Below are 57,671 nucleotides of genomic sequence, written 5' to 3'. Positions count from 1 at the left end.
ACATGGGAGCTTTCTGTGTAACAACAGGTTTTGGTGTTGACGAATGGGCGGCAGAATACGAAAAGAATCTAGACGATTATAATTCAATTATGGTTAAAGCCCTTGCAGATCGTTTTGCTGAGGCTTTCGCCGAATATCTTCACGAGCGAGTTCGTAAAGATTTTTGGGGTTATGATAGTGAAGAATCTTTAACCAACGAAGAATTGATTAAAGAAAATTATAAAGGAATTCGTCCAGCGCCAGGTTATCCAGCTTGTCCAGATCACTTGGAGAAACCAACAATCTGGAAACTTTTGGATGTTGAAAAACAAATTGGAGTGAAGTTAACAGAAAGTATGGCAATGTGGCCGGCTTCTTCGGTGTCAGGATACTATTTCGGAAACCCGAAAAGCCGCTATTTCGGACTAGGAAAAATAAAAGAAGATCAGGTTACAGATTACGCAAAACGCCGAAATGTACCGCTTGATTACGCAATGAAATGGTTAAACCCTAATATAGCAGATTAAAGTTTTTGTTTCAAGTTTCAAGTTTCAAGTTCTCTATGGCAACTTGAAACTTGGAACCTGAAACTTGAAACAACAAATATTTGATTTACGTTTTTTGATTCAGATTTTTTACACCTTTCAAACTCAAAATTCATAACTCATAACTCATAATTCTAATAATGAAAGTAACAGAACATATAGAAAACGCCAAAGGAAAAACATTATTCTCGTTTGAAATTATTCCGCCTCAGAAGGGGAAAAGCATTCAGGAATTATACGATAATATTGATCCGTTAATGGAGTTTAATCCGCCGTTTATTGATGTAACGACTTCTCGTGAAGAGTATATTTACATTGACCGCGGTAATGGACTTTTGGACAAAAAACTGACTCGTATGCGTCCAGGAACGCTTGGAATTTGCGCTTCTATAAAACACAAATACAATGTAGATACGGTTCCGCATTTGCTTTGTGGTGGTTTCACTAAAGAAGAAACCGAGTATATGCTGGTTGACTGTCATTATTTAGGAATCAACAATGTAATGGCACTTCGAGGTGACGCAATGAAAGACGAGCAGTCTTTTACACCAAAAGCTGGAGGAAATCATTATGCAATTGATTTGGTAAAACAAATAAACGATTTGAATTGCGGAAAATATCTTCATGAAGTAATGGATGCTGATAACAAAGCTGACTTCTGTATTGGAGTTGCAGGTTATCCAGAAAAACATTTAGAATCACCATCTTTACAATCAGATTTAAAAAGATTAAAAGAAAAAGTTAATGCAGGAGCTGATTATGTAGTAACACAAATGTTTTTTGACAATGCTAAATATTTTGCTTTCGTAGAAAAAGCAAGAGAAATGGGAATCACAATTCCTATTATTCCTGGAATTAAACCAATTGCTGTTCAACGACATTTACAGGTTCTGCCGCAAATCTTCAGAATCGATTTGCCAGAAGATTTAATCGATGCCGTAGATAAATGCAAAAACAATGCTGAAATCAAACAAGTCGGAATTGAATGGGCGGTTCAGCAGTCATTAGAATTAAAAGCCGCTGGAGTTCCGTTTTTACACTATTATTCAATGGGTAAATCTGAGAATATTCGTCAGATTGCAAGTCAGGTTTTTTAAGGTCTTTGCTAGGAACTTTGTCAAAGTTTAAAACTTTGACAAAGTTGATTGAGTACAGTTTGTCATTCCGAGGAACGAGGAATCTCACTCGGGTGTCGACAAAGATTGGCGATTTACTTTGCGGAGTTTCTAGTGTGATTCCTCGTTCCTCGGAATGACAAAAAAATGGAATTTGGTATTTTTTTAATTGAAATTTTAAAAGTCATGAAACAAGAAGAACTACAAGCCATAGCCTCTCAATTAAAACATCCATCGGGAGAAAAAGGAATTGAAATGGCCAATATGATGAACGAAACGAACATCAATATGACTAAACATTCGATTCAGAATCTAAATATTTCAAACGAAAACAGAATTCTGGAACTAGGCCACGGAAACGCAGGTCACGTTGAATTTTTGTTTGAACAAGCTGAAAAATTAAAATATTACGGACTGGAAATGTCGGAATTGATGTTTCAAGAAGCGCGCCAGATCAACCGAAACTTTGTCTCTCAAAAACAAGCTTTCTTTTCGCTTTATGACGGAAATACGATTCCGTTTGAAGATGGATTATTCGATAAAATATTTACTGTAAATACAATCTATTTTTGGCAGAAACCCGAAGAATTGCTTTCAGAAATCCACAGAGTTTTAAAACCAAGCGGTAATTTCTGCTTGACATTTGCCGAAGAAGATTTCATGAAAACATTGCCTTTTACGCAATTCGAATTTAAATTGTACAGTACAGAAAAAGCGCAGGAATTAATCAAAAAATCAGATTTTAAAATCGTTTACACAGAAACACAGACGGAAAAAGTAAAAAGTAAAACTGGCGAATTGGTTGACAGAGCTTTTACTACTATAGTTCTGGAAAAATAGTTAAGATTTTTAAACACATAGAAACATAGATTTTTCTTAATTTAAGTTTAGAAGAATTAAAAAGAAAAATACATTTTTCACACATAGTTATGTTTGTTTAAATAAGTAAAACGCCTTTCTAGACAAAGAGAACTATGTTTCTATGTGTTTAGAAAATATAGAGATTGCTGAATTCTAAACCCTTGTATCATTATGGAAGTTAAGAAAATCAATTTTTTGCAGAGTTACAGCAGTATTTTATGGCTTCTTGGCGGTATTATAGTCGGAAGTATTTTTGGATTGGTTTTCGGAGAAGATGTTTTGATCATAAAACCGCTTGGCGATATATTCCTGAATTTACTTTTTACAGCCATTATTCCACTTATCTTTTTTACAATCGGTTCTTCGGTTGCGAATCTAGAAAGAACAGAAAAACTAGGAAAACTGTTTGTTATAATGTTGCTAGTTTTTCTAGCTACCATTTTGATTTCGGCAATTGTGATGATTTGCGCTGTTTATCTTTTTCCAATTCATGAAGATATTGCGATTGCCAAAGTTCCGTTTGAAGAAGTAGCATCAGGATCAGCGGGAGATCAGATTGCGAAACTGCTTACTGCCAATGATTTCTTCGAATTATTGTCTCGTAAAAGCATGTTGGCGTTGATTATTTTCTCTTTTTTAGTTGGTTTTGCCACACTGCAATCAGGAGAAAAAGGAAAAGCTTTCAAGAGTTTTCTGGATTCAGGAAACGAAGTAATGAAACAGCTTTTGAACATTATCATGAAATCTGCACCAATTGGTCTCGGAGCCTATTTTGCTTATCAAGTTGGAGTTTTTGGACCGCAATTGTTAGGGGTTTATGCAAAACCAATGGCAGTTTATTATGGCGCTTGTATTTTCTACTTTTTCGTGTTTTTCAGTTTATATGCCCTTGTCTCTGGAGGGAAAAGAGCTTTTAAAGTTTTTTGGGGTAACAATATAACTCCATCTTTAACCGCAGTAGGAACTTGCAGCAGTATTGCTACTATACCAGCCAATCTGGATGCTGCAGAAAAAATGGGAATCCCTAGTCACGTTCGGAATTTAGTAATTCCGCTTGGAGCGCCTTTGCACAAAGACGGTTCGAGTATGTCTTCCATCTTAAAGATTACTTTTTTATTTGCCATGTTTGGCAAAGATTTTTCAGATCCGATGACCATTCTTTTAGCACTCGGAATTACAGTTGTCGTTTCGATTGTCGAAGGCGGAATTCCAAACGGAGGCTATATTGGAGAAATCTTAGCTATAACAGTTTATGGTTTTCCTATGGGACAAGCTTTGCCCGTCGCTATGATCTTAGGGACATTGGTAGATCCAATTGCTACTTTATTAAATGCCAACGGCGATGTAATCTGTTCGATGATGGTTTCGAGATTCTCTGAAAAGACGAAGTGGTAGCTCTTCTTTAAAAAAATACAATTTTTTATAACCTTTCTTATCCGCACAATCTGCGCAACATAACTAATACAACAAACTTATGAATTCAATACTACAGCACGATCTCAATAATTTTGAGAATATCTTAGAAAAAACAAAACAGCAAGGCGTTGATTTCCTTAATAATATTGATAACGTTCCAACGTCTAAAAATTATTCAATCGATCCTAAAACTGAACTAAACGAATTAGGTTTAGGATCTATTGATGCTTTAAAAGAGTTTAATGAAAGATTGGCTCCATTGATGGTTTCTTCGTCAGGCCCGAGATATTGGGGATTTGTTACAGGCGGTTCAACACCAGCATCTATTGTGGGCGATTGGCTGGCTTCTGTGTATGATCAAAATACTCAAGCTGTAAAAGCACAAGGTGGAGCATCGGCGTTAATAGAATTTGAAACCATTAATTTGTTATTGCAACTGTTAGAGCTTCCAGATTCATTTTTAGGCGGATTTGTTACAGGAGCTACAATGTCAAACTTTACTGCGCTTGGTGTTGCCAGACAATGGTTTGGTAAACAGTTTGGAAAAGATTTTGCTAAAAACGGAATTTCAGAACCAATTAATATCTTAACAGCAACACCGCATTCTTCTTCTGTAAAATGTTTGTCACTTTTAGGAATTGGAAGTCAGAATTACACGGTTGTAAAAACAATTGAAGGAAATCGTGAAGCTTTGGATATTGCCGATTTAGAAGAAAAAATCAAAACATTAAATGGAAAACCTTTTATTCTGATTTCAAGTGCAGGAACTGTAAATACCGCCGATTTTGATGATTTTGAAGCGATTTCAGATCTAAAAGAAAAATACAATTTCTGGTGGCACATTGATGCCGCATTTGGCGGATTTGCTGCGGTTTCAGAGAAATACAAACATTTTGTAAAAGGCTGGGAAGGTGCAGATAGTATTACGATTGACTGTCATAAATGGCTAAATGTACCTTATGAGAGCGCTTTCGTTTTAATTAAAAAAGAGCATATAAATCTGCAGATTGAGACATTTCAGAATTCTAATGCTCCTTATTTAGGTAATCCTCTAGAAAATTTTAATTATTTGAATGTACTTCCTGAAAATTCTCGTCGTTTGCGTGCTCTGCCTGCTTGGTTTTCGCTTAAAGCATATGGAAAAGAAGGTTTTAGAGATATTATCGAAAATAGCACAGCACTGGCTTTGCATTTTGGAAATGCATTAATAGAAAATGATTTTGAGTTGTTAGCACCAATTCGTTTAAATAATGTTTGCTTTACGTTAAAAGGTGAGCAAAATCAGGAAAAAGTAAGTCAGTTTTTATCTGCTTTGAATGATACTGGAAAAGTATTTATGACACCAACGGTTTATCAAGGTAAAAAAGGAATTAGAGCCTCTTTTGTAAATTGGAGAACTACAGAAGATGATGTCAAACTTGTAATTGTCGAAATGCGAGAAGTGCTTTCAGAATTATAAACTTAATAAAAGTAGAAGAGCCTGTTTGAAGGAACAGGCTCTTGACTAACACAAAAAAAAACAAAAAACAAGGTATTTAAAGAACGAAACTTTTATATACGGTATGTAAATGCAATTGTCGCAATGCGATTGTCTAGCTCATATCTTTTATCAATGCTAGTTTGTGCGACTGCAGATTTAATAGTAAAATTGTTGGTGTTGAAAACATCAGTAAAATTGAGTTTAATGTTTCCTTTTTTGGCTAAAACTTGTTTTGAAATCCCAATGCTGAAATCAAAGAAGCCATCTCTCTGATAAATTCCAAGATTGGATTTTGACTGATATTGTGCATTCCCTTCCGCTTTCAGGGTTTCCGTTATAGCAAAAGAATTTTGCACGCTTACATTCAAAGTCATAATAGGATCAATTGTATTACTGTTTAAAATGTCTCCCATAAACTTATTTTCAAAAACATTGAATAAAGTGTTAACAGACCACCACTTGTTTAGCTCAGCGGTATTGGTAATATTAAGTCCGTAATTGTATGATTTGTCAACATTTATTTGCGTTGTCACGGTTGTATTAGTGTCTGGATTATAGTTATACACCTCTGTGAAAACATCTTTGGTGCTATTGAAATAAACCGAAGCCATAAAATTGCTTTTCCAGGCATAACCGATTTCCATAGCATGTGTAATCTCAGGAATCAAGTTCGGATTTCCTTGTGAATAATTGAACGAATCATCATAAAAACGAAACGGATTCAAATCAAACTGACTTGGCCTGTTGATTCTTTTGCTGTAAGAAGCATGAGCAGAATGATTGCTGGTAAATTCATACTTTAAAGAAAGACTCGGAAACCATTTTAAATAATCATCTTTATGCTCTTCATTTAGCGTTTTCTGATCAATATTTATCGCAGTATATTCAGTTCTTAAACCAGCCTGAATGTTTAATTTTTCTAGCTGATATTTATAATTCGCGTAAGCAGCATAAATCTGTTCGTTATATTCAAAATGATTGGTCGAATTAAAATCAATCTGCCATTCGTTATTTTCATAATATTCATAAACAGATGGATTATCATTGTTTTTAATACTCGTCTTAAAACCCCATTCAATAGATTGCTTTTCTTTAAACGGATTTACAAAATCAATTTTTCCAGTAAAAACTTTTAACTGAGAAGGAATATAGCCGCGACGGTCATTTACAACAGTAGCGTTTGCAGTATTATCGGCACTTTGAAATTGATTAGATCTGAATTTAGAAGTTTCATATTCAAAATCAAAAGACATGTTTTTGCCTTCTGTATTAAACTTATGTACTCCAGAAAAAGCATACGTATAATCAAACCACTTTTCTTTACTATCATTATAAGTCAAAGCATCAAAAACAGGTTGATTTGAAGTGTTAAATACTGTATTTGTTCCATCAGCCATATTTTCATAACGTCCGATTTTGGCATCTACATAAAACTCTAAATTTGTTTTAGGAGAAGCTTCATATTGCGTTCCTATTTTAAAATTATTAGAAGTCAAAGGCTCATCTGTAATAGAAGTTTGATGATTTGTAGATACAATCTGTTGATGTGTTAAATCAGAATATTGAGTTTGATCAAATCGTTTATGTTCTTCTTCACCACGGAAAGTATAGCTGTAATTTCCGAAAACGCCCCATTTATCTTTATTGTAATTTAAATTAAAGCCAGAATTGGTTCTGTTTTTTCGGCCTCTTCCATAACTGGCAAAAGCGGTTCCTTTTAAGCCAGAAGCATTTGGTTTTTTAAGAATAATATTTATGATACCAGCTTTTCCTGCCGCATCATATTTAGAAGAAGGATTTGTGATTACTTCAATTTGTTTGATGTTGGATGAGGTTGTTGCCTTTAAATAATTTGCCAATTCTTTTTGCGAAAGTTGCGTCAATTTGCCATTTATCATCACGGCAACACCTTGTTGTCCACGAATAGACAAATCGCCATCTTGAGACACAACAACGCCTGGCGCACGTGATAATACGTCAAGCGCGGTCCCGCCTTCAGATACGATGCTGTTTTCTACATTAAAAACAAGACGATCAGATTTTTGAGTATATAGTACTTTTTTTCTAGCAATCACGATTTCATCTAAAGCATTTATAGTGGTTTCGACAATACTGTCTGTTTCTTTTTCTGTTTGCGAATATCCATCATATACCGAAAAAGCAAGCATAAGAGAGGTTATAATTTTTTTCATGTTGTTTCAATTTGGCAATTCTAAATCGAGATTTAGAACATAATCTTTGTAATTTTTTTTGAATTAGAATTATTGCAATACAATTTGTTCTAATTTTTCTGAAAATCTTTTTTGAAGATGTATTGCTTGATTTGAAACAATAGAAATATGTTTTTTAAGGGTGTGGAGTATACGTAACATACTGTGGCATTTAAAATTTGATTTGTCAAATATAATACTATTTATAACAAGTCTAAATAAAAATAATAATTATTTTTTACAGAAAAACCTTAATTTGTTGATTTGTAGGGAAAAGAATTAAAATGGGGAATAAAAAAAGCGGTCTGTTTTTTATAAAACAAACCGCTTTTTCTGCTGAAAAACTGAAAACTTACTTCGTAATTTCTCTAAAAACAGCCTCCAAGTTTTTATTTTTCTGATTCAATTGTAAAGTCTTTAACCCATTTTCGTTGGCAAAGTCAAAAATTGTAGGACGCATGTCTTTGTCTGTAACAAAAGTCAGCTCCCATGTCATGTCATGAGTATTTACGTATGAAGCAATATTTTCTAGTCTAGCCAAAAGCTGTTCTTCTACTTTGTAATCAAACTCTACTTCAATAACTTGCTCTTTATCGGCAGTCACCAAATGGTCTAATTTATTGTCAGCAACAATCTGTCCTTTGTCAATAATTATGACACGATCGCAAATTGCTTCAACTTCTTGCATAATATGCGTAGATAAAAAAACAGTTTTATTTTTTCCTGCATTTTTAATCACGTTACGAATTTCCATTAACTGATTTGGATCCAGTCCAGTAGTCGGTTCATCTAAAATTAAAACTTCTGGATCATGAAGTAAAGCATTTGCCAATCCAACACGTTGGCGGTATCCTTTAGAAAGCTGTCCAATCTTTTTATGGCTTTCTGGTGTCAGTCCTGTCAGTTGAATTACTTCTTCAATTCTTGATTTTGGCACACTATAAACATCGGCATTAAAAGCCAAATACTCACGAACATACAAATCCAAATATAACGGATTATGTTCTGGTAAGTACCCAATAGAACGTTGCACTTCTTTTGCGTTTGTCATGACATCGTGACCATTTACAAGGGCTGAGCCACTATCGGCAAGTAAATAAGTGGTCAAAATTTTCATTAAAGTAGATTTTCCAGCTCCGTTTGGGCCAAGAAATCCCACGATTTCCCCTCTCTCAATTTTAAAAGAAATTTCATTTAAAGCTTTTTGCTCTCCGTAACTTTTTGATATACTGTTTACTTCTATCGACATGACTTTTTATTTGTTGCAAAAGTAACGAGAAATAGTTTCGATTACTAAAAATTTGTCTCCTAAAGTAATTATAAAAAAAATGAGTAGCTCAGTATTCACGGCATTGTTATTGTTAAGAGAATGCTAAAATTAAAATAAAACCCAAATCATGAAAAAAATTCTAGTGATGGCTGCTTTAGCTATCTGCAGTTTTGCAAACGCACAAAAAGGTACAGTATTAGTTGGTGGTAACATCTCTTATTCTTCTGAAACAAGAGATTTCGGTAATGCTGAAAGAAAATCAAACGAATTTGCTTTTTCTCCAAAAGTAGGTTACCAATTTCACGAAAACTGGACAGTTGGAGGTGAGTTTACAGTTGCTTCTTCAAAAGATGATCAAGGTGTAAATGAATACAAAACAAACAGTTCTAAATTTGGTGCATTTGTACGTTACACAATGCCATTAAGCCAAACTTTCTCAGTATTTGCAGATTTAGGAGCTGGTTTCCAAAATCAAACTGAAAAAGATTACATTGGATCAAACTACACAAAGTATAAAGCAGATGGAATGTACATTGGTGTAACTCCGGCGCTTTTCATTAACATGAAAAATGGTTTTGGTCTTAACTTTAGCATTGGTGGTTTAGGATACGAAACTTTAAATTATGATAACAACGGTCCAGATGTTAGCAGATTTAATTTCAACTTTGGTAAAACAGCTAGCATTGGAATCTCTAAAAACTTCTAATCTTTAGTTTTTATATTCAATTTCAGAAAGCGCTCCAGTCGGAGCGCTTTTTTTTATAGCCATTTTCAAAAAAACAAAAATTACGAAAATGGATCACTTGTGTCAGATAATAAAGCTAATGGTTTTTATACTGGTATTACTCTAGCCCTTTTATTAACATGAAGAAAGGTTTTGGTCTAAATTTTAGTATTGGGGCTTTAGAATATGAAACATTAATCTACGATAATAATGATATTGAGTAGAGTAAAATTTTTGTCAATTTTTAAAAAACATTAAATATTGGGGTTTCTAAAAACTTCTAGTTTTAGATCTTTATGAAAATAGGAAAGCGCTCCAATTGGAGCGCTTTTTTGCTTACTAAAGTTCTTCTGAAAATAATAGTTGTTTTTTAGCCCCGATAGGAACGGTATCCTTTTTCTGGCTTCTTTAGACAGAAAAAGATATAGTGGATAGCGGGACAGAAGCTGTTTTGAAAACTAAATCTTTTTGCTCCTAAAAAAATAAATACCAGCAAAATGAAGCCGAAACGAATCATAACTAAATTCGGCCTCATTTGCTGGTATAAAAACAAAAACTATTTAAGGTATTAAGTTACTGGATTTTCTACAGCTGCTCTCATTTCTTGAGCAGCATTTACCATTTCGATTAGCGCTTTTTTAGTTTCATCCCAATGACGGGTTTTTAAGCCACAATCTGGATTTACCCATAATTGATCAACTGGAATTACGGCTGAAGCTTTCTCTAGCAAACGAACCATTTCTTCGCTTGATGGAACACGTGGAGAGTGAATGTCATAAACACCAGGACCAATTTCGTTTGGATATTTAAAGTCAGCAAAAGCATCTAAAAGTTCCATTTGAGAGCGCGAACATTCAATAGTAATAACATCTGCATCCATGTCGGCAATATTTTGAATGATGTCGTTGAATTCGCTGTAACACATGTGGGTATGAATCTGCGTATCATCGTTTACGCCGCTTGCAGAAATTCTGAATGCGCGAACTGCCCAATCTAAATATTTCGCCCATTCTTCTTTTCTTAACGGAAGGCCTTCACGAATGGCTGGCTCATCAATTTGAATGATTTTGATTCCTGCTTTTTCTAAATCCACAACTTCATCGCGAATGGCTAAAGCGATTTGTGTGCAAGTTTCAGAACGTGGCTGATCGTTTCGTACAAAAGACCATTGCAGGATTGTTACAGGCCCCGTCAACATTCCTTTTACCCATTTTGGAGTTAGAGATTGTGCATATTGAGACCATTTTACCGTCATAGGATTTGGTCTTGAAACATCACCGTATATAACAGGAGGTTTCACACAGCGGCTTCCGTAGCTTTGTACCCAGCCATTTTTGGTAAAAGTAAATCCTGATAATTGTTCTCCAAAATATTCCACCATATCGTTACGTTCAAACTCGCCATGAACTAAAACATCGATTCCGGTTTCTTCTTGAAAACGAATCGTAGCCTCGGTTTCTTTTTCGATTAAATCATTGTATTCTTGAGCTGTTAATTCTCCTTTTTTGAATCTCGCTCTCCAGCTTCTCACTTCTGCTGTTTGGGGGAAAGATCCAATTGTAGTAGTTGGGAATAAAGGCAATTTTAAAGCTTCAATTTGGCTTTTTCTTCTTGTTGCAAAAGAACTTTTACGTTTGTCATCTGAAGTTGTAATTCCAGCAACTCGTGCTTTAACTTCGTTATTATGAATTAATTTTGAAATTTTACGGTTTTCATTTGTCAAAACATTTTCTTTGTAATCAGCTGAATTTTCAGGATTCACTTCGTTTGAAGCAAATTGTTTTAAAAGTGCAATTTCATTGATTTTCTGCTTAGCAAAAGCCAACCATTGTTTGATTTCTGGCGTTAAAGTCTGATCGTTGGTTTCTAAATCCAAATCGCACGGACTGTGAATTAATGAACAAGAAGGAGCAATCAGAATTCTATCAGTTCCTAAAGCATCAGTAGCTTTTTTGATTAATTCTAAAGATTTTTTGAAATCATTTTTCCAGATATTTCTTCCGTCAACAACTCCAAGTGAAAGATTTACGTTTGAAGCTAATTTTCCAGATTCTAAAATATCGTTTAATTGAAGTGGACAACGAACTAAATCCAAATGGAAAGTATCGACAGGAAGCGCTAAAGCAGTTTCTAGATTTTCTCCAAAGCAGTCAAAATAGTTTGCCAAAACAATTTTTAGTTGTGGAAAACGTTTGTTGATTTCATTGTACACTTTCGTAAAAACGCTTCTGTCTTTATCAGTTAAATTTAAAGCCAAGAAAGGCTCATCGAACTGAATATATTCAGCATTTTCTGCTTGCAGTTTTTCTAAAATTTCAAAATAAACGGGCAATAAGGCATCAATAAGATCAATTCTATTAAAACCTTCTTCCTTTTCTTTTCCTAATAATAAATAAGAAACAGGCCCGATTAAAACAGGTTTTGTTTTGATTCCTAGGTCATTTGCTTCTTTAAATTCATTGATTATTTTCTCAGAAAACAATTCAAACTTTTGATTCTTTGTGAATTCAGGAACAATGTAATGATAGTTGGTGTCAAACCATTTTGTCATTTCCATTGCCACAACATCCTGTCCGTCTTTTTGAGAACCTCTTGCCATTGCAAAATATAAATCAAGAGATGAATTGCTTTTTGCTAATTCGTGATAACGTGCCGGAATTGCTCCAAGGGTTAGCGTCAAATCTAAAACTTGATCATAAAAAGAAAAATCATTAGACGGAATTAAATCAACTCCTGCTTCGGCTTGTAATTTCCAGTTTTTAAGACGGATTTCTTTTCCAGCGTCTATAAGTTCTTCTGCCGAAATTTTTCCCGCCCAATACAATTCGCTGGCTTTTTTCAGTTCTCTGTTGCTGCCAATTCTTGGGTAACCTAAGTTGTTTGTTTTCATTTTTGATTCAGTATTTTTTACTGAACAAATTTACGTTCTTGGTTTTTATAACTTATATTTGAGTTTTATTTCAGTAAAATGTGTTTTAAAAGTATATTTTTAAAGATTTAATTACTTTTAAAATCTGTAAAATGAACTTATAGCAGTAAAAAAAACTATGGAAAATTTAGATAAAACCGATTTGTTGATCCTGAAATACCTTCAGGAAGATTGTAATATCAATACAAAAGACCTCGCCAGTAAATTATTTCTAACCGTAACTCCCGTTTATGAAAGAATTAAAAGACTAGAAAGAGATGGTTATATTACTAAATATGTTGCGCTTTTAGACAAGAAGAAAATGAATCGTGGAATGACTGTTTTTTGTAATGTGCGCTTAAAAGAACATGCCAAAAACGTGGGGAGCAATTTTGTAAAAGATATTGTGGCACTTCCAGAAATTATAGAATGTTATAACATTGCAGGTGATTATGATTTTATGCTCAAGATTTTGGTTCAGGATATGGCTAGTTATCAAGATTTTGTAATGAACAAATTATCAACCATAGAAAACATTGGAAATACCAACAGTATTTTTGTGATGGGAGAAATCAAACACAGTACTGCTTTAGAGTTTTAAAGGAGAAGAAATTCCTAAAATAAAACGTATTTTTGAAATCTAAAATCATCAATTTAGATCAAAAATCTAAAATCGTTAATCTACAATCTAAAATTAAAATGAACTGGGAACAACTTTTATCATTAAAACGTCAGGGAGATACAAGCAAAAGATTACGTGTAGAACAAGATGACACTCGTTTAGGATTTGAGGTAGATTATGACCGAATTATATTTTCTTCCGCTTTTAGAAGTTTACAAGATAAAACACAGGTTATTCCGCTTTCTAAGACAGATTTCGTACACACGCGTTTAACGCACAGTTTGGAAGTTTCTGTTGTAGGGCGTTCGCTTGGGCGCTTGGTTGGAAAAAAGATTATTGAAAAATATCCTTATCTAAAAGAAGTTCACGGTTATCATATGAACGATTTTGGAGCTATTGTAGCTGCGGCTTCACTGGCGCACGATATTGGAAATCCGCCTTTTGGGCACTCTGGAGAAAAAGCGATTGGCGAATATTTTTCTATCGGAAACGGTCAGAAATATAGAAACCAGCTTACTGACAAACAATGGCAGGATTTGATTGATTTTGAAGGAAATGCTAACGGATTTTCAGTTCTTACAGCAAGCCGCCCTGGAATTGAAGGCGGACTTCGTATTTCGTATGCAACTTTAGGAGCTTTTATGAAATACCCAAAAGAAAGCCTTCCGAAAAAGCCAACAAATAATATTTCCGATAAAAAATACGGATTCTTTCAGTCCGATAAACTATTCTTTGAAGAAGTGGCCAAAGATATGGGAATGATCGCCAATAAATCTGGGGATGATATTGGTTTCGAAAGACATCCATTGGCTTATTTGGTAGAAGCCGCAGATGATATTTGTTACACTATTATTGACTTTGAAGACGGGATTAATTTAGGTCTAGTTTCTGAAGATTTTGCTTTAGAATATTTGATTAATCTTGTAAAAGACAATATCGGGGTTTCTAAATACAAATCATTAACTACAAAAGAAGACCGTATTAGTTATTTACGAGCTTTGGCAATTGGTACTTTAATTAATGATGCCGTAAATGTTTTTGTTGAAAATGAAGAAGCAATTTTGGCAGGAAATTTTCCTTTTGCATTAACAGATAAAAGTAAATATAAAGCACAGATGAACGATATTATCAAACTTAGCGTTGATAAAATCTACCAAAGCCGCGAAGTGATTGAGAAAGAAATTGTGGGTTACCAAATCATTCAAACATTATTGGATAAATTCATAACGGCATTCAATAATAAATATGAAGGAACGGCTTCAAACTATGATAAACTCATTTTGAAAATGCTGCCAGAGAAACATCATTTGGATAAAACCAATCTTTATGAACGTTTACTGCATATCTGCCATTACGTTTCTCTTCTTACGGATGGTAACGCTCTAGAATTGTATGAAACAATTCAAGGACAGAAAAAGCGCTAAATAGATTCTTGTTTCAAATAAAAAATGCCTCTTTCATGAATTTTGAAAGAGGCATTTTTAAATTCTTAATTTTATTTTATTGAAAAGCATAAACTAGACCAACTCCGAGAACTTGTCTTAATTGCATTCTAGGTCCGTCATTTACTTGAGTTGTTGCTCCTGTAGCTGGATCCACAACATCTTTTTTGGTTTTAATATCGTCGTCATAAATTAAGTGAACCCCAATATTAGCTTTTACGTAAGCGTTAACAACAAGGTCAAGACGTGTGTCATAATCGATATCGACATTTCCGAATTTGTTTAAGTAATCTGTATATAAGCTTAGTCTATTTTCGTAAAAGACGTTTTTATAGATTTCATTTTTCATATAAGCTGTAAACAATATACCAAATTCAGCTTTTACTTTTTGACCTCCCTCAATTAATATCTGCTGTGTAGGATCCAAAGGGTCTGGCGCATAAACTGCCTTTTTAACCCCGAAAGAACCTTGGTCTGCAAGATATTGATCAAGTACTAAGGTGGTTTTTAATGTAATAGGAGAGAAGTAAAATACCCTGTTTTTTTCTTTGTTTGAATTCTCTGCTCCGGCTCCCAGAAAGATATAAGCTGGTGCGAAAGGTTTAGAAATGGCAACATCACGGTTTGGGTAATTATAACCATTGGTAAATTGTGTGTTGAAATTTAATTTAGAAGAGTAATACCAGTTTGAAGCAGTATCTTTTCTGAAACCATAGGTTGAGTTGAACTGAAAGGCATCATCTGTTTTTCTTAACTCGATTCCGTCTTGTTTATTTAAACCATATTTTACAATAAGCTCGTTTACCCATTTATGATTTTTCTTTGTGTAGGTTCTTCCAAATTCACCTTTAAATAAACCTGAAATCGAACTTGTTCCCCCGGCGCTCCAGTTTACAAAAGCGATCTCCGAAATGTCAAAACCAATCTGATTCTTTCTGCTCCAGTTGGACGGCGGTTTAGGTGCTTGATTAGGACTTAAAGTGGTTTGTATAATCTGGGCAAAGTTATTAGAAGTACACAAAAGCAATAATAGCAAAAGAGTAGAACGCAATAATTTCATTAGGTAAATTTTTTTTTGGTATCGCAAAATAATTATTTTGAACCATTAGAAAAAAGATTTATTAAACTTTTAACGTCAATTTTACACAATTGTTGCAGTTGATTTACGGTTCCATGCTCGATAAATTCGTCGGGAACACCTAAAATTTCAATAGAATTTTTGAAATTGTTTGATGCTGCAAACTCTAAAATTGCACTTCCAAAACCACCATTTTTAACCCCTTCTTCGATGGTAATAATACGGTCGAAAGTTGAAAAAATTATTTTTAAAGTATTGATGTCTAGTGGTTTAATAAAGCTAAAATTATAGTGGGCGATTTCGTTAGAATTGGTAGATTCTTTTAAAGCCTCTATAACATTATTTCCAATTGTTCCGGCCGATAGCACAGCAACTTTCGTACCATCTTTCAAGCATTTTGCCTTGTTCCAATTTATTTTTTCGTAATGTCCGAAATTTTCTACTTCCCAATTTGGCAGGACTCCGCGGCCTCTTGGATATCGAATAGCAATAGGATGATCTATTCCTAATTGAACTGTATATAAAATGTTTTGAAGTTCAATTTCGTTCAACGGAGCATAGATTATCATATTCGGAATCGAACGCAGATAGGCAATGTCAAAAACACCATGATGCGTTGCGCCGTCTTCGCCGACTAACCCTGCGCGGTCTAGACAAAAAATTACAGGTAAATTTTGCAGTGCCACATCATGAATTACCTGATCGTAGGCACGCTGTAAAAATGTGGAGTAAATGTTACAATATACAATCATACCCTGTGTTGCCATTCCTGCTGCGAGCGTTACGGCATGCTGTTCGGCAATTCCAACATCAAAAGCACGTTCTGGGAATTCGTCCATCATAAATTTTAATGAACTTCCAGATGGCATTGCGGGTGTGATCCCGATTATTTTTTCGTTCTTTTTGGCTAAATCTAAAATAGTCAAGCCAAAAACATCTTGATATTTTGGAGGAAGATTTTCTTCCGATTTTAAATGAATTTCTCCAGTTGAAGCATCAAATTTTCCAGGCGCATGATATTTCACTTGATTTTCTTCGGCTTGCTGTAAACCTTTTCCTTTTGTAGTTACAATATGCAGAAATTTAGGCCCTTTAATCTTTTTAAGACGTTTTAATTCTTTGATTAATTTAGGAAGATCATGACCGTCTATTGGTCCTGAATAATCAAAATTCAAAGATTTAATGATATTATTCTGTCGCGGATTTTTACCGTTTTTAACCGAAGTAAGGTATTTTTTCAAAGCACCAACACTCGGATCAATTCCAATCGCATTATCGTTTAGAATAACCAAAATATTGGCATCTGTAACTCCAGCATGGTTTAAACCTTCAAAAGCCATTCCGCTCGCAATAGAAGCGTCGCCAATTACTGCGATATGTTCTTTATCAAAATTGCCTTTTAATTTAGAAGCAATAGCCATTCCGAGTGCTGCAGAAATAGAAGTAGAAGAATGTCCAACGCCAAAAGTATCGTAAACACTTTCACTTCTTTTTGGAAAACCAGAAACTCCTCCAATTTGTCTATTAGTATGAAAAATTTCTCTTCTTTCGGTCAAGATTTTGTGCCCGTATGCCTGATGTCCAACATCCCAAACCAATAAATCATCTGGAGTATTAAAAACATAATGCAAAGCAATTGTAAGTTCTACAACGCCCAAACTAGCTCCCAAATGCCCTTCTTTTACAGAAACAATATCAATAATAAACTGACGCAATTCTTGAGCAACTTGAGCAAGCTGTTCTTCTTTTAGAAGACGCAAATCGGCAGGATTGTATATTTTGGAAAGTAAATCGCTTTTCATTGTAAGGTAAAAAGCAAATTTACGGTTTTAAATTTAATTTTCCCCCAGAGTCTTATTTCAATAAAATAGGCACAGAATATTGCATTCTAACTTTTTTTCCATTTGATTCTCCAGGCTGCCATTTTGGACACAAACTTAAAACCCTGATAATTTCTTTTTGCAGTGGCTCTTCAACTGCTGGCGAACATTCAAGAAATGAAACACTTCCGTTTTTTTCAACAGCAAATGCAAGAGTGAAATTAAGTTTCCAATAACTTATGCCTTCTGGCTTTTTGTATTCTTTCATAAAGAAGTTATGAAATTGTTCTATTCCGCCTGGGAATTCGGCATTTGTATTTGAAATAGGTTTTAGAGATGGCGCTGAATCGTCTTTTTTTATTTTATCCGTTTTTGACGTTTTGTTTTCTGAAACTTTTTCCTGTATTATTGGTATTGCGTTTTTAAGTTCTACTGGATTAATTTTTGTTGATGGAGCATCAGCAGTCTGGCTCTCACTGTTTTTATCTATTGAGATTTCTTTAGAAACTTTATGCTCTTTGTAGGTAGTATCTTTTGCAGTTTGAGAGTTTTGAACTTTCTGATTTTTATCTTCTTTATTTTGACAGCTGAATAAAATTGTTCCTACAACTGTGATTAATGCGGGTAAAAATAATCTGTAATAATGTGTTTGAGCAATTATTTTATAATTTCTTTCCATAGTCTAATATCATGATTTAAATGTAAGAAAAAATAAATAGTAAAGCATTATTTTGAATTTATCTTGGTTTTACGGGGAGATGTTTTATTAAATGAGGCAATTATTTGAGTTAATTGCCTCAAAAAATCGTTATATTTGAGGCAATTAATTTTTTTAATGCCTCATGAAATACAATTGGCAATTACCAGACTGGCAAAATTTTAAATATAATGATGCTGTTATAGAGTCATTATGTATCGATTTGGCATTGGAAACAGGTGAACTTAAAGGGCTTGTTAATTCACTCTCTGCCGAAATTCAGCAGGAAACTATTTTACAGTTTATGATCTCAGAAGCAATCAAAACTTCTGAAATAGAAGGAGAATTTTTCAGCAGACAAGATATAATGTCTTCCATTAAGAAAAATATGGGATTGGGGGATGTTTTTGATAAAATAAGAGATAAAAACGCACAGGGAATTGGGAAGCTAATGGTAATGATTAGAAACTCTTATTCTGATAAATTGACAGAACTATCTATAAAACAATGGCATTACGGCTTAATGGAATATTCAAGAAATGTTAATCCTGGTGAATATAGAAAAGGAACAGAACCAATGCAAATTATTTCAGGAAGTTATGGAAAAGAAATAGTTCACTTTGAAGCACCACCATCTACTCAGGTTCCTGACGAGATGAAAAAGTTTATTGAATGGTATAATGATTTCAAAGTAAAACCAACTGATATAAAAAAAGCTTTAATTAAAACTTCGATTTCTCATTTGTATTTTGAAAGTATTCATCCTTTTGAAGACGGAAATGGAAGAATAGGTAGAGCCATTGCTGAAAAATGCCTTTCAGAATCTTTAAATAGACCTGTTTTAATGAGTATTTCAAGTACGATTGAACAGAGTAAAAAAAAGTATTATCAATCTCTAAAAGAAGCGCAACGAACTCTCGAAATTACAGATTGGATTCTTTATTTTTCTGGTTTGATTTTAGAATCTCAAAAATCGGCAAAACAAATAGTCCTTTTTACATTAAATAAAAGCAGATTTTTGGATCAGTTCAAACATAAAATGAATGAACGACAAACAAAAGCTGTATTGAAAATGTTTGACTACGGTATTTCTGGATTTGTAGGCGGAATGACGGCATTAAAATATATTTCGATTACTAAAACGTCAAGAGCAACTGCTACAAGAGATTTACAGGATCTAGCTGATAAGGATATTTTGATTCCAAAAGGACAAGGTAGGAATCGAGCGTATGATTTGAACTTGACGGGAAAAAACGATATTTGAAAAAATATATTTCATTTACCCTTTCTCTTTTAAACAAGACAAAAATTATTTCAAAAGTGTATTTTTGCAATTATGGAAAATCCTTTTACTGACGAATATTTTATGAAGAAAGCTTTGCAGGAAGCAGAAGAAGCCTATTTAAAAGGTGAAATTCCTGTTGGAGCTGTTGTAGTTGTAGCTGATAAAGTTATTGCACGAAGTCATAATTTGACAGAATTATTAAATGATGTAACAGCTCATGCCGAAATGCAGTCTATTACTGCAGCAGCAAACTTTCTTGGCGGAAAATATTTAAAAGACTGTACGCTTTATGTAACGCTTGAACCTTGCCAAATGTGCGCAGGAGCTTTATACTGGAGTCAGATTTCGAAAATTGTTTTTGGCGCACGCGACGAACAGCGCGGATTTATTAATATGGGAACTAAACTTCACCCAAAAACGACTGTTGTTTCTGGCGTAATGGCAAATGAAGCAGCCGATTTGATGAAACGTTTTTTTCTTGAAAGACGTAAATAAGCTCTAGATACCTTGTAGGATAGTTTATAATCTTCAACAAAAGTTAAATAATCATTATTAGAGAATTTTCCTCTTAAAGATCCAGAAAATATTTTACTTTTATACTAGTTTATTAACCAATAACTCTAGTTAAAAGTGAAAGCAAAAGGACTGTTTCTCGTATTTTTTGTGTTTTTTATTTTTCAATCTTGCGGCAGAAAATCAGCTGCCGATTTCAATTCAGATTTTTCATTATTCAAAGATTACATTACCAGTTTTACTGGCGGTATTGTCTCTTCGGATTCTGATATCCGTGTGGTTTTGGCTTTCGATAAAAACGATTGGAAACCTAATCAGGAATTAGATGACGATTTGTTTGATATTTCGCCAAGTGTTCACGGAAAAGTCATAGCGCTTTCAACCAATACTTTAGCTTTTATTCCAGAGAAAAAACTCAAAATGGGAACAGAATATCAAGTTACTTTAAACTTAGATAAACTGACAGCAATTCCAAAAGAGAAAGAAAAAGAACTTTCGAAATTCAATTTTACAGTCAAAACGGTTAAACAGGATTTTACCATCAATACTGGCGATATTCAGTCGTATAGCAAAGAATATCAATACTTAAACTGTACGCTTAAAACAGCTGATAATATTGATTTGGAAACCGCAATTAAGCTGGTTCAAGCCAAACATAATGGAAACGATCTTAAGATTAAGTTTGATAAAAATGTATCTTCAGGAAAGGAATTTCATTTTATAATTGACAGCATTCAACGTCAATCAGAAGCTTCAAATCTAGAAATTATTTATGATGGAAATGATTTTGATATTGATCAAAAAGGACAGATCGATTTCCCGATTACAAGCATCAACGAATTTAAAGTTATTAAGGTTGAAGTTCCAGACGGAAACAATCAGCAGGTTTTAATTAATTTCTCTGAACCTTTAGAAAAAGGTCAAGATTTTGCAGGATTGGTTTCAATTCAAAACACTAATAATCTGAAGTTTTCGACCCAAGGAAATTTACTAAAAGTATATTTTACCAATCAAAATGCACCTAAAAAAGCAGAACCAGTAACGGTTGTTGCAGAAGAGTCTGTTGCAGTAGCGGTAGATTCAGCTGCTGTTGTGGTTGATTCTGCAGCAGTTGCAGTAGATTCTGCTGCAGCAGTTGTAGAAGAAGCCGTTGAATATGTGCCAGACGAAGAACCGGAACAGGTTGTAACGGGCGAATTATTATTGGAAGTCTTTCAGGGAATAGAAAGCCAATATGGTAAAAAATTAGAAAACAATTACAGCGAGAAAATCTCTTTTGATCAGATAAAACCAAATGTTCGTTTTATTAAAAACGGAACAATTCTGCCAAGTTCAAATAATTTAAAATTGAATTTTGAGGCTGTAAATCTGAGCGCGGTTGATGTAAAAGTATATAAGATTTACAAAAATAATATCCTTCAATTTCTTCAATACAACGAACTAAATGGCGGACAAAACCTGAAGAAAGTAGCGCAGCCAATTGCCAAAACAACTCTGAATTTAAGGGAAAGTACGCTCGTAAATCTTTCGAAATGGAATACGTATGCTTTAGATTTATCTAAAATCATTAAACCAGAACCTGGAGCGATTTACAGAGTTGAATTTGTGTATAAAAAGAAATATTCGCTTTATAAATGCGAAACTTCAGAAGGAAATGATGATGAAGCTGAGGAAGAAGAAGTGGATGAAAATGACGTAAATTACAGTGGAAACTCTTATGATGATTACTCTTACTATGATGATTATGATTGGAGAGAAAGTGAGGATCCTTGTACAGGTTCTTATTTCTACAATGCTAGAATTGCTACTAATATTTTAGCATCAGATTTAGGAGTTATTGCTAAAAGAGGTGAAAATAAATCGTATTTATTTGCTGTAAATAATATTGTTACAACTGAGCCAGTTTCAAACGCAAGAGTAGATTTATACAACTTCCAACAGCAAAAAATTGCAACAGAAGCAACTAGCAGTGAAGGTATTGCTTCTTTCCAATTGGACAAATTCGCTTATTTCGCTATTGTTACTTTAGGTGATCAATCGACTTATGTGAAATTAGATGACGGACTTTCATTGTCTGTAAGTAATTTTGATGTTGCCGGAGAGACTTTGCAAAAAGGTTTAAAAGGATTTATTTACGGAGAAAGAGGTGTTTGGCGTCCTGGAGATAATCTGTATCTGTCATTTATTTTGAACGATGCTGCGAATAAACTTCCGAAATCACATCCAATTAAATTCAGATTAAATGATCCGAATGGGAAAACAGTTTATCAAACCGTTCAAAAAACGAACGATTTAAACCATTATGCTTTTATAGTTCCAACAAACCAAGATGCGCCTACAGGAAATTGGGAAGCTATGGTAAGTGTTGGTGGCGCTAAATTCTATAAGAGTATTAAGATTGAAACCATCAAGCCGAATCGTTTAAAAATCAAAAATACCTTTAGCAGAAAAACACTTTCGGCTTCGTATCCAAATACCGATAATCTTGAAGTAACATGGCTTCACGGTGCAATTGCTAAGAATTTGAATGTAGAAATGCAGGCTAAATTCTCACAGCAAGCGACCACTTTTAAAGGTTATGAAAAATATACTTTTGATGATTTAGCGCGTCAATTCAGCACAGAAGAAATCAATGTTTTCTCTGGGAAACTGAATGAAAGCGGAAAGGCTTCAGTGAATATTCAGCCAAGATTACAAGGTCAGGCACCAGGAATGCTTCGCGCTTCATTTATTACAAAAGTATACGAAGAAGGAGGAGATTTTAGTACAGATGTCATGTCAACAACTTATTCTCCGTATAAAACTTACGTTGGACTAAAAACGCCGGAACTGAACAAATACAGCATGCTTGAAACGAGAGCAAACAATCGTTTTGATGTGGTAACGGTTGATGAAAACGGAAGACCAAAATCAGTTCGTAATCTAGAAGTGAGAGTTTATAAAGTAGATTGGAGATGGTGGTGGGATTCATCAAGCGATAATTTATCAAATTATAACTCGTCGAATGCAACGACTTCATACAAAACATTTGTAATCAATACTGATTCAAGCGGAAAAGGAAGTTTCCAATTTGCTTTGACAGACGAAGAATGGGGGCGTTATTTAATTCGTGTTGAAGACGGTGAAAGCGGACATGCTGCTTCTTTAACTGTAAATATAGACTGGCCAATCTGGTCTGGAAAAACACGCAATAGAGATGCCTCAACAGCAAATATGTTAGTATTTTCTACCGATAAGAAGAACTATGCTGTTGGAGAAAAAGCGCAGATTTCTTTCCCTTCAAGTGAAGGCGGACGAGCTTTAATTTCTATCGAAAACGGTTCAAGAGTTGTGCAGACTATTTGGGCTGAAACTAAAAACGGAGAAACAAAAGTTGAAGTTCCGATTACAGGTGCTATGGCGCCAAATGTGTATTTTAATATTACATTATTGCAGCCTCATGCTTCTACGAAAAACGATTCTCCAATTCGTATGTACGGAATTGTGCCGATCGAAGTGGTAGATAAAAACACCATTTTGGCGCCAACTCTAAATATGCCAGACGTTTTAAGGCCAGAACAGCCGTTTACGGTTAAAGTAGGCGAGAAATCAGGTAAAGAAATGACGTATACAATTGCGGTTGTAGATGAAGGACTTTTGGATTTAACTCGTTTTAAAACACCAAATGCATGGGATAGTTTCTATGTTCGTGAAGCTTTAGGTGTAAAAACTTGGGATGTTTACGATGATGTAATAGGTGCTTATGGCGGAAAAATAAACCAGATTTTCAGTATTGGTGGTGATCAGGATTTAGGCGGAGGAAAAGCTAAAAAAGCCAATCGTTTTAAACCAGTTGTATTATACTATGGACCATTTAAATTAGGAAAAGGAGAAACAAAATCTCATGAATTAAAACTCCCTAAATACATTGGTTCAGTTAGAACAATGGTGGTTGCGGGAGATGCAAAAACAAGCGCTTACGGGAGTGTTGAGAAAGCAACACAGGTTAAGAGTCCGCTGATGGTATTGGCTTCGTTACCAAGAAAAATTTCGCCATCAGAAAAAGTGACATTGCCTGTAACGGTTTTTGCAACTGAAAACAAAATCAAAAATGTTTCAATTCAGGTTAAAACAAGTAACGGATTGAAAGTTATGGGAAGTGCCGTTCAAAGACTAAATTTTGCACAGCCTGATGAAAAAATGGCGTATTTTAATTTAGTAGTTGGCTCTGCGACAGGAATTGCAAAAGTTCAGGTAATTGCAACATCTGGAAGCGAGAAATCAGTTTATGATGTTGAAATCGACATGACAAATCCGAATCCAGTTACAAGTACATTTACTGATGTTGTTTTATCCCCAAATAGCACTAAAACAATCTCATGGAAAACATTTGGAATTGCAGGAAGTAATAAAGCAAGATTGGAAGTTTCGTCTATGCCGTCAATGAATTTGAATGGAAGATTGCAATTCTTGATTCAATATCCGCATGGATGTGTGGAGCAAACGACTTCATCTGTTTTCCCTCAATTGTATTTAGGAGATGTAGCCGATATTGATGCGAAACGTAAAGATCTGATTCAGAAAAATATAGCAGCTGGAATTGCAAGATTGGGTAATTTCCAGTTAACAAATGGTGGAATGCCTTACTGGCAAGGAAATGCAATTGCTGATGATTGGGGAACTTCTTATGCAGGACATTTCTTAATTGAAGCAGAGAAAAAAGGATATGTACTGCCAATTAATTTCAAATCAAAATGGTTGTCATACCAACAGAAAGAAGCAAAACAATGGCGTTTTGAACCTAAATACGGAAATGATTTAGCTCAAGCGTATCGTTTATATACTTTAGCTTTAGCAGGAAATGCCGATTTATCATCAATGAACAGATTGCGTGAAACAAAAGGTATTTCAAACGAAAGTATGCTTCGTCTGGCAGCGGCTTATGTTTTAGCTGGACAAAAATCGGCGGGACAAAGTTTATTCTTGAGAACAAGCATTGATGGAAGTTCAGACGGATACAGCTATTACTATTATGGTTCAAGCGAAAGAAACAGAGCAATGGCTTTGGAAACGATGCTTTTATTAGATCAAAAACAAAAAGCATTTGTAACAGCGACAAAATTGGCCAAAGAAATGTCAGCAAATCAATGGATGAGTACGCAGACAACAGCTTATTGCTTGTATGCGATGTCGAAATTTGCAGTAAGCAATGGTCCAAAAGGAATCAATATTCAGTTTAGTAAAAACGGAAAAGGAGAGACGATAAATACAGGTAAATCGGTTGCTGATCGCAGTTTGTCTGTTGCTTCTGGAACAAACAGTATTACACTGAAAAACAATAAAGCCAATACGGTTTATGTTCGTGTATTGAACACAGGAATATTGCCTATCGGACAAGAAAATGCTGTTCAGAGTGATGTTACGGCTTCTATTGTCTTTAAAAACAGAAAAGGAAGCGTAATTAATGTTTCAAGAATCAATCAGGGAACTGAATTTGTTGCTGAGGTTACGATTAAAAACCAAAGAGGAGAAAGTGTTCAAAATGTGGCATTGTCTCAAATTCTGCCTTCTGGATTCGAAATTGTAAATACTCGTTTCACAGATTATGGAGACGCCGTAAACAACATCGCAGATTATATTGACATTCGTGACGATAGGACTAATTTCTACTTCGGAATGAAGGCTAGAGAAACCAAAGTTTTCCGAATTCTGCTAAACGCATCATACTTAGGAAACTATTATTTACCTGGATTACAATGCGAAGCCATGTATGATAATACTTTCTTGGCAAGAACAAAAGGATTCTGGGTTGAGGTTGTGAAGTAAAATTGTTAGCCACGAATTCACGAATTAATTTGTTATAATTTAAATTCGTGAATTCGTGGCGAAAAAAAATAATATTGAAAAATAAACTAAAAGAGTTTATCCAACGCATTCTAAATTGGATAAAAAGAAACAAAATAAAATCAGCAATTGCATTTCTGCTCTTGCTGATTTACTATTTTTCGATACCTCGAACTTTATTCAAAGAACCATATTCAACCGTAATAGAAAGTAAAGAAGGAGAATTGCTCGGAGCTAAAATTGCCCGTGACGGACAATGGCGTTTTCCCGCGCAAGACAGCGTTCCTGATAAATTCAAGAAATGCATTGTGTATTTTGAAGACGAATATTTCTATAAACATCCAGGTTTCAATCCAGGCGCTATGATCAATGCTTTTAAACAGAACAGAAAAGCAGGTAAAGTTGTTCGAGGCGGAAGTACTTTAACGCAACAAGTAATCAGACTTTCCCGAAAAGGAAAAAACAGAACCTATTTCGAAAAAATAATAGAAATTATTCTCGCTACAAGATTAGAATTAGGATATTCTAAAAACGAGATTCTCGAAATGTATGCAGCACATGCGCCTTTTGGAGGAAATGTTGTGGGATTGGAAATGGCTTCGTGGCGTTATTTTGGCGTTCAGTCTAATCAATTATCATGGGCTGAAAATGCAGTTTTAGCTGTTTTGCCCAATGCGCCAAGTTTAATTTATCCAGGAAAAAATCAGATAAAATTACTCAACAAACGAAATCGGCTTTTGTTGAAACTTCATCAAGAAGGTATTATCGACAAACAGACGTATGAACTTTCCGTAGAAGAGCCATTACCTCAAAAACCGTACGATCTGCCTCAAATTGCACCTCATTTATTGCAGAGAGTGGCTAAAAATGAAGAAGGAACAAGAGTAAAAACTACAATTGATTATGCGCTTCAAAATCGTGTTAATCAAATCGCGAGATATTATTACAATCAGTATAAGCAGAATGAAGTGCATAATCTGGCTATTTTGGTTATTGATGTTCAGAATAGAAATGTGATGAGTTATGTTGGAAATTCTCCAGCAGATGCAGATCATCAAAAAGATGTTGATATTATTGATGCGCCAAGAAGTACAGGAAGTATTCTCAAACCGCTTTTGTATGGGGCAATGCTTGACGATGGTGAATTGCTTCCAAATACTTTAGTTGCCGATATTCCAACACAGATTTCAGGATATACGCCTCAGAACTTTAATTTAACTTTTGACGGAGCTGTTCCCGCACATCGTGCTTTGTCACGTTCGCTGAATATTCCTGCGGTTTTGATGCTTCAGGAATTTACTGTAAACAAATTTTATGAAGAATTACAGAAGTTTAAATTAAAGAACATTAATAAAACACCCGATCATTACGGTTTATCGCTTATTTTAGGAGGAGCAGAAAGTAATTTGTGGGATTTATGCCGAACGTACGCGAATCTTTCATCTACGGTCAATTATTACACAAGAAATAAAGGGCAATATAGAACCAACGAGTTTACAGAACTCAACTATAAAAACGATTTTAAGCCCGATTTTGGCTCCGAAACCGATCAGAAGAATATTCTGGGTGCAGGATCAATTTGGTTGACCTACAACGCAATGGAAGAGGTAAATAGGCCCGAAGGAGACGAAGCTTGGAAATTTTATGACAGTTCACTTAAAATTGCATGGAAAACGGGAACCAGTTTCGGAAATCGTGACGCTTGGGCTATTGGAACAAACTCAAGATATGTAGTTGGAATTTGGGTTGGAAATGCAACTGGAGAAGGAAGGCCAACTTTGACAGGAGTAACCAGTGCCGCGCCAATTTTATTTGATGTTTTTAATTTGCTGCCAAGACAAAGATGGTTTGATACGCCATATAATGATTTAGCAGAAGTTGAGGTTTGCCGTTTAAGTGGTTATTTGGCAAAAGACAACTGTCCGAAAATCAAACAATGGGTTACTAAAAAAGGTAAATCGACTAAAGTTTGTCCTTATCACAGAACCATTCATTTGGATAAAACAGAGCAGTTTCAGGTAAACAGCAGTTGCGAAAGTGTAGATAATATTGTGACTAAAAACTGGTTTGTACTGCCTCCTGTTATGGCGTGGTATTACAAAAGCCAGCATATAGAATATTTGCCATTACCACCATTTAAAGAAGGTTGTGAGGGAACGCAAACCACGACAATGGATTTTATTTATCCAAAAGCTAACAGTAAAATCTACTTAACAAAGGATTTTAATAGCGATGTGCAGCCCGTAATTTTAAAAGTAGCTTATTCTGAAAGGGATAAAGAATTGTTTTGGTATGTTGATGATGTTTATAAGGCTACGACAAAAACTTTTCATGAACTGCCAATTACTCCGACAACAGGAGTGCATTATATCACAGTTGTAGATGCTTCTGGAAATGAAATTAGAAGGAAAATTGAAATTGTGAGATAAATAAGTTTATTGTATCATATTGAACTTTTGATAAGCTTTTTCATTATTTGTCAGACGTAAAGTAAATGAAGCAGTAAAGCCTTTATATACAGGTATTTTTTCATTATTGTATGGAAAGGAATATCCAATACCTAAATCAAATATATTTAAAAAAGTAACTCCGCCTATAGCGTATGCATTTTTATGAGAACTTCCTGTTTTTATAAATAGCAGTTCTTTGCTATATGATAAATGTATATCTGGAAGACCATAATAATTTCCGTTATAACTATTTGTAATTCCAAAACCTGTTCCTAAGAATAATTTATTTTCTGATTTACAGTTAAGGCAAAACTCCAAACCACCTGTCAGAAGACTTTTATTGGCTATTTTATAATCAATGTAAAAAATAGGTAATTCAGGAACTTTAAATACTTTATTTTTTTCTTCTCTATAGTTAAATTCTCTTGTCTCAAGATTTCCGTTTTCGCTAAACCATTCCGCTTTTCCTATAAGATATTTTGCGTCAAAATCTTTCGAATAGCCCTTAAATTGGATTTTATTGTTACTTAAATAGTAATCGTTAATTACAAAAAGAGAATCAGTGTTCTTTATCTTGTAACCTGTGGCATCTTTTGTCTTTATTTTGTAAGGTTTAATTCTGTAGTATGTGGCAGTTTTTTTGCTAGTTGTTTTCCAGTTTTTATCAAAAAAGATGGTATCATTTTGAGATGACATTTTTGAATTACATAGAAATAGAACAAAAAAAAGGTAAAATAAAACTTTGAAATTTGGCTTAAAGATATTTAAAAGCATTATAGCATAATTTAGTTTGTAAAAGTAGGAAAAATAGCAAGATTGAATGGTGTTTAGCACAAAAAAAACCGCCAATCTTTCGAAAGGCGGTTTGATGTTTTTTATTCTGTAATAACATTTCCCTTTTTGTCGTAGAAATGGTATTCTAAATACGTGTAAGCGTCACGAGGTATGATTTTCACCCATTTCTTATGTTCAAAAAACCATTTTGAACGTAATGATGGAAAACCTTTGCTGAGGTATGCAGCCACAAACGGATGTGTGTTAAGTACAACCTTGTTGTGGGTTTTTAAAAGTCTTTCTAAATCAGCGGTGATCTTATCAATGATTAAAATTGGAGCTTCAATTTCACCATTATGTTTGTTAGGATCTTCCTCTCTGGTTTTGATATTCACTTCTGGTCTTACGCGCTGTCTTGTAATTTGGACCAAACCAAATTTACTTGGCGGTAATATTTTATGTTTTGCTTTATCGTCGCTCATTTCTTCTCGCAAGAAGTCGAACAAAACTTTCCTATTTTCAGGATTAGACATATCGATAAAATCAACTACGATTATTCCGCCCATATCTCGCAGACGTAATTGTCTTGCGATTTCTGCTGCGGCAATCATATTCACTTCCATGGCTGTGTCTTCTTGGTTGGTCGCTTTATTAGAACGGTTTCCGCTGTTTACGTCTATAACGTGAAGAGCTTCAGTGTGTTCTATAATAAGATAAGCACCTTTGCTCATGGAAACAGTTCGGCCAAATGAAGTCTTGATTTGTCTCTCTATATTGTATTTCTCGAAAATTGGGGTGTCATTTGATTGATAAAACTTAACAATCGATTGTTTTGAAGGTGCAATTTCTTGCAGATATTCCTTCGTTTGATGGTACAACTCTTCATCATCTATTTGAATACCACTGAAGGTATCGTTGAATACATCTCTTAATATCGAAGAAGCTCTGTTAAGCTCTCCTAATACTTTTGATGGATGATGAGCAGTTGGTAATTTTTTACACATTGCAGACCATCTGCCTAGCAGGTTCTGCAAATCTTTTTCTAATTCGGCTACGTTTTTGCCTTCGGCTACTGTACGAACAATAACACCAAATCCTTTAGGTTTGATCGATAGAACAAGTTTTTTTAGACGATCCTTTTCTTTTTTGTCTTCTATTTTTTGAGAAATAGAAACACGATCAGAGAAAGGAACTAGAACGATAAATCTTCCAGCCAATGAAAGCTCAGCACTTATTCTTGGGCCTTTGGTTGATATAGGTTCTTTAACTACTTGAACTAAGACAGATTGATTGGCACTTAAAATATCAGTAATGATGCCATCTTTGTCAATCTCTTTTTCAAACTGAAAGGTTTTTAGGGAGAAATCTTTTAATTTACCTGCGCTTACAAGTTTTATGAATTTCAGCTGAGAAGCTAGATTTGGACCCAAATCGTGATAATGTAAAAAGGCATCTTTTTCGAAACCTACATTTACAAAAGCAGCATTTAGTCCAGCAACTGGTTTTCTGATTTTGGCAATAAAAATATCACCAACCTGAAAGTTGCTTTTTTCTTCTTCTTTGTGTAATTCAATTAGTTTTCCATCTTTTAATAAGGCAAAATCTACTGCATCAGAACTAGATCTAATGATTAATTCTTTATTCACACTGTAAATTTTTATCCAGACTTTTAGTTTCAGGTTTTAAGTTTCAAGTTTCAAGTTTTACAACTCATAACTCAACACTCATAACTCATAACTGAATTGTAAGGATGGATTAAACAATATTTTTAACAGGTATTAACCCGGTGAAAACTAGCTGGCAGTTTGCAGTTCTAAGTAATCAGTAGACTGAAGACTAAAAACTGATGACTGAATACTAATTTTCAATTTCAATGAACGTTTAAAAAGAAAAAAGTAGTTTAAAACTACTTTTTCTTTTTGTGGCGGTTAGCTCTCGCTCTTTTTTTACGTTTGTGAGTCGCTACCTTATGTCTCTTTCTTTTTTTACCACTTGGCATATTGTGTCAGATTTATGTTAATTAATATTATTTTGCTTCGTTGTTAGTTTTAACTCCCTCTACAAAAACTTTTGCAGGTTTAAACGCAGGAATGTTGTGTGCTGGAATTTTAATAGTAGTGTTTTTAGAAATGTTTCTTCCAGTCTTTTCAGCTCTAGTTTTAACGATAAAACTACCGAAACCTCTTAAGTATACATTGTCTCCAGTTTCTAAAGAAGTCTTAACTTCTTCCATAAAAGTTTCTACTGTTGCTTGAACGTCTCCTTTTTCAAGACCTAGTTTCTCTGAAATCTTCGCTACGATATCTGCTTTCGTCATTTTCTTTCCTATTTTATTTTATAAATGGTGTACTATTTTTTTGAGTTTGCAAATATAGGAATTAAAAAAATAATTAATCAAGCTAATTCGTTAAATTTTAATTACATAAACATTTACTTTTGCAATCTAAGTATTTTGCAATGGAATTTTCTAACATATTGATAAAATGGTATTTACAGAACAAGCGTGATTTACCGTGGCGAAAAACGGTCGATCCGTATCAAATTTGGCTCTCAGAAATTATGCTTCAGCAGACCAGAGTTGTGCAAGGAATGCCTTACTTTTTCTCATTTACCAAGGAATTTCCTACTGTAAAACATTTGGCAGATGCTCCCGAAGAGAAGGTTTTGAAACTTTGGCAAGGCTTAGGATATTATTCTCGTGCGCGAAATCTTCATAAAACGGCTCAATATATAAGTAATGATTTAAGTGGAGTTTTTCCAGATTCTTATAAAGAGCTTCTAAAACTTAAAGGAGTAGGCGAGTACACTGCAGCTGCGATAGCTTCTTTTTCTTATAACGAACCAGTTCCTGTTGTAGATGGAAATGTGTTTCGGGTATTGTCTCGTTATTTTGATATTGAATCGGATATTGCGCTTCCTGCAACTAAAAAAGAATTTACAGCTTTGGCGCAAGAATTAATGCCAAAAGATAATCCTGCTATCTTCAATCAAGCGATAATGGAATTTGGAGCATTGCAGTGTGTTCCTAAAAGTCCCGATTGTTCTGTTTGTGTTTTTAGCGAAAGCTGCGCTGCATTACAAAAAGGAAAAGTAAATGCACTTCCTGTTAAATCTAAAAAACTTAAAGTAACCAATCGTTATTTCAATTATTTGATTTTAGAAGATGTTTTAGGAAATACATTAATTCAGAAAAGAACTCAAAAAGGAATCTGGCATAATTTATACGAGTTTCCGTTGCTGGAAACAGAATCAATTGTTGGTTTTAATGAAGTTTCCAAAAAAGCAAAAGAAGAAATTTTTTCAGAATACACTATTATAAGTATAGAAGATTGCAGTGAATCGACTATTGTACATAAACTTTCACACCAGCATCTGCACATTCAATTCTGGAAAATTAAAGTACAGGAGAAAATTGAAAACGGAATTGATTCACAAAAAATAAAAACTTTTCCTTTTCCTATTGTGATATATAATTTTATAGAAAAGCAAGAAATAAATTGCTAAAAAAATGTATCTTTGGGAGAAATACTACCAAAAACTATGAACGGAACATTAAATAAAGTGATGCTTATTGGCCATTTAGGCGATGATGTAAAGATGCATTATTTTGATGGAGGAAATTGCATCGGACGTTTTCAATTGGCTACCAATGAGGTGTATATCAATAAAACGACCAATGAAAAGATTACTTCTACAGAATGGCATAATTTGGTTGTGCGTAATAAAGCCGCAGAGATTTGCGAAAAATATCTTTCTAAAGGAGACAAAATTTATGTCGAGGGAAGAATAAAATCGCGTCAGTGGCAGACAGAAGATGGAACGACAAAATATACTACAGAAATTCAGGTTACAGAGTTTACTTTTCTGACTACCAAAAAAGAAACTGCCTATACAAAACAAAACCAGGATACAGAGTCGGCAAAAAACACTAACTTTGATGCTCCTGAAGGGCTTCCTATTAATGATCTGCCCTTCTAAGTGATGTTTAACTAATTTTATGCAATTTGGACCCAGAGCCCAGTTTACTTTTTTCTACCAATCTTGACGCTAATTTAATTATTGGTTTCGTCGGAATATTTATTTTGTTATTTCTTTCAGCAATCGTTTCAGGTGCTGAAGTTGCTCTTTTTTCTTTATCACAGCAAGATATCGACAATTCTTTAAACGATAATCCTGCAAAAGGAAAAATTATTTCAAATTTATTAGAAAAGCCTAAAAAGCTTCTCGCAACTTTATTGGTTGCCAATAATTTCTTTAATATAGGCGTAGTAATCCTGTTTGCTTATATAGGGCAGAATATTTTTGCCAATGTAGGTTCGCCAGCTTTTAAATTTACGCTCGAAGTAATCCTGGTTACTTTCCTGATTTTATTATTTGGCGAAGTGCTTCCTAAGGTTTATGCAAGCAGAAATAGCGTTCGCTTTGCTAAACGTGTCGCTTATCCGCTGGCATTCTTAGATAAAGTGCTTACTCCAATCAGTTTGCCAATGCGTGCCGTTACCATATATTTTCAAAACAAATTAGGAAAGCAAAAAAGTAATTTTTCTGTCAATCAACTTTCTCAGGCATTGGAACTTACAGATTCGGAAGGGACTTCAACAGAAGAACAGAAAATCCTTGAAGGAATTGTTTCTTTCGGAAATACAGATACAAAGCAGGTAATGAGTCCGAGAATTGATATTTTTGCATTGGAAATATCAGAAACATTCGCAGAAATTTATCCTAAAATAATTGAAACAGGATTTTCAAGAATTCCAGTTTATCGAGATAATATCGATCAGATTGAAGGCGTGCTTTTCGTAAAAGATTTATTGCCTCATATTGATAAAGAAGAATTTGATTGGACTTCTTTGATCAGAGAAGCGTTCTTTGTTCCTGAGAATAAAAAGCTGGATAATCTATTGAAGGATTTTCAGAGTTTAAAAAGCCATCTTGCAATCGTAGTTGACGAATATGGCGGAACTTCTGGATTGGTTTCTTTAGAAGATGTTATCGAGGAAATCGTTGGTGATATTAGTGATGAATTTGATGATGAAAATCTGAATTTCTCGCAAATAGATGAAAATAATTTTCTTTTTGAAGGAAAAATAAACCTGAAAGATTTCTACAGAATTGTAGATGTTGACGAAGATGTTTTTGAAGCCCACAAAGGAGAAGCTGAAACATTGGCTGGATTTATTCTAGAGATTTTAGGCAATTTTCCTAAAAAAGATCAAAAAGTGCCTTTTGAAAACTGTATTTTCACTATAGAAACAGTAGATAAAAAGCGTGTAAAACAAATAAAAGTAACTATAAAATAAAAATGCTTAATAAAATACTTTCAATAACAGCAATTTTGCTTGCGCTTACGGTTATAAGCTGTAAAAATGATGTTCTGCCTAAACCAGCGAGTTTCCTGCGATTAGATTATCCAGAAGCAAAATATGTGAATTTTGAAAACACTTGTCCGTTCACTTTTCAAATGAATGAAGACGCTATTATAAAAGGCGAAAAAGAATGCGGTTTTGCAATCACATATCCAAAGATGAAAGCGACCATTTATTTGACTTATAAGCCAGTAAACGGCAATATTGATAAATTACTACGCGACGCTCAAAAACTAACGTACGAGCACGTTATTAAAGCCGATGATATTCTGGAACAACCATATTTAAATCCTCAGAAAAAGGTTTACGGAATGTTTTACCAAGTTGACGGAAACGCAGCGACAAATTCTCAGTTTTACGTTACCGACAGCACAAAACACTTTTTAATTGGTTCGATGTATTTTTACGCAAAACCAAATTTTGATTCGATTATGCCAGCTGCGAGTTATGTTAAAAATGATATGCAGCGTTTGATGGAAACGTTGAAATGGAAATAAAAATTAAAAGGATCCAATTTGGATCCTTTTTTATTGCAATTTTTTTTTTTTTTTTTTTTTTCATTCTTTATTGGGTCTCATTCCGTAGGAATGTTTCGTTGGTAGAAAAAAAATGTAATCAGATATTTACGTTCCGTAGGAACGTTTGATATGCAGAATTGTCAAAAAAAATGTCAAAACCAGACGTTCCTACGGAACGTAAAAAACCATGATAATATAATTTTCTACCAACGAAATGTTCCTACGGAACATTGCAGAGTAAAATAAAAAGGCTGTTTCAATTTTTGAAACAGTCTTTTTATTTCGTTGAATCCGCGCAATCATTACATCAAGAATCTGCCATTGTCGCATTTATATATATGAGTTATCTGGTTGTTCTCTTTGTAAATATAATAAAGCACATTATTTTCTGTCACTTTTTTTAACGATCTGTTTTGGGTTTACTGTTGAGGGCACGGATTGTAAATCCGCGCTACCGAAATTGTTTTTGATTAGTTCATGTCTACAACCATGTATAATTATTCCGTAGGAATATCTCGTCGGTAGAAAAAAGATAATATTGTGTCGCATCGTGTCCTGTAGGGACACCTGATTTTTAGAAAAATCTAATATGTTTAGCAAACGTTCCTACGGAACGTATAATCATAATTCAAATTTAATTCTGCTACCAACCAGACATTCCTACGGAATGATTTTTACAAAAAAAAGCACTCAAATTTGAGTGCCTTTTGAATTTATTAATTTCGAATTTAAGACTTAAAATTCGAAACTTTATATGTCTTTCCATCTCCAGTTTCTTGAACCACTTTTGTTAAAGACTCTGAGTTTTGGATTGTCTTGTCAAAACTTACAGTTGCAGTTTTTTTGTCAAAATCAACCGTTGCTTTTTCAACTCCGTCAAGGTTTGCTAATTCTTCTTCGATGGTTTTAGCGCATCCAACGGCGCACGTCATTCCGTCAATTGTGAAACTTGCAGTTTGAAGATTTTCAGCAGCGATTGGTTTGTGTTCTTTTGGAGCACTTTTTTCTTTGTTTACGACTTCAAGACTTTTGTCTTCTGCTTTTTTACAGCCAACGAACACTAAACCAGCGATTGCTGCAGCGAATAAGATTTTTGAAATTTTCATTATATATTAAATTTTAGATTGCTAATTACTTGTTTGCAAAATTAATAAAAAGAGAGCCGTCAGTTCGTAAAATAATTACAAATTTGCAGTAAAATGCAATTTATGGAAACAAAACAGTTAAAGTGGATTTACTTAGCGATTCTTTCTCTTATCTGGGGAAGCTCTTTTATTCTGATAAAAAAAGGATTGATAGGTTTAAGCGCTGTTCAAGTAGGGTCGTTCCGAATTATTTTTGCTGCTTTGTTTTTGCTGATTGTAGGTTTTAACAGTCTGAAAAAGATTTCGCGCCGTCAATGGAAATATGTTGCTATAACTTCACTTTTTGGGACTTTTATACCAGCGTATCTTTTTGCCATTGCAGAAACTCAGGTAAATAGTTCTATTGTGGCGATTTTAAATTCGTTGACGCCTTTAAATACTTTAGTTTTAGGAATTATAGCGTTTGGGATTCAGTTTCAAAAACGACAGGTTTTAGGTGTTTTTGTTGGGCTTATGGGCTGTCTGCTTTTGGTTTTAAGCGGAGATTCTTCGAGCGGAACTCAAAACTATTTATATGTTTTATTGGTTGTTGTAGCAACGCTTAGTTACGCCATCAACGTAAATCTGATTAAAAAATATCTTCACGATTTAAATTCTGTAAGCATTACAACAGGAAATTTTGCGGTTTTGCTTTTGCCGGCATTAATCATTTTAAGTACAACCGATATTAGCCAGAAAATACATTTTGCAGAAACGCAGCATTCTATACTTTTTGTAGCTATTCTTGGGATTTTAGGGACTGGAATCGCCAATATTCTTTTCTTTAAGCTGATTCAAATGTCATCGCCAGTTTTTGCCACATCAGTAACATATTTAATTCCAATCGTTGCATTCTTCTGGGGATTGCTAGATAACGAATTCTTGACGCCAATTCAATCTGTTGGTGCTTTTATTATTTTGATTGGGGTTTATTTATCGGCGAAAAAATGATTTTTTGAGTTATGAATTATAAGTTATGAATTATGAGTGAGCTTCTACTTCGCTCAATCTGACAAGACTTAGTAAATAAAAAAAGGCTTTGTCAAAGTTTCAAACTTTGACAAAGCCTTAAAATCTTAGATGCTTAGTACCTCAGAACCTTAGCGTCTTAAAGAAAATCTTTCTCAGAAACCCCTTCGTTAATTTTAATATCAGACATTTTAATATCCAATTCAAAGCCAACATTCTGAACTAAGTTAAAAGGAACTTTAACGCCTTTTACTTCTTTATAATCGTTGAAGTTAGTGATTTGTTCAACTGATTTTCCAGCTTGTTCACGAACTTTAGATTCAGCAGTTTTTAAGCCCGATTTAACATCATAGTAATATTTTGTTTTGCCGTCTTTAATTACATAAGCATCGCTTCCATTGATTGGTTCAATTCCTTCCACTCTAAGGTCGGTTCTTTTTGCAAGCTGCAGTTCTTCAAAAGGAGCGGCATTCGCTTTCATTTCGGCTAAATCATCTCCTTCAAGGTTTTTTCTTTGGCCTTGTTGTTCAACGTAAGCGCCTTTTTCATTAACCACCTGTTTCATTAAATTCATAGTTCCCATAGAAAGTGAAACCATCATTTTTCCTCTTGAATCTAATTTAGATGTAAAAGTCAATGGAGTAGGAGCTTGTGGAATTGTTGTTGAGCCATTCATATATAATGTTTTTACGGCTGTAACTGCTTGTTCTCCACCAATGGCTTTAATGTAGTTTTCAAAAACTGCTTTTGCACTGATATCTTTTGGAGCTTCTTTTTTAGTTGAAGGTTTTTCAACAGGATTTCCGTATTTGTCGAAATATGAAATCGGAATTTGCAGTTTTTCTAAACCAGGAAGTACATCAGAACCTTTTCCGACAATGACAATTCGCATATTGTCCAATAAAAAGTATTTGTTGGCAACACGATAAATATCGTCAGCAGTAACATTATTGATGGTTTGAATGTATTTTTCGTAGAAATCAGCAGGAAGTTTTTCTGTTTCAATGTTTAAAGCATAACGAGCAACTGCCTGAGGTTTTTCAACCTGCATTACAAATCTTCCGATATATCCCGCTTTTACGTTTCTTAAAACTTCTGGATCAACTCTTTCGGTTCTAATTCGTTTAATTTCTTTTACAAACTGAACAACAGCACTATCTGTAACCGTATTTCTAACAGCCGAAGAAGCTTTAAATTTAGTTACATATTTTCCGCTTCCGATACTTGAATTTGCACCGTAAGTCCATGCGTGCTGCTCACGAAGATTCATGTTTAGATAACTATTAAAATCGCCACCCAAAATTTGATTGGCAATAACCGCTGGAAAAAAATCAGGATCGCTCATTCTTAAATTCAGAGTATTTACTAATGAAATTTCAGATTGAACGGCATTTGGAACGTCAACAAAATCTATTTGTAAGTTCGAAACATTCGTCGGATTTGGATAAGTGTTTTTTGGTGCTGCTTGCTTTTTCCATCCACTGAAAAGTTTTTCAACAGCTGTTTTTACATCTTTAAATTTGACGTCTCCAATAACCACCAAATAAGCATTTTCTGGAACAAAATAAGTGTTGTAATTGTTTTGAACGTCAGCAAGTGTAACATTTTTTACTGTCTCTTCAGAAAGATATTCTCCATTAGGATGATTTTTTCCAAAAGCTAAAACGTCGACCACTCTGTTTGAAATGGCAGGAACACTTTTTTCGTCCGCCTTTAAACCTTCTAAAAGTTTTGCTTTTTCTTTGTCAAATTCTGTCTGAGTAAAATTTGGCTGTAATGCTCCTTCTGCCAAAAGTTCTAAAACGCGTCCAGAATATTTTGATAATGTACTTGCGTAAGCGCCTTGAGAAGTAAAGTTGATATTAGCTCCGTAAAAATCAATTTCTTCGTTAAAAGCCTCTTTGGTTGTTTTTTTAGTTCCGTTTCCAATTAGACTGCTGGTCAGTTCATCAACCCCTTTTTTGTTGCCTTCAGTAAATGGAGCATTATCCAGAGTAAGTGTGTAGCTCACTCTAGGTAATTTGTGGTTTTCAACAACCAAAACTTTCATGCCGTTTGATAAAACAAAGGTCTGAGGTTTTTTGATGTTGACTACTGGGGCATTTCCTGGTTTGGGTTGTGGACGATCTTGTGCTTGCATAATTCCAGTTAGGAAAGTAAGGATTAAAAAAGTATATATTTTTTTCATGATTCGATATTCTTAGTTTTGAGATTTGGCTGTCGGAATATAATCTAAAATCAAACGCTGATTCGGGTTCAAATACTTCTTGGCAACTTCTCTGATTTCTTCTCTCGTAATAGAATGATAGATGTCGATTTCAGTATTGATTAAGTTGACATCGCCGTAAAGTAAATAATACGAAGCAAGATTTTCTGCAATTCCTTCTACGCTTGCATTGGCATTTACGTAATTATTATCGAATTTGTTCTGTAATTTTTCGTAATCTTTTTCAGAAATAAGATCAGTTTGAATTTTTACAATTTCCTCATCCATTTCTTTTAAAATATCATTAATTGTGTATGGTGCCATTGGAAGGCCGTAAAGAATATACGTTCCATAATCTTCTTGGCTAAATCCAACTGCGCCAATTTGTAGCGCCATTTTTTTGTCGTCAACTATTTTTTTTGTAAAGTTTAGAGCTTTTACCGTCACTTAAATAAGAGGAAATTAAGTCTAAAACTCTTGCATCTCTTGTTTTCATTGAAGGCGTTCTGTATGAAGCAACAATCATTGGGATCTGAATGTTCGGATCTTCATAAGTAGCTTTAATGGTTTTTGTGATTGGCTCTTCTGTAAAAGTCTGTTTTTTAACTTCTTCGCCTTTTGGAATTGGTCCAAAATATTTCTGAATCCATTCTTTTGTTTTTGTTTTTTCAAAATCCCCAGCCACAACCAAAACAGCATTGTTTGGCGTATAGAATTTTTTGTTGAATGCCTGAAATTCTTCAAGAGTTGCGGCATCCAGATCTTTCATAGAACCAATAGTGGTCCATCTGTAAGGGTGGTTTTTGAACATGTTTTTCTTAACCTCTGCTAGAATATTTCCATACGGCTGATTGTCGTAACGCATTCTTTTTTCTTCTTTTACAACTTCGTTTTGTGTGTCAACGCCTACCTTATTAATAATAGGATGCATTAACCTTTCAGACTCCATCCATAAGCCTAATTCTAAACTGTTAGAAGGAAAAACTTCATAATAATACGTTCTGTCATCAGATGTGTTAGCATTGTTAACTCCTCCATTTGCAGTAACGATTTTCATCCATTCTCCACGTTTTATATTTTGAGTTCCTTCAAATAATAAATGCTCAAAAAAGTGCGCAAAACCTGTTCGATCAGGACGTTCATCTTTTGATCCAACATGATACATTACCGATGTGATAACAACGGGAGCAGACGGATCATTATGTAAAATGACATGCAAACCATTGTCTAAATCGTATTCTTCAAAAGCTACTTTTTGGGCATAAGCCACTCCGCCAAGCATTAATGCAGCACTTAACATCATTATTGATTTTTTCATAAAGATTAATAATTTTAAAATATCAACAATAGTAGGTAGACAAGAGTTGATTTTGGTTACATCAAAAATAGTTTTTTTTAGTTATGAATTGCAGAATAGTTTTTAAATAAATACTATTTTAACAATCTTTTACTTTAAATTAATTTTGTTTTCTGCATGGAACTGCTTGAAAAACAAGGTTTTTTTGAGTGAAAATATTTTTGCTTTTATGGGTTGCATAGTAAATTATTAGTTGTATATTTGCAACCTTAAAATTCAATAAATCAATTTGATATGTATGCAATCGTAGAGATAGCAGGGCAACAATTTAAAGTAAGCAAAGACTTAAAGGTTTATGTTCACCGTTTGGCTAATGAAGAAGGTTCAAAAGTTTCTTTTGACAAAGTTCTTTTATTAGATGACAATGGAAATGTAACTTTAGGCGCCCCAGCTATAGAAGGTGCTTCAGTAGAAGCTAAAGTGTTACAACACTTAAAAGGTGATAAAGTTATCGTTTTCAAAAAGAAAAGAAGAAAAGGATACAAAAAAAGAAATGGTCACAGACAATATCTTACACAAATTGTAATTGAAGGTATTACTGCAGCAGGAGGAACTAAAAAAGCAGCGGCTAAAAAAGCGGTTGTAGCAGAAGATGCAGCAGCTACTGAAGAAGTAGAAGCAGCTCCAAAAGCAAAAAAAGCAGCTCCAAAAGCAAAAAAAGAGACTACTAAAGAATAATAACAATATTTAAACTCATACGTCATGGCTCACAAGAAAGGTGTCGGTAGTTCGAAGAATGGTAGAGAATCAGAATCAAAACGTCTAGGCGTTAAGATTTATGGTGGTCAAGCTGCTATTGCTGGTAACATCATCGTTAGACAAAGAGGTTCAAAACACAATCCAGGTGAAAACGTTTACATTAGTAAAGATCACACTCTTCACGCAAGAGTTGCTGGAGTTGTTAAGTTCCAAAAGAAAAGAGATAACAAATCTTATGTATCTATTATTCCATTCTAGGCATAATAATCATAGATTACTTTTTATAGAAAACCCGTTCTGAAAAGAGCGGGTTTTTTATTTTTAGCTTTGTATGGTTTATCAAAAAACTCACATTTGTAAGTCTGCGGATAAATGAATATCTTCAAACTCTTTAAATGTTATAAGTTGAAAAAAATATTCTTATTTGCCCTTTTATTCTGTATAAGCACTTACGGTAAAGTTGTGTCAGATAGTATTGCTATTCATTTGAGCGCGCTAGACAATAAGCAGAAAAATGTACTGTATGAATTTGAAGTTCTAAAAAAGAATGGCTTTAATACAGATCGGTTTTGGAACGCGCATAAAAATGAGTTTCCTAGTCTATCTGATAAACTAAGAGATGAATTAGCAAAAGAGGTTTTCCTAAATTCAGATATTATTTATACTCCACAAAAAGATTCTGCTGTGCAATTGTGGATGCAGACTCGATTGTTGACCAATTGGATGTTTTATCTTTCTGCATTTATTGCTATTTGTGCTGTTGTTGCTTTGTTTAAAAAATATTGGAGCCTGCTCATTCAGTTTTTAGTTCGTCATGTTGCTCCAGTATTAAAAATTTTGTTTTCGCCAGTTCTATTAACTCTTGAATTGCTTTTAATTGGTGTAGCGTGCATCATTTATGGTTGTATGGTTGAAGAATTTGTGTTTCGAACTGTAATTATACATTTGGGTTTGTTTTTATTGTGGAGCCAGTCTACAGCTTTGTTTACAAAAGAATATTGGATTAAAAGATATGTTTATGAAATAGAAAACAACTTTTGGGGTAAGGATTCTTGGGAAACCATAAAAACAATATGTTTTCCAGCTTTTATAGTTACACTTGCACTTTTATATGTGTTGTATAAAGTTCCTTCCGATGTTTTTTATAATTACGAAGTGGTTTTATCAGGAATTGCAGCGGTTTATGCTTTGCCTTTCTGGCGTACTTTAGAAAAGTATATCTATCCTGTTTTATTTCCTTTTTATAAAGAAGATGATAGAGATAGAAGTGTCAATTCTCTAGCGGCCTGTACTGTTGTTGCGGTTGTTGTCACGATAGTATTGGCACTGCAAGAAAGCCTTATTTTTTATAATATTATCCCAGCTCTAATAAGTTTATTGATTTTGTCATTTTTAATTTTATCATTAAAAATGAATCATAAGCATAGTTTGAGAAACTATTGTTTTGTACAATTTGTTACATTTCTTTTTCTCATCGCTGTTTTTATATATGGTTTTAATCTTCAATTAAACGAAGTAATCTGGTTTGCAATTATAGGATCAACTCTTTATGTAATAATAAAGTATATGGAGATTTTTTCTTTTTTCTCAGATTGGAAAAGAGGAAAAGGCTGGGCTTGGAAACTGCTTGGTTTAGCTTTGTTGTTATGGTTGATGGGGAAGGGAATTTTGTATTTTTCTAAGATGTTATTTGAGGCTTAGTTAAAGCTTTCTGTTTATGTGCTTTTTGATATGTTTTTTCTAATAGTAGACCTGACAGGTTTTTAAAACCTGTCAGGTCTGATTTAGATTATGGAATTTCTTTTAAGATTTTATGGTGAGAATTGCTTCGTTAGTCGAATGAGAAGATTGCAAAAAAAACCTTTGACAAAGTGCAAAACTTTGACAAAGGTTGATATGTTGAGATCCAGTTTGGAATTTGGAATTTTGTTGATTGGAATTTAAAATTTTTATTCCTCACTATCCTTAGTTTCTTCTAAATCTTCCGTTTTCTTACCTACTTTTACTTTTGGATTGTCCTGCGTTCCGGTAACAGTTAATGGAATTCCGAAAATACCAAAAGGGGGCAATCCTAAACGCATTTTTAGGTTTAATTTTCCATTTAGGCTTGTTGTTCCTTCAATTCTTGGTCTAAAGCCAGCAAACTTAAATTTAAAGCGTTCTACAGTTATAATATTGTTCTTAACCGTTGTTTTGATATCTACTTTAGAAAGATCTGGATTTTTCATAGATTCAGAGTTGGTCTGTTTGCTCACAGCATTAAACATTTTCAAACCTCTTACTTTTACATCTTTTACAGAAAGAGTTCCGCCTCCAACAAGCGAAGGGTAAACAGGGTCCATGTTTGCATTTAAACGGCCTTTAAGCTGATAATCTAATGAAACAATTCCTTGTGCTTTCTCTGCGGCGCTTGCCATTTTTCTGAAAACTTCAATCTCGTTATACGCTCTTTTTATATCAAAATCGGTTGCTTTGATGGCGTAATCAAAATTGGCCTTTTTAGTTGTAACTGCTTGATAATTGGCGTTCATTGTAACCTTGCATCCAATTAGGTCAAAGCCTGTATTTTGCATGGTCAATTTACCTTTATTCATGCTTAAGTTTCCAACAGCATTTTGAAGATTTAGTTTGTCAAAATTTACTTTTTGCGCATTAGCCGTAAAGTTTAAATTCAGATTTGTAGGAATGATAATCACGCCAGTTTGTGTGTTTTCTGGTTTTGTCTCTGTTTTTGGCTTAGTAGTTTCTGTTACTGAAGTTCCTGGAGCGGTTTCCGACATAAATTCGTCAACGTTGATATATCTTGATGTAACTTTAAAAGAGCCTTTTAAAACGCCTGTATTGGTCATTACATAATTGAAAACGTTCTGTAAATACCCATTCAATTTAAAATCAGATTGCCCGTAAGCGGCTAAAAAATTATTGAATGACATTTTATCCTGATTGATTTTAAATATGCCTTCTTTAATGATAAATTTCTTCGGAAGATATTCAGATGTAATTCCGATATTTCTTAATTCGAGTGTTCCTTTATTATTTAATTTGCTGTAATTCCCTTTTTCGGCATCGCTTTGTTTTCCTTTTAAAGATACGTCAGCTTTTACAAAACCATCAAGATCAAGACCTTTTTGCGAGAAAACTCTATAAATTCTGCTAATGTCCAATTCGCCTTTAGCTTTTACATCATAACTCAAATCGTCAAAATTGCTTAAGTTGGCCTGTACAAAGACAGGTTTCCCTTCAAAGGTAAATTGTGTTGGCTCTAGGTTTACTTTCAGGTCGGCAAATGTTCCTTTTTGGTTTTCGATTTTCGATTTAATCGTAATATCGGTAATTGGGTTTGGATAATATGGTGTTTTTAAATATCCATTTTCCAAATTAAGAACTCCATTTGTAATAGGAAAACGCTTGTTCTTTTGGTCAAATACCCCATTTGCTTTTACATCGCCCGTCAAAGTTCCTTTTAATTCTATATCTGGAATTCCAAGAGCTTTAAGTAGTTTTTCAAGATCGATTTTGGCTTTAAAATCAGCATTAATATCTGGCGTGTTTACACCTTTAACCAAGAATTTCGATTTTAAATAATCCTGATTGATGTTTAGCGATAAGTTTTTAGCATCAACAATTACCAAATCTGGATTTAACGAAGGAACCGTTGTTTTGACGTCTAAGTTTAAGTTTGAAACTGGAAATGCGCTTTTGTTATAATTAACAAAACCGTCAGTTACTTTTATGTCCAAATCCAAGTCAGGAGCGATGTTTTCAGAAGTAATATATTTACCTTTTAAAGTCAGCAGCAGATTGGTGTTTCCTTTTAATTCTGTTTTAGAAAGCCAAGTAATATATTTTGGAGGTAAGGCTGTAAAAACATCATAAAGCTTGCTGTTATTAGATTTAATAACAAAATCCATGTTGTATCCGTCCTTTAGAAAATCAAATTTACCTTTAAAATCTACCAGAAGCTGATTGATTTTAAGGTTGTTCTGCTGAAAAAAGAAAGAAAGCGAGTTGATGTTTACTTTTGTAATTAAGTCGGCATCAACCTTTTTGTTCATTAAATACGGTTCATCTTCATAAACGATATTTAATTTTTCGATGTTTGCTTTAGAATATAGATCAAAAACAGCTTTGTTTAAATCTCCTTTTCCTAAATAATTAAAACCGAATGCGTCAAAATGAACTTTAGTCGATTTGTCATCATAAACAATTTTACTGTTTAAAATCTCGATTCGTTCCAATTTAAGCGCCGTGTCGCTGCTGTCTTTATCTTTAGAAGCTTGTTCTTGTGATTTATAAATGTTATAATTCGCTTCTCCTTCCGGATTTACTTTTACGTTTATAAAAGAATCTGATAAATAAATTTGATCAATTTTTACTGATTTGCTGAAAATTAGACTTGCCACATTTATTCCGAAAGAAACCTCTTTTGCAGTAATGAATTTTTCGTTCGTATACGGAGCTGAACCGTTCAGGCTTAGGTTGTCTAAGGTTAAAGTAAGCGAAGGGAAATGATGAAAAAACGACACCGAAACATCAGAATAATTCAATTCTGCACTTAACCTTTCGTTGGCAGTTTTCTTTATTTGCTCTTTAATCTGATCCTCAAAGACGATAGGCGTTAAAAATAATAATCCTATGATAACTGCGAAAGTTATACCGGTATACTTCGCAATTTTAAAAACGATTGATCTCGATTTACTTTTTTGCATAGCGAATTGTGGGTTTTTTAAATAAAAAAATAGAGTTGATAAAAAAGCGTAATTTATCCGTGAACGGTTTCTTGTTTACCATAATTGGTAATGATAGAACCTTCATATTCAATCCATTCCTTCCAGCGTTTATCGATATCTATATTGTCTTGATATTTTCTGGCAAATCCTAAAAATGTAGTGTAATGTCCTGCTTCAGAAATCATTAAATCGCGGTAGAATTTAGCTAATTCTTCATCTTTGATGTTTTCTGAAAGTACTTTAAAACGTTCACAGCTTCTAGCTTCAATCATTGCAGAGAATAATAATCGGTCGCAAAGAGCATCTCTTCGGCTTCCGTCTTTTTTCATGAATTTAAAAAGCTCATTTACATAATGATCTTTTCGTTCACGACCTAAAGTAAGTCCGCGTTGTTTTATAATGTTGTGAACCATCTGAAAATGTTCCAGTTCTTCTCTGGCAATTTCAAGCATTTCGGTTACCAATTCTTCGATTTCAGAGTTGTAAGTCACGATACTAATCGCGTTTGAAGCCGCTTTTTGCTCGCACCAAGCATGATCCGTTAAAATTTCTTCGATATTTGATTCAACGATATTTACCCAGCGAGGGTCTGTAGCTAATTTTAATCCCAACATAATTTCCCAGCATTTAGATTTTGCAAAATTAGTGTTTTTTTGCGACCGAATTTCAGGAAATTGGGTGCAAATCCGCGGAAAAAAGCATTATTTTGTAATGTGAAACAAAGTTTATGAATCAAATAAAAAAACTTTTAATTATTGGGTTTGTTTGGCCAGAGCCAAAGTCTTCTGCTGCAGGCGGAAGAATGATGCAATTGATTTCTATTTTCAAGGAGAATGGATTTGAAATCACATTTGCAAGTGCGGCTCAGGACAGCGATTTTATGGTTGATTTGTTCGAATTTGGAGTAATTAAAAAAAACATCGAACTTAATTCTTCAAGTTTTGATGATTTTGTAGCCGAATTAAATCCGGATGTTGTCTTGTTTGATCGATTCATGATCGAAGAACAGTTTGGTTGGCGAGTTGTTGAAAAATGTCCAAAAGCGATTAGAGTTTTAGATACAGAAGATCTGCATTGTTTAAGAACTGCAAGGCAAAAAGCTTTCAAAGAAAACCGCATTTTTGAATTAGAAGATTTATTATCTGAAGAAGTGGCAAAAAGAGAAATTGCTAGTATTTTGCGATGCGATGTATCTCTTATTATTTCTGAATTTGAAATGAGTATTCTAAAAGATGTTTTCAAAATCAATGAAGATTTGCTTTTTTATCTTCCTTTTTTGGTTGATGAAATGAAAGAGGGAGATTTGCTGGAATTGCCTTCTTTTGAAAAACGAAATGATTTTGTTTTTATTGGAAATTTTCTTCATGAGCCAAATTGGAATACTGTTCAATATTTAAAAGAAGCCATTTGGCCTTCTATAAAAAAAGATTTTCCAGAAGCAGTTTTGAAGGTTTATGGTGCTTATCCTTCGCAGAAAGTATTGCAGTTGCATCAGCCTAAAAACGGTTTTTACATTATGGGAAGGGCAGAAGATGCCAATGAAATAGTAAAAAATGCAAAAGTAGTTTTAGCGCCAATTCGTTTTGGAGCGGGTCTGAAAGGAAAATTATTAGAAGCCATGCAATGCGGAACACCAAGCATAACCACTTCTGTTGGTTCAGAAGCTATGTATGCAAATTTACCTTGGAATGGTTTTATTGAAGATGATCCAGCAGAATTTGCTAAAAAAGCTATTGAGTTATATCAAGATGAAAATCTTTGGAAACAATCTCAAAAAAACGGAATCGAAATCATTAATAAATGCTATCAAAAAAAGGATTATTTAGAGAAATTGATTTCATTGACAAATTCCCTTTTGATTGATTCAAAAAGCCATCGTCTTCATAATTTTATGGGGAATTTGTTGCAGCATCACGCTTTTAAAAGCACAATGTACATGTCAAAATGGATTGAAGCGAAGAACAAATAGTCGCAGTTTTCAGTCACAGTTTTCAAGTCTGTAATTACTGAAAACTGTGACTGAAAACTGAAAACTCTAAACTAAGCTTCTATTTTGCCAAAACCAACAGTTTCACGATACATTTGAGGTGAAACATCAGCATTGGTTTTAAAGAAACGGCTGAAATAATGTTCATCGTCATAACCTAATTCGTAGGCAATTTCTTTTACGGTTTTATTGGTCAAGTACAATTCTCTTTTAGCTTCAATAATAATTCTTTCTGAAATTAAATCGGTTAAGGTTTTGTTGAAATAATTCTTAGACAATTTTGCTAATGCTTTTGGAGAAATGTTTAATAACTCAGCATAATTTCCAGCTGAATGTTTAGTTTTAAAATTGAGTTCAATTGCATCTTTCAAGCTTTGAAGAATTAAAGGCTCTTTTGAATCTGGAACTGATTTCATTTCTTCAAATTGTTCTGTTTTTAATCTTGAAGCCGTAATTAGAAAAATCTTCAAATAAGAAATTAGTAATTCATATTGCGCCAATTCAGCATTTTGAATTTCGGCTTTCATTTGATCAATAACCATATTAAAAGTCTGCGAAGCTTGTTCTGTAACTTGAACATACGGAGGTTGATAAATGTTATTGAATAAAACGCCATTGCACGAAACCTCTTTTTGATGCATATGAATGCAATAAAAATCAGGATGAAAGTGAATGGCAATTCCTTCAATCGGTTCGTTTACACAAAGCATAAAAGGTTGATACGGAGAAAAGGCAAGAAGAGAGTTTTCTTCAAAATGATGTTCAGCAAAATCAGCTTTTACCTTGCCTTTTCCTTTGGTTACCCAAATTAAAGAATAATAATTGTTTCGCTGTAAGTGGTCGAAATGGCTGTTGTCATCAAAAGGAAGGATTTTAAAAGCCAAATTTCCGTTCTGCGGATTGATTAAAGTGAAAACATTTTGAGAGCTCATATTCGGTTTCATTTTTAAAAACATAAAGATAGTCATGAAATGAATTCACAACTATCTCTATAACTTGTTTTTTATTGTCTAGATTAGTTTTGCAATTCCAAGTTAGAAACTTTTGGAAAGTCGATTTCTGTATTGGCTACGTTGTTGAAGTAGTTTGTCAGAACGTTTAAAGCTACATGTGCAATAGTTTCTGCAATTTCAGCATCAGAAACTCCAGCGTTTTTAGCTTTGTTTACATCTTCGTCATTTATTAAACCACCTTTGCTGATTAATGTTTTAGCCAATTGTAAAATCGCTTCTGTTTTCGCGTCATCAGAATTTCCTGTTCTTGCAGCGTGTAAAACCGCTGGATCTGTTTTTACTAGTTTTTCTCCAATAAAGGTGTGAGCTGCCAAACAGTAATCGCAAGAGTTGCTTTCTGAAACGGCTAAGGCAATTAATTCACCTGTTTTTGCACTTAATTTTCCGTGGCTCAAAGCGCCGCTTAAATTTAAATATCCTTCCAAAACCACTGGAGAATTTCCCATTGTTCTCATCATGTTTGGTACAACGCCCAATTTTGCTTGAACAGCGTTGAATAAATCTTTAGTTTTTCCTGTTACTTCTTCTGGGTTTAATGCTGTTAATCGTGCCATTTTATTTAATTTTTAAAGTTGTTATTTGTTGTTGTCTTTTGACATTACAAAGTTGCGACGATTACAGATTTTAAAACATGGAGAAAGTACGCTATGTAATGGATAATTTTCCCTGATGTTTTTTTAGGAGCTATTTCCCGCTATCCGTTCCAATCTTTTGTGTCTCGTTAAAGAAACGAGACACAAAAGGATTTCCACTTCTATCGGGGCTAGGGCACTCGTTTTCATAAGATTGTTTTTCGTTTAGTTTGTTATCCTGACGAAGGAAGGATCACACACGAAACTCGACAAAGATTAAGGGATTGCTTTGTGGAATTTCTAGTGCGATCCCTCGTTCCTCGGAATGACAATTATTGCGAATAAAAAAAAGAGTCTGTTCTTAAAAAAACAGACTCTTTTAAACTTATATTCTAAAAAAAAAATTACTTCAAAACACTTGCTGCATCCTGAATAGTCGTTGCATGATAACCAGATTTTGCTTTATCAAAAACTTTTTTAGCCCAAACTTTTCCTTCTGGAGTTTTAACCATTTCTTTATAAAGCATCATGATAGAGCCAGTTCTGCTGCTTCCAATTAAAAATTGTTCAATTGCAGGATCAGCAGCTTTGTATTGATGGCGAATTGCCTGAACAAACCATTGGCGTTTGATAATGAAATTACCGCCCTTGGTAAAGTTGAATTCCTTGTCAATTGCTTCCATTTCCTTTGCAGTAATATCAGCGGGAAGATGATCTATAAAATGCTGTTTTTCGGCAGTTGTGGTGATTTTTTTGCTTAAACCTGCAACGCCAGTTTCTCTCCAGCTTTTTTGGATAGCGTCAATTGCATCAAAATCGGCAGAACTTACAGGAACAATGTTTGATGGAATTCCTGGTTTGTAAATCCAGTTATCTAATTGGATTTTATCTGCTAAAGCCTTGTCTCCTTTGATAAGATTTTCGTTTAAATACTTTACAAAATCTTCTGTTGTGATCGATTGAAAAGCATGAGAATCGAAATAATTTTTAATAAACGGATCGAATTTTTCGCGTCCAACGGCATTTTCAATTACCCTTAAAAAAGAATATCCTTTTACATAAGGAATCATGCTGATTCCGTCATCAGGGTTTCTTCCTGTCAAGCTAACTTTTAATCTTGTATCTGGATTTGTATCTCCATATTCGGCAACATTGTCAACCAATTCTTTATTGGTGATAACGTTTTGCATGTCAAATTCTTTTTTACCGAAAATAGCTTCTCCAATTCTATGTTCCACATAAGTAGTAAAACCTTCGTTTAGCCAAATATCATCCCAAGTTGCGTTTGTAACTAAGTTTCCGCTCCAGCTGTGTCCTAATTCGTGTGCTAGTAAGCTTGTAAGCGAACGATCTCCGGCAAGTACTCCTGGAGTTAAGAAAGTCAAGTTTGGATTTTCCATTCCGCCATAAGGGAAACTTGGAGGTAAAACCAAAACATCGTAGCGTCCCCATCTGTATGGTCCGTATAATTTTTCTGCTGCATTTACCATTTTGCCAAGTTCAGCAAATTCGTAAGCAGCGCTTTTTAAAACAGATGGTTCTGCATAAACTCCAGTTCTGTTATCGATTGCTTGAAATTCAATATCTCCAACTGCAATTGCCATTAAATAAGAAGGAATTGCTTTGTCTTGTTTGAAAGTATAGACTCCAGTGTCATTTTTCTTCTGCGGATTTACAGCGCTCATAACCGCCAATAAATCTTTAGGAACCGTAACTTTTGCATTATAAGTAAAACGAATTCCTGGCGAATCCTGACACGGAATCCAGGTTCTAGACCAAACGCTTTCTCCTTGAGAGAAAACAAAAGGTTTCTTTTTGTCTGCAGTTTGCTCTGGTTTAAGCCATTGCAAAGCCACACCATCTTTAGTAGTATTGTAATAAATGTTTACTTTGGTTGTGTTTGGTTCAATTGTAATATGAAGCGGTTTTCCGTGAAATTCAGTATCTGCTCCAAGTTCAAATTTCGTTTCTTTTTCTTCGTCGCCTAAAGTTACTTTAGTGATATTTAAAGTGTTTTCATCGAAAATAATTTCGTTTCCTTTACTGATGTTGTCAATTGTCCAAGATGCTTTTCCTGAAATAGTTTGTGTGTCAAAATCAACTTTGATATCAAGATCAAGGTGCTTCGCAACGGCAAGTTCTGGTTTGGAGTAACTGTGTTCGTCTGTAACAGTAGCCGTTTTTTCTGTTTGCCCTTTTTTCTGGCAGGCAATTGCTGTCAGAAATAAAGCGACAAGAATTAGTTTCTTCATTTTGTGAGGTTTTGAATTTGAGGATGAAAATTAAATAAAAAATCCCATTTTGAATAAACAAAATGGGATTTAATTATAAAATTAACAAAGATTACGCCAACATTGTAACTGGGCTTTCGATGTATTGTTTTAATGTTTGTAAGAACTGAGCGCCAGTTGCACCGTCAATTGTTCTGTGGTCGCAAGCTAATGATAACATCATTGTGTTTCCAACTACGATTTGACCGTTTTTAACTACTGGTTTCTCAACAATTGCACCTACAGAAAGGATAGCAGAGTTTGGCTGGTTGATAATTGAATTAAATTCAGTAATACCAAACATACCAAGGTTAGATACTGTAAAAGTACTTCCTTCCATTTCTTGTGGTCCAAGTTTTTTATTTTTAGCTCTTCCAGCAAGATCTCTTACAGAACCGCCAATTTGAGATAAACTCATAGCATCAGTAAATTTCAATACAGGAACAACTAATCCGTCCTCAACAGCTACAGCAACACCAATGTTTACGTGGTGGTTAATGATGATAGCATCTTCTTTCCAAGTAGAGTTGATTTTTGGGTGTTTTTTCAATGCTAAAGCACAAGCTTTGATTACCATATCGTTGAAAGATACTTTTGTATCTGGAACGCTATTGATAGCAGCTCTAGCTTGCATTGCTTCGTCCATGCTTACCTCGATCACTAAGTTGTAGTGAGGAGCAGTGAATAAAGATTCAGAAAGACGTTTTGCAATGATTTTACGCATTTGAGAGTTTTTGATCTCTTCTGTGTAAACTTCACCAGCAGGAACAAATACTTTTGGTGCAGCAGGAGCAGATGCTTCTTGTTTAGCAGCAGGAGCAGAAGCAGCAGTTTGTGCTTGAGCAGATGGAGTAAAGTTTTCGATATCGCTTTTTACGATTCTTCCGTTTTCTCCAGATCCTTTAACTTGGCTTAATTGAATTCCTTTGTCAGAAGCGATTTTTTTAGCTAATGGTGAAGCTAAAATTCTTCCTCCGTTTGAAGTTTCAGCAACAGCTTCTGTAGCTTGTGCAGCAGGTGCAGCTTTTGTTTCTTCAGCAGCAGGAGCACTTGCAGTTGCAGCGCCACCAGCAGTAAAGTTATCAGCAACTCCAGAAATGTCAGTTCCTGCAGGTCCGATGATGGCTAATAAGCTGTCAACAGGAGCAGTGCTTCCTTCTTGAATTCCGATGTATAATAATGTTCCAGCATTGAAAGACTCAAACTCCATTGTAGCTTTGTCTGTTTCAATTTCAGCTAAAATATCTCCTTCAGCTACAGTATCGCCAACTTTTTTCAACCAAGTTGCTACAGTACCTTCAGTCATTGTATCACTCAAACGTGGCATAGTTACAACTATAACACCTTTTGGTAATTCAGCCGCTTTTGCAGGAGCAGCAGTTTCAGTTTTTGCTTCGGCAGCTGGAGCGTCCGCTTTTGGAGCTTCGGCAGCAGGAGCATCACCACCAGCTAAAAGAGCAGAAATATCTTCTCCTTCTTTACCGATGATAGCTAATAATGAATCAACTGGAGCAGTTTCTCCAGCTTGAATTCCGATATGTAAAAGAGTTCCTTCGTTAAAAGATTCGAACTCCATAGTTGCTTTGTCTGTTTCAATTTCAGCTAAGATATCACCTTCGCTTACTTTGTCGCCTACTTTTTTAAGCCAAGTTGCTACCGTTCCTTCTGTCATAGTATCGCTCAAACGAGGCATTGTTACTTTAATCGCCATGATATTATAATTTATGAGGTGTAAATGGATAGTCTTCTTGTGCGTATACTACATCGTATAATTGTTTTAAGTCTGGGTATGGAGATTCTTCAGCGAATTTCGCACACTCTTCAACCAAGTCTTTAACTCTTTGGTCAATTACTTCAATTTCTTCTTCAGTAGCATATTTTTGATCCAAGATTACGTCAAGAACTTGCGTAATTGGGTCGATTTTTTTGTACTCTTCAACCTCTTCTTTAGAACGGTATAATTGCGCATCAGACATAGAGTGTCCTCTGTAACGGTACGTTTTCATTTCAAGGAAAGTTGGCCCATCGCCACGACGTGCTCTTTCGATAGCTTCGTGCATTGCTTCGGCAACTTTTACAGGGTTCATTCCGTCAACAGGTCCGCAAGGCATTTCGTAACCTAAACCTAATTTCCAGATGTCAGTGTGGTTTGCAGTTCTTTCTACAGAAGTTCCCATTGCATAACCATTGTTTTCAACGATAAATACAACTGGAAGTTTCCATAGCATAGCCATGTTAAAAGCTTCGTGAAGAGAACCTTGTCTAGCAGCACCATCACCAAAGTAAGTCATAGTAACACCGCCAGTATTAAAATATTTGTCTGCGAAAGCAATACCCGCTCCAACTGGGATTTGAGCACCTACAATTCCGTGTCCACCGTAAAAACCGTGTTCTTTAGAGAAAATGTGCATAGAACCTCCCATACCTTTAGAAGTCCCTGTTGCTTTTCCTAAAAGCTCAGCCATTACATTTCTTGGATCAACGCCCATACCAATTGGTTGAACGTGGTTTCTGTAAGCAGTAATCATTTTATCTTTGGTCAAATCCATAGCGTGCAATGCACCTGCTAATACAGCTTCTTGACCATTATATAAGTGTAGAAAACCTCTAACTTTTTGTTGGATGTATAACGCTGCAAGTTTGTCTTCAAACTTTCTCCAAAGTAGCATGTCTTCATACCACTTTAAATATACCTCTTTTGTAACTTCTTTCATCTGAATTCTTTCTTTTGCTAAAGTTGTTTGTGTTATCGATTATTGTGCCTGTAACGCAAAATAGTTTCCTCCCACAAATTTGCGCCCGAAAGGTCGGGATGCAAAAATAAGACATTACATTTAAGAACTAAAATTAAAACGATACTTTTTGGCTTTTTTTTACAAGAACTTTTTATCAAACATCAATGGGAGCAAATTTTTTAGGGATGACGATTTGTAAATCTCACCAATTTCTCCCATAAAATAGATTTCAATAGGGGTGTCTTGTTTTATCTCGTATTCTGCTATTGATTGTCGGCAAGATCCGCACGGCGGAATAGGAGCAGTTGTCTGATTAGTGTCTGAAGCTGCTGTAATTGCCATTTTTAAGATTTTGGCTTCTGGATAGGTGCTTCCTGCATAAAAAATGGCTGTTCTTTCAGCACAAAGTCCAGACGGATAAGCGGCATTTTCTTGATTGGAACCTAAGATTATTTTTCCGTTGTCTAAAAGCAAGGCAGCGCCAACTTTAAACTTTGAATAAGGGGCATAAGCTTTTTTTCTGATTTCTACAGCTTGGGTCATTAGATCCTGAATATCGGCTGGAAGTTCATTTAAATTGTCAAATATTGTAAATGAAGAGGTTATGTTGATTTCTTTCATCTGTTTATAAGGGAAAAAAAATCCAAATTCCTAAAATGCTGGAATTTGGATTGAATTATTTTTATTGTAATCTTTTTTCTTTAGTAATTATCGTATTTGTCTCCAAAGTTAAACGTTAAAGAGAAACGAAGTGTGTTTTCTAAAGGATTTTTTATTTTCGAAGCTGAGAATAAGTACGAGACATCAATTTTCATGATGTTGTATTTAAATCCTGCTCCTAAAGAGAAAAACTGTTTAGCGCCTTTTTCTGGACTTTCATGGTAATATCCTAATCTGAATGCAAAAGCATCTTGATACATATATTCACCAGCAATGCTATAGGTTACCTCTTTCATTTCTTCTTTAAATCCGCCTGGAGCGTCTCCAAAAGATTTGAACATTCCTTCGAACCAGCCAATATCGTTATAATTTCTATAGCCAATATCTGTTGCTTCTTGCTGCGAAATATCTTCAGGGTCATCGAAGTCTCCGTCGCCATTTACATCTACTGGTGTTCCGATTCCTGGAGGTGTTGGAACTAAAAGTTTAGTAAGTTCAGCACTTAAAGTAAGTTTGTTGTAATCGTCAAAAATAAAATCAAATCCTCCACCTAATCTTAAATTAGCAGGTAAGAAGTTTGAGCTTATGTTGTCGTTATCGTAGCTAATTTTTGGCCCCATATTCTGAAGGTTGATACCAGCTCTCCATCTTCCGTTGAAATCTTGATAAGCAATTTCTTCTGATTGATAAAAAGCAGCTACGTCAACAGCAAATGAACTTGCAGATGTTGCATCAACTTCTTCTGAAGCGACTTTTAAATTTGAGTTAATAAAACGTGCGGCAACTGCCATAGAGAATCGGTCACTTAATTTAAGTGAATACGATCCGTCTAAAGCAAACTCGTTTGGATTTACTTCTCGTACGGCCTCATTTGGATCTCCTGTGTATCGTAACTCGATTCCTCCAAAACCAAAATAACGAAAACTTCCTGCAAATGCGCTTCGTTCATTGATTTTGTTGTAATACGTAACCTGACCCAACGAAATGTCATTGGCAAGATCTGTTAAATAAGGAGTGTAACTGATGGAAAGGCCTTGTGCATCTTCAGAAAATGCATACTTGGCGGGGTTCCATTGTTGTGAGAAAACGTCGGCAGAAGTGGCTACTCCTTGATCTGCCAAACCTGCTGCTCTAGCATCAGCAGCGACTAATAAAAAAGGTACTCCAGTAACAATAGGCCTTGATTCCTGAGCCCTTGAGGTGTAAATGCTAAAGATACAAATTAATAAAAGTGATAGTTTTTTCATTTATGGGATTAGTGTTTTGGTAGTGCAAATATATATAATATTATAGGATGACAAGCTTTTCGTATTTTTCTGCTTTTTTATTTGTTAAATTCGATTTTACAGTCAGTTTGTAAATGTACACTCCTTTTCCGATTCTGTCGCCAAAATCATCTCTTCCGTCCCATGTTATTTCTCTTGATAAAAATCCTTCTGTTGTAACGGTTTGATTTTTTGTCCAGACTACTTTTCCTGTAATAGTCATTACCTGAACTTGTACATCTAATGGCTCATAAGGTCGGTTATGAGAAAACCAAAATTGTGTATAAGTTGAAAATGGATTAGGGTAATTAAGAACGTGTGATAGTGTCAAGGAGTCGTCTCCTACAACTGTAAATTGAATTTCACTCGTAACGGGATTATTGTAAACATCCCAAGCAGTAAAACTTATAGTATGCAGTCCAGGGGTTAAATTTCGAAATGGAAAGCGTAAATTTCCGTTGGTGTAATCGTCTAATTTTGTTTGATAGTAATCATTCAAAATATAAGGATTACTTACGTCTCCATCCAAAATGGCAACAATGTCATGTCCGATTCCGCTTGCTGTATTAATTCCGTTTTCATCTTCTAAAAAGGCCAAAAGAAATGGCGATTCATTCGTAATTCCTCCAGATACAAAGGTTTCATCGTTCATATATAACTTCACTTTTGGATTTATATTGTCCTGAGGTGCATTTTCATTTATCCCTCCAATTTTTATGGCGCTATTATAGCCGGTTTGGTTTTCTAATGATTCGTTTTTTTTCGAATAAAAGCTGATTCTGCCATTGTCAACGGGAACCCTGATGTCTCTAGGGACTACAAAACTAAATTCAAATTGTCCATTGGTTACAGATGCATTTCCTCTAAAGATGGTTTCTCCGAGAGTTTTAAACTGCATTGGAGGGCTAAAGCCATCATTGTTTAAGGTGGTATTTGTGATTAACTTGTCAAATATGGCGGTCGCTAATTCTCCGTTATAATTGTTTAAAAGAGTATTGTTTTCGTCTGTTATTTCTCCTGATATTTTTATTTTAGATAATGATTTTAAATCGGGAATCGCTTGCGAAATCACAATATCGTTCACTTTCGTTAAATTAATTCGTGGTTTTGGAATAGCGAGCATTAAAGCAGGATCGCCTATATAAAAGACAACATTGCTAGAAGAGCTAGGATTTTCATTTTTGGATA

42 protein-coding genes and 1 pseudogene (2 of these 43 cut by a window edge) are annotated in these 57,671 nt (G+C 34.4%); 21 read left to right on the top strand and 22 right to left on the bottom strand.

Annotated features, from left to right (window positions below; all coding sequences use genetic code 11):
- From metH to DM397_RS20735, 5 genes are all read left to right on the top strand, one after another.
- A protein-coding gene (gene metH / locus DM397_RS20755) for a methionine synthase (protein WP_111379406.1) crosses the window boundary here: on the top strand, positions 1–506 show its 3' portion. Its footprint begins 2,170 nt before the window's first position; the window shows 506 of its 2,676 coding nt (coding positions 2,171–2,676); its start codon lies beyond the left edge, outside the window; it ends in the stop codon at positions 504–506.
- 158 nt (positions 507–664) lie between these two features.
- Positions 665–1,621, top strand: a complete 957-nt coding sequence (gene metF, locus DM397_RS20750) for a methylenetetrahydrofolate reductase [NAD(P)H] (RefSeq protein ID WP_111379404.1) — start codon at positions 665–667, stop codon at positions 1,619–1,621.
- A gap of 204 nt (positions 1,622–1,825) precedes the next feature.
- The gene (locus DM397_RS20745; protein WP_111379632.1) at positions 1,826–2,479 is read left to right on the top strand and encodes a class I SAM-dependent methyltransferase; all 654 of its coding nucleotides are present in this window, start codon (positions 1,826–1,828) and stop codon (positions 2,477–2,479) included.
- Positions 2,480–2,671: 192 nt separating this feature from the next.
- Positions 2,672–3,895, top strand: coding sequence for a dicarboxylate/amino acid:cation symporter (locus DM397_RS20740; protein ID WP_111379402.1), 1,224 nt, complete (start codon positions 2,672–2,674; stop codon positions 3,893–3,895).
- A gap of 79 nt (positions 3,896–3,974) precedes the next feature.
- On the top strand, positions 3,975–5,375 hold the full coding sequence (locus DM397_RS20735) for a pyridoxal phosphate-dependent decarboxylase family protein (protein ID WP_111379401.1): 1,401 nt from the start codon (positions 3,975–3,977) through the stop codon (positions 5,373–5,375).
- Positions 5,376–5,467: 92 nt separating this feature from the next.
- Here DM397_RS20735 and DM397_RS20730 read toward each other — a convergent pair whose 3' ends face one another.
- Positions 5,468–7,588 carry an outer membrane beta-barrel family protein gene (locus DM397_RS20730; protein ID WP_111379399.1) on the bottom strand — a complete coding sequence of 707 codons (2,121 nt, stop codon included), beginning with the start codon at positions 7,586–7,588 and terminating at the stop codon, positions 5,468–5,470.
- A gap of 370 nt (positions 7,589–7,958) precedes the next feature.
- A complete protein-coding gene (gene gldA / locus DM397_RS20725) occupies positions 7,959–8,855 on the bottom strand; it encodes a gliding motility-associated ABC transporter ATP-binding subunit GldA (protein ID WP_111379397.1) in 897 nt (298 codons plus the stop codon).
- Between the two features lie 148 nt (positions 8,856–9,003).
- On the opposite strand from gldA, the gene DM397_RS20720 reads away from it, so the two are divergent.
- Complete coding sequence (locus DM397_RS20720; protein WP_111379395.1) at positions 9,004–9,582, top strand: outer membrane beta-barrel protein; 579 nt, start codon at positions 9,004–9,006, stop codon at positions 9,580–9,582.
- 586 nt (positions 9,583–10,168) lie between these two features.
- Here the strand turns inward: DM397_RS20720 and metE are convergent.
- Entirely contained in the window at positions 10,169–12,490 is a 2,322-nt protein-coding gene (metE, locus tag DM397_RS20715) for a 5-methyltetrahydropteroyltriglutamate--homocysteine S-methyltransferase (RefSeq protein WP_111379393.1), read from the bottom strand.
- Between the two features lie 157 nt (positions 12,491–12,647).
- Here metE and DM397_RS20710 point away from each other — a divergent pair, with 157 nt between their 5' ends.
- Both DM397_RS20710 and DM397_RS20705 read left to right on the top strand, forming a co-directional pair.
- Entirely contained in the window at positions 12,648–13,109 is a 462-nt protein-coding gene (locus tag DM397_RS20710) for an Lrp/AsnC family transcriptional regulator (RefSeq protein ID WP_012023598.1), read from the top strand.
- A gap of 98 nt (positions 13,110–13,207) precedes the next feature.
- A complete protein-coding gene (locus DM397_RS20705) occupies positions 13,208–14,554 on the top strand; it encodes a deoxyguanosinetriphosphate triphosphohydrolase (RefSeq protein ID WP_111379631.1) in 1,347 nt (448 codons plus the stop codon).
- Between the two features lie 76 nt (positions 14,555–14,630).
- On the opposite strand, the gene DM397_RS20700 is transcribed toward DM397_RS20705, so the two are convergent.
- The 3 genes from DM397_RS20700 to DM397_RS20690 are packed head-to-tail and all read right to left on the bottom strand — an operon-like array spanning position 14,631 to position 18,149.
- Positions 14,631–15,632, bottom strand: coding sequence for a DUF3078 domain-containing protein (locus DM397_RS20700; protein ID WP_111379391.1), 1,002 nt, complete (start codon positions 15,630–15,632; stop codon positions 14,631–14,633).
- A 32-nt stretch (positions 15,633–15,664) separates the two neighbouring features.
- Complete coding sequence (locus DM397_RS20695) at positions 15,665–17,452, bottom strand: 1-deoxy-D-xylulose-5-phosphate synthase (protein ID WP_111379390.1); 1,788 nt, start codon at positions 17,450–17,452, stop codon at positions 15,665–15,667.
- Between the two features lie 52 nt (positions 17,453–17,504).
- Entirely contained in the window at positions 17,505–18,149 is a 645-nt protein-coding gene (locus DM397_RS20690) for a hypothetical protein (protein WP_111379388.1), read from the bottom strand.
- Positions 18,150–18,312: 163 nt separating this feature from the next.
- On the opposite strand from DM397_RS20690, the gene DM397_RS20685 reads away from it, so the two are divergent.
- The 4 genes from DM397_RS20685 (at position 18,313) to pbpC (ending at position 28,217) form a co-directional block, all read left to right on the top strand.
- A complete protein-coding gene (locus DM397_RS20685) occupies positions 18,313–19,431 on the top strand; it encodes a Fic family protein (RefSeq protein ID WP_111379386.1) in 1,119 nt (372 codons plus the stop codon).
- Positions 19,432–19,503: 72 nt separating this feature from the next.
- Positions 19,504–19,947, top strand: coding sequence for a nucleoside deaminase (locus tag DM397_RS20680; RefSeq protein ID WP_111379385.1), 444 nt, complete (start codon positions 19,504–19,506; stop codon positions 19,945–19,947).
- Positions 19,948–20,082: 135 nt separating this feature from the next.
- Entirely contained in the window at positions 20,083–25,770 is a 5,688-nt protein-coding gene (locus DM397_RS20675) for an alpha-2-macroglobulin family protein (RefSeq protein WP_111379383.1), read from the top strand.
- Between the two features lie 74 nt (positions 25,771–25,844).
- On the top strand, positions 25,845–28,217 hold the full coding sequence (gene pbpC / locus DM397_RS20670; RefSeq protein ID WP_111379629.1) for a penicillin-binding protein 1C: 2,373 nt from the start codon (positions 25,845–25,847) through the stop codon (positions 28,215–28,217).
- 6 nt (positions 28,218–28,223) lie between these two features.
- On the opposite strand, the gene DM397_RS20665 is transcribed toward pbpC, so the two are convergent.
- The 3 genes from DM397_RS20665 to DM397_RS20655 all read right to left on the bottom strand — a co-directional run bounded on the left by DM397_RS20665 (position 28,224) and on the right by DM397_RS20655 (position 31,329).
- Entirely contained in the window at positions 28,224–29,012 is a 789-nt protein-coding gene (locus DM397_RS20665; protein WP_111379382.1) for a hypothetical protein, read from the bottom strand.
- A gap of 101 nt (positions 29,013–29,113) precedes the next feature.
- Positions 29,114–30,658 carry an Rne/Rng family ribonuclease gene (locus DM397_RS20660; RefSeq protein WP_066032867.1) on the bottom strand — a complete coding sequence of 515 codons (1,545 nt, stop codon included), beginning with the start codon at positions 30,656–30,658 and terminating at the stop codon, positions 29,114–29,116.
- 380 nt (positions 30,659–31,038) lie between these two features.
- Positions 31,039–31,329 carry an HU family DNA-binding protein gene (locus tag DM397_RS20655; protein ID WP_007805026.1) on the bottom strand — a complete coding sequence of 97 codons (291 nt, stop codon included), beginning with the start codon at positions 31,327–31,329 and terminating at the stop codon, positions 31,039–31,041.
- A 140-nt stretch (positions 31,330–31,469) separates the two neighbouring features.
- Between DM397_RS20655 and mutY the strand changes: the two genes are divergently transcribed.
- Genes mutY through gldD form a run of 4 tightly spaced genes read left to right on the top strand, consistent with a single transcriptional unit; the run spans position 31,470 to position 34,875 of the window.
- Positions 31,470–32,516, top strand: a complete 1,047-nt coding sequence (gene mutY / locus DM397_RS20650; protein ID WP_111379380.1) for an A/G-specific adenine glycosylase — start codon at positions 31,470–31,472, stop codon at positions 32,514–32,516.
- A gap of 36 nt (positions 32,517–32,552) precedes the next feature.
- On the top strand, positions 32,553–32,990 hold the full coding sequence (locus DM397_RS20645; protein WP_095928033.1) for a single-stranded DNA-binding protein: 438 nt from the start codon (positions 32,553–32,555) through the stop codon (positions 32,988–32,990).
- 26 nt (positions 32,991–33,016) lie between these two features.
- Positions 33,017–34,312 carry a gliding motility-associated protein GldE gene (locus DM397_RS20640; protein ID WP_111379378.1) on the top strand — a complete coding sequence of 432 codons (1,296 nt, stop codon included), beginning with the start codon at positions 33,017–33,019 and terminating at the stop codon, positions 34,310–34,312.
- Between the two features lie 2 nt (positions 34,313–34,314).
- Positions 34,315–34,875: a gliding motility lipoprotein GldD gene (gene gldD, locus DM397_RS20635; protein WP_066032864.1), complete on the top strand. Its 561-nt coding sequence runs from the start codon at positions 34,315–34,317 to the stop codon at positions 34,873–34,875.
- 749 nt (positions 34,876–35,624) lie between these two features.
- Here the strand turns inward: gldD and DM397_RS20630 are convergent.
- Entirely contained in the window at positions 35,625–36,002 is a 378-nt protein-coding gene (locus tag DM397_RS20630) for a heavy-metal-associated domain-containing protein (protein WP_111379377.1), read from the bottom strand.
- Between the two features lie 102 nt (positions 36,003–36,104).
- Here DM397_RS20630 and DM397_RS20625 point away from each other — a divergent pair, with 102 nt between their 5' ends.
- A complete protein-coding gene (locus DM397_RS20625) occupies positions 36,105–36,971 on the top strand; it encodes a DMT family transporter (RefSeq protein ID WP_111379375.1) in 867 nt (288 codons plus the stop codon).
- Between the two features lie 157 nt (positions 36,972–37,128).
- Here the strand turns inward: DM397_RS20625 and DM397_RS20620 are convergent, their stop codons facing one another.
- A complete protein-coding gene (locus tag DM397_RS20620; protein WP_185957082.1) occupies positions 37,129–39,177 on the bottom strand; it encodes a M16 family metallopeptidase in 2,049 nt (682 codons plus the stop codon).
- A 12-nt stretch (positions 39,178–39,189) separates the two neighbouring features.
- A pseudogene (locus tag DM397_RS20615) lies at positions 39,190–40,513 on the bottom strand (M16 family metallopeptidase).
- Positions 40,514–40,786: 273 nt separating this feature from the next.
- On the opposite strand from DM397_RS20615, the gene rplU reads away from it, so the two are divergent.
- The 3 genes from rplU to DM397_RS20600 all read left to right on the top strand — a co-directional run bounded on the left by rplU (position 40,787) and on the right by DM397_RS20600 (position 42,952).
- Positions 40,787–41,230 (top strand): 50S ribosomal protein L21, encoded by a 444-nt coding sequence (gene rplU / locus DM397_RS20610; protein ID WP_008466656.1) that lies wholly within the window; start codon positions 40,787–40,789, stop codon positions 41,228–41,230.
- Between the two features lie 24 nt (positions 41,231–41,254).
- Positions 41,255–41,509 carry a 50S ribosomal protein L27 gene (gene rpmA / locus DM397_RS20605; RefSeq protein WP_111379372.1) on the top strand — a complete coding sequence of 85 codons (255 nt, stop codon included), beginning with the start codon at positions 41,255–41,257 and terminating at the stop codon, positions 41,507–41,509.
- Between the two features lie 147 nt (positions 41,510–41,656).
- Positions 41,657–42,952 (top strand): hypothetical protein, encoded by a 1,296-nt coding sequence (locus tag DM397_RS20600; protein ID WP_239457888.1) that lies wholly within the window; start codon positions 41,657–41,659, stop codon positions 42,950–42,952.
- 248 nt (positions 42,953–43,200) lie between these two features.
- Here the strand turns inward: DM397_RS20600 and DM397_RS20595 are convergent, their stop codons facing one another.
- Both DM397_RS20595 and miaE read right to left on the bottom strand, forming a co-directional pair.
- Entirely contained in the window at positions 43,201–45,960 is a 2,760-nt protein-coding gene (locus tag DM397_RS20595; RefSeq protein ID WP_111379368.1) for an AsmA-like C-terminal region-containing protein, read from the bottom strand.
- A gap of 53 nt (positions 45,961–46,013) precedes the next feature.
- Complete coding sequence (miaE, locus tag DM397_RS20590) at positions 46,014–46,595, bottom strand: tRNA-(ms[2]io[6]A)-hydroxylase (protein WP_111379367.1); 582 nt, start codon at positions 46,593–46,595, stop codon at positions 46,014–46,016.
- Between the two features lie 113 nt (positions 46,596–46,708).
- Here miaE and DM397_RS20585 point away from each other — a divergent pair, with 113 nt between their 5' ends.
- Positions 46,709–47,950: a glycosyltransferase family 4 protein gene (locus DM397_RS20585; RefSeq protein ID WP_111379365.1), complete on the top strand. Its 1,242-nt coding sequence runs from the start codon at positions 46,709–46,711 to the stop codon at positions 47,948–47,950.
- Positions 47,951–48,021: 71 nt separating this feature from the next.
- Here DM397_RS20585 and DM397_RS20580 read toward each other — a convergent pair whose 3' ends face one another.
- From DM397_RS20580 to porU, 8 genes are all read right to left on the bottom strand, one after another.
- Positions 48,022–48,912 (bottom strand): helix-turn-helix domain-containing protein, encoded by an 891-nt coding sequence (locus tag DM397_RS20580; protein ID WP_239457887.1) that lies wholly within the window; start codon positions 48,910–48,912, stop codon positions 48,022–48,024.
- Positions 48,913–48,983: 71 nt separating this feature from the next.
- Positions 48,984–49,535 (bottom strand): carboxymuconolactone decarboxylase family protein, encoded by a 552-nt coding sequence (locus tag DM397_RS20575; RefSeq protein WP_111379363.1) that lies wholly within the window; start codon positions 49,533–49,535, stop codon positions 48,984–48,986.
- Positions 49,536–49,957: 422 nt separating this feature from the next.
- A complete protein-coding gene (locus tag DM397_RS20570) occupies positions 49,958–51,805 on the bottom strand; it encodes a hydrolase/aminopeptidase (RefSeq protein ID WP_111379362.1) in 1,848 nt (615 codons plus the stop codon).
- Positions 51,806–51,896: 91 nt separating this feature from the next.
- Positions 51,897–53,534 (bottom strand): pyruvate dehydrogenase complex dihydrolipoamide acetyltransferase, encoded by a 1,638-nt coding sequence (locus DM397_RS20565; RefSeq protein WP_111379360.1) that lies wholly within the window; start codon positions 53,532–53,534, stop codon positions 51,897–51,899.
- Positions 53,535–53,538: 4 nt separating this feature from the next.
- Positions 53,539–54,537 carry a pyruvate dehydrogenase (acetyl-transferring) E1 component subunit alpha gene (pdhA, locus tag DM397_RS20560; RefSeq protein ID WP_111379359.1) on the bottom strand — a complete coding sequence of 333 codons (999 nt, stop codon included), beginning with the start codon at positions 54,535–54,537 and terminating at the stop codon, positions 53,539–53,541.
- A gap of 159 nt (positions 54,538–54,696) precedes the next feature.
- A complete protein-coding gene (gene cdd / locus DM397_RS20555; RefSeq protein WP_111379357.1) occupies positions 54,697–55,179 on the bottom strand; it encodes a cytidine deaminase in 483 nt (160 codons plus the stop codon).
- Positions 55,180–55,259: 80 nt separating this feature from the next.
- Positions 55,260–56,465 (bottom strand): type IX secretion system outer membrane channel protein PorV, encoded by a 1,206-nt coding sequence (gene porV, locus DM397_RS20550; RefSeq protein WP_111379355.1) that lies wholly within the window; start codon positions 56,463–56,465, stop codon positions 55,260–55,262.
- Positions 56,466–56,505: 40 nt separating this feature from the next.
- Positions 56,506–57,671, bottom strand: the 3' end of a protein-coding gene (porU, locus tag DM397_RS20545) for a type IX secretion system sortase PorU (RefSeq protein WP_111379353.1). The gene runs 2,671 nt beyond the window's last position; the window shows 1,166 of its 3,837 coding nt (coding positions 2,672–3,837); its start codon lies beyond the right edge, outside the window — the gene reads right to left on this strand; it ends in the stop codon at positions 56,506–56,508.

The organism is Flavobacterium nitrogenifigens (genome assembly GCF_003254565.1).
Taxonomy (GTDB): Bacteria; Bacteroidota; Bacteroidia; order Flavobacteriales; family Flavobacteriaceae; genus Flavobacterium; species Flavobacterium nitrogenifigens.
The sequence above is the reverse complement of the archived record's forward strand: the minus strand, read 5'-3'. Positions and strand labels throughout refer to the sequence as shown.

Bases quoted from the DNA above. Each gene is read 5' to 3' on its own strand.
- metF (WP_111379404.1), top strand. From the start codon at position 665: ATGAAAGTAACAGAACATATAGAAAACGCCAAAGGAAAAACATTATTC.
- DM397_RS20745 (WP_111379632.1), top strand. From the start codon at position 1,826: ATGAAACAAGAAGAACTACAAGCCATAGCCTCTCAATTAAAACATCCA.
- DM397_RS20740 (WP_111379402.1), top strand. From the start codon at position 2,672: ATGGAAGTTAAGAAAATCAATTTTTTGCAGAGTTACAGCAGTATTTTA.
- DM397_RS20735 (WP_111379401.1), top strand. From the start codon at position 3,975: ATGAATTCAATACTACAGCACGATCTCAATAATTTTGAGAATATCTTA.
- DM397_RS20730 (WP_111379399.1), bottom strand. From the start codon at position 7,588: ATGAAAAAAATTATAACCTCTCTTATGCTTGCTTTTTCGGTATATGAT.
- gldA (WP_111379397.1), bottom strand. From the start codon at position 8,855: ATGTCGATAGAAGTAAACAGTATATCAAAAAGTTACGGAGAGCAAAAA.
- DM397_RS20720 (WP_111379395.1), top strand. From the start codon at position 9,004: ATGAAAAAAATTCTAGTGATGGCTGCTTTAGCTATCTGCAGTTTTGCA.
- metE (WP_111379393.1), bottom strand. From the start codon at position 12,490: ATGAAAACAAACAACTTAGGTTACCCAAGAATTGGCAGCAACAGAGAA.
- DM397_RS20710 (WP_012023598.1), top strand. From the start codon at position 12,648: ATGGAAAATTTAGATAAAACCGATTTGTTGATCCTGAAATACCTTCAG.
- DM397_RS20705 (WP_111379631.1), top strand. From the start codon at position 13,208: ATGAACTGGGAACAACTTTTATCATTAAAACGTCAGGGAGATACAAGC.
- DM397_RS20700 (WP_111379391.1), bottom strand. From the start codon at position 15,632: ATGAAATTATTGCGTTCTACTCTTTTGCTATTATTGCTTTTGTGTACT.
- DM397_RS20695 (WP_111379390.1), bottom strand. From the start codon at position 17,452: ATGAAAAGCGATTTACTTTCCAAAATATACAATCCTGCCGATTTGCGT.
- DM397_RS20690 (WP_111379388.1), bottom strand. From the start codon at position 18,149: ATGGAAAGAAATTATAAAATAATTGCTCAAACACATTATTACAGATTA.
- DM397_RS20685 (WP_111379386.1), top strand. From the start codon at position 18,313: ATGAAATACAATTGGCAATTACCAGACTGGCAAAATTTTAAATATAAT.
- DM397_RS20680 (WP_111379385.1), top strand. From the start codon at position 19,504: ATGGAAAATCCTTTTACTGACGAATATTTTATGAAGAAAGCTTTGCAG.
- DM397_RS20665 (WP_111379382.1), bottom strand. From the start codon at position 29,012: ATGCTTTTAAATATCTTTAAGCCAAATTTCAAAGTTTTATTTTACCTT.
- DM397_RS20655 (WP_007805026.1), bottom strand. From the start codon at position 31,329: ATGACGAAAGCAGATATCGTAGCGAAGATTTCAGAGAAACTAGGTCTT.
- mutY (WP_111379380.1), top strand. From the start codon at position 31,470: ATGGAATTTTCTAACATATTGATAAAATGGTATTTACAGAACAAGCGT.
- DM397_RS20645 (WP_095928033.1), top strand. From the start codon at position 32,553: ATGAACGGAACATTAAATAAAGTGATGCTTATTGGCCATTTAGGCGAT.
- gldD (WP_066032864.1), top strand. From the start codon at position 34,315: ATGCTTAATAAAATACTTTCAATAACAGCAATTTTGCTTGCGCTTACG.
- DM397_RS20630 (WP_111379377.1), bottom strand. From the start codon at position 36,002: ATGAAAATTTCAAAAATCTTATTCGCTGCAGCAATCGCTGGTTTAGTG.
- DM397_RS20625 (WP_111379375.1), top strand. From the start codon at position 36,105: ATGGAAACAAAACAGTTAAAGTGGATTTACTTAGCGATTCTTTCTCTT.
- DM397_RS20620 (WP_185957082.1), bottom strand. From the start codon at position 39,177: ATGAAAAAAATATATACTTTTTTAATCCTTACTTTCCTAACTGGAATT.
- rplU (WP_008466656.1), top strand. From the start codon at position 40,787: ATGTATGCAATCGTAGAGATAGCAGGGCAACAATTTAAAGTAAGCAAA.
- rpmA (WP_111379372.1), top strand. From the start codon at position 41,255: ATGGCTCACAAGAAAGGTGTCGGTAGTTCGAAGAATGGTAGAGAATCA.
- DM397_RS20595 (WP_111379368.1), bottom strand. From the start codon at position 45,960: ATGCAAAAAAGTAAATCGAGATCAATCGTTTTTAAAATTGCGAAGTAT.
- miaE (WP_111379367.1), bottom strand. From the start codon at position 46,595: ATGTTGGGATTAAAATTAGCTACAGACCCTCGCTGGGTAAATATCGTT.
- DM397_RS20585 (WP_111379365.1), top strand. From the start codon at position 46,709: ATGAATCAAATAAAAAAACTTTTAATTATTGGGTTTGTTTGGCCAGAG.
- DM397_RS20580 (WP_239457887.1), bottom strand. From the start codon at position 48,912: ATGAAACCGAATATGAGCTCTCAAAATGTTTTCACTTTAATCAATCCG.
- DM397_RS20575 (WP_111379363.1), bottom strand. From the start codon at position 49,535: ATGGCACGATTAACAGCATTAAACCCAGAAGAAGTAACAGGAAAAACT.
- DM397_RS20570 (WP_111379362.1), bottom strand. From the start codon at position 51,805: ATGAAGAAACTAATTCTTGTCGCTTTATTTCTGACAGCAATTGCCTGC.
- DM397_RS20565 (WP_111379360.1), bottom strand. From the start codon at position 53,534: ATGGCGATTAAAGTAACAATGCCTCGTTTGAGCGATACTATGACAGAA.
- pdhA (WP_111379359.1), bottom strand. From the start codon at position 54,537: ATGAAAGAAGTTACAAAAGAGGTATATTTAAAGTGGTATGAAGACATG.
- cdd (WP_111379357.1), bottom strand. From the start codon at position 55,179: ATGAAAGAAATCAACATAACCTCTTCATTTACAATATTTGACAATTTA.
- porV (WP_111379355.1), bottom strand. From the start codon at position 56,465: ATGAAAAAACTATCACTTTTATTAATTTGTATCTTTAGCATTTACACC.